The sequence below is a fragment of the Microtetraspora malaysiensis genome, assembly GCF_001528665.1.
GTDB classification, from domain to species: domain Bacteria; phylum Actinomycetota; class Actinomycetes; order Streptosporangiales; family Streptosporangiaceae; genus Microtetraspora_A; species Microtetraspora_A malaysiensis.
Genome location: NZ_BBYJ01000013.1, coordinates 182,442 through 240,112, shown reverse-complemented (window position 1 = coordinate 240,112; position 57,671 = coordinate 182,442). Strand labels below are relative to the sequence as shown.

At 69.6% G+C, this 57,671-nt stretch carries 44 protein-coding genes, 1 tRNA gene and 2 pseudogenes (1 of these 47 only partly in view); 20 read left to right on the top strand and 27 right to left on the bottom strand.

Features of this window, described 5'->3' with window-relative positions; translation table 11 throughout:
* The 3 genes from AWQ71_RS41720 to AWQ71_RS18420 all read left to right on the top strand — a co-directional run.
* A protein-coding gene (locus tag AWQ71_RS41720) for a hypothetical protein (protein ID WP_067134776.1) crosses the window boundary here: on the top strand, positions 1-155 show its final stretch. 160 nt of this gene lie to the left of the window's left edge; 155 of the gene's 315 nt are visible here — the last part of the coding sequence; the start codon falls outside the window, past its left edge; its stop codon occupies positions 153-155.
* A gap of 187 nt (positions 156-342) precedes the next feature.
* Entirely contained in the window at positions 343-2,724 is a 2,382-nt protein-coding gene (locus tag AWQ71_RS18425; protein ID WP_067134774.1) for a bifunctional metallophosphatase/5'-nucleotidase, read from the top strand.
* A gap of 349 nt (positions 2,725-3,073) precedes the next feature.
* The gene (locus AWQ71_RS18420) at positions 3,074-6,244 is read left to right on the top strand and encodes an amidohydrolase family protein (protein ID WP_067134772.1); all 3,171 of its coding nucleotides are present in this window, start codon (positions 3,074-3,076) and stop codon (positions 6,242-6,244) included.
* 142 nt (positions 6,245-6,386) lie between these two features.
* Here the strand turns inward: AWQ71_RS18420 and AWQ71_RS18415 are convergent, their stop codons facing one another.
* The 8 genes from AWQ71_RS18415 to AWQ71_RS18380 all read right to left on the bottom strand — a co-directional run bounded on the left by AWQ71_RS18415 (position 6,387) and on the right by AWQ71_RS18380 (position 20,339).
* Complete coding sequence (locus AWQ71_RS18415) at positions 6,387-7,640, bottom strand: MFS transporter (protein WP_067134770.1); 1,254 nt, start codon at positions 7,638-7,640, stop codon at positions 6,387-6,389.
* A gap of 278 nt (positions 7,641-7,918) precedes the next feature.
* Positions 7,919-8,200 (bottom strand): hypothetical protein, encoded by a 282-nt coding sequence (locus AWQ71_RS18410; protein WP_067134768.1) that lies wholly within the window; start codon positions 8,198-8,200, stop codon positions 7,919-7,921.
* 245 nt (positions 8,201-8,445) lie between these two features.
* Positions 8,446-11,397 carry an AfsR/SARP family transcriptional regulator gene (locus AWQ71_RS44425; RefSeq protein ID WP_067134766.1) on the bottom strand — a complete coding sequence of 984 codons (2,952 nt, stop codon included), beginning with the start codon at positions 11,395-11,397 and terminating at the stop codon, positions 8,446-8,448.
* Positions 11,398-11,641: 244 nt separating this feature from the next.
* Positions 11,642-13,558 carry an ABC transporter ATP-binding protein gene (locus AWQ71_RS18400; RefSeq protein ID WP_084259021.1) on the bottom strand — a complete coding sequence of 639 codons (1,917 nt, stop codon included), beginning with the start codon at positions 13,556-13,558 and terminating at the stop codon, positions 11,642-11,644.
* Between the two features lie 49 nt (positions 13,559-13,607).
* On the bottom strand, positions 13,608-14,894 hold the full coding sequence (locus tag AWQ71_RS18395; protein ID WP_067134762.1) for a lanthionine synthetase C family protein: 1,287 nt from the start codon (positions 14,892-14,894) through the stop codon (positions 13,608-13,610).
* Between the two features lie 52 nt (positions 14,895-14,946).
* Positions 14,947-16,194 (bottom strand): lanthionine synthetase C family protein, encoded by a 1,248-nt coding sequence (locus AWQ71_RS18390; RefSeq protein WP_218001842.1) that lies wholly within the window; start codon positions 16,192-16,194, stop codon positions 14,947-14,949.
* Between the two features lie 26 nt (positions 16,195-16,220).
* A complete protein-coding gene (locus AWQ71_RS18385) occupies positions 16,221-19,238 on the bottom strand; it encodes a lantibiotic dehydratase (protein WP_169806588.1) in 3,018 nt (1,005 codons plus the stop codon).
* A 612-nt stretch (positions 19,239-19,850) separates the two neighbouring features.
* Positions 19,851-20,339, bottom strand: a complete 489-nt coding sequence (locus tag AWQ71_RS18380) for an NUDIX domain-containing protein (RefSeq protein ID WP_157570422.1) — start codon at positions 20,337-20,339, stop codon at positions 19,851-19,853.
* A gap of 20 nt (positions 20,340-20,359) precedes the next feature.
* Between AWQ71_RS18380 and AWQ71_RS18375 the strand changes: the two are divergent.
* Both AWQ71_RS18375 and AWQ71_RS18370 read left to right on the top strand, forming a co-directional pair.
* A pseudogene (locus AWQ71_RS18375) lies at positions 20,360-20,896 on the top strand (LuxR C-terminal-related transcriptional regulator); the annotation flags it as partial.
* A 198-nt stretch (positions 20,897-21,094) separates the two neighbouring features.
* A complete protein-coding gene (locus AWQ71_RS18370; protein ID WP_067134756.1) occupies positions 21,095-22,369 on the top strand; it encodes a C39 family peptidase in 1,275 nt (424 codons plus the stop codon).
* Between the two features lie 155 nt (positions 22,370-22,524).
* Here the strand turns inward: AWQ71_RS18370 and AWQ71_RS18365 are convergent, their stop codons facing one another.
* The 8 genes from AWQ71_RS18365 to AWQ71_RS18330 form a co-directional block, all read right to left on the bottom strand.
* The gene (locus tag AWQ71_RS18365) at positions 22,525-23,244 is read right to left on the bottom strand and encodes a YcnI family copper-binding membrane protein (RefSeq protein WP_084259018.1); all 720 of its coding nucleotides are present in this window, start codon (positions 23,242-23,244) and stop codon (positions 22,525-22,527) included.
* A 103-nt stretch (positions 23,245-23,347) separates the two neighbouring features.
* On the bottom strand, positions 23,348-24,076 hold the full coding sequence (locus AWQ71_RS18360) for a hypothetical protein (protein ID WP_067134752.1): 729 nt from the start codon (positions 24,074-24,076) through the stop codon (positions 23,348-23,350).
* 45 nt (positions 24,077-24,121) lie between these two features.
* Positions 24,122-25,330 (bottom strand): branched-chain amino acid ABC transporter substrate-binding protein, encoded by a 1,209-nt coding sequence (locus tag AWQ71_RS18355; protein ID WP_067134750.1) that lies wholly within the window; start codon positions 25,328-25,330, stop codon positions 24,122-24,124.
* A 134-nt stretch (positions 25,331-25,464) separates the two neighbouring features.
* Positions 25,465-27,312 (bottom strand): LVIVD repeat-containing protein, encoded by a 1,848-nt coding sequence (locus AWQ71_RS18350; RefSeq protein WP_067134748.1) that lies wholly within the window; start codon positions 27,310-27,312, stop codon positions 25,465-25,467.
* A gap of 66 nt (positions 27,313-27,378) precedes the next feature.
* Entirely contained in the window at positions 27,379-28,143 is a 765-nt protein-coding gene (locus AWQ71_RS18345; protein ID WP_157570421.1) for a hypothetical protein, read from the bottom strand.
* Positions 28,144-28,159: 16 nt separating this feature from the next.
* Entirely contained in the window at positions 28,160-30,028 is a 1,869-nt protein-coding gene (locus AWQ71_RS18340) for a copper resistance CopC/CopD family protein (RefSeq protein ID WP_084259017.1), read from the bottom strand.
* Complete coding sequence (locus AWQ71_RS18335; protein ID WP_084259016.1) at positions 30,025-31,200, bottom strand: branched-chain amino acid ABC transporter substrate-binding protein; 1,176 nt, start codon at positions 31,198-31,200, stop codon at positions 30,025-30,027. Before AWQ71_RS18335 ends, AWQ71_RS18340 begins: the two co-directional genes overlap by 4 nt.
* Positions 31,201-31,283: 83 nt before the next feature.
* A complete protein-coding gene (locus tag AWQ71_RS18330) occupies positions 31,284-32,762 on the bottom strand; it encodes an LVIVD repeat-containing protein (protein WP_067134739.1) in 1,479 nt (492 codons plus the stop codon).
* Between the two features lie 503 nt (positions 32,763-33,265).
* Here AWQ71_RS18330 and AWQ71_RS18325 point away from each other — a divergent pair.
* Positions 33,266-34,237: a helix-turn-helix domain-containing protein gene (locus AWQ71_RS18325; RefSeq protein WP_218001841.1), complete on the top strand. Its 972-nt coding sequence runs from the start codon at positions 33,266-33,268 to the stop codon at positions 34,235-34,237.
* 4 nt (positions 34,238-34,241) lie between these two features.
* Here AWQ71_RS18325 and AWQ71_RS18320 read toward each other — a convergent pair whose 3' ends face one another.
* The 4 genes from AWQ71_RS18320 to AWQ71_RS18305 all read right to left on the bottom strand — a co-directional run bounded on the left by AWQ71_RS18320 (position 34,242) and on the right by AWQ71_RS18305 (position 39,630).
* A complete protein-coding gene (locus AWQ71_RS18320; protein ID WP_067134736.1) occupies positions 34,242-37,775 on the bottom strand; it encodes a S8 family peptidase in 3,534 nt (1,177 codons plus the stop codon).
* A gap of 189 nt (positions 37,776-37,964) precedes the next feature.
* Positions 37,965-38,534 carry a cysteine hydrolase family protein gene (locus AWQ71_RS18315; RefSeq protein ID WP_067134734.1) on the bottom strand — a complete coding sequence of 190 codons (570 nt, stop codon included), beginning with the start codon at positions 38,532-38,534 and terminating at the stop codon, positions 37,965-37,967.
* Positions 38,531-38,773 carry a hypothetical protein gene (locus AWQ71_RS18310; protein WP_067134732.1) on the bottom strand — a complete coding sequence of 81 codons (243 nt, stop codon included), beginning with the start codon at positions 38,771-38,773 and terminating at the stop codon, positions 38,531-38,533. The genes AWQ71_RS18315 and AWQ71_RS18310 overlap by 4 nt, the downstream gene beginning before the upstream one ends.
* Before the next feature lie 32 nt (positions 38,774-38,805).
* The gene (locus AWQ71_RS18305) at positions 38,806-39,630 is read right to left on the bottom strand and encodes a sulfite exporter TauE/SafE family protein (protein WP_067134731.1); all 825 of its coding nucleotides are present in this window, start codon (positions 39,628-39,630) and stop codon (positions 38,806-38,808) included.
* 86 nt (positions 39,631-39,716) lie between these two features.
* On the opposite strand from AWQ71_RS18305, the gene AWQ71_RS18300 reads away from it, so the two are divergent.
* Positions 39,717-40,478, top strand: a complete 762-nt coding sequence (locus AWQ71_RS18300) for an AraC family transcriptional regulator (protein ID WP_067134729.1) — start codon at positions 39,717-39,719, stop codon at positions 40,476-40,478.
* 37 nt (positions 40,479-40,515) lie between these two features.
* Here the strand turns inward: AWQ71_RS18300 and AWQ71_RS18295 are convergent, their stop codons facing one another.
* Complete coding sequence (locus AWQ71_RS18295; protein WP_245658352.1) at positions 40,516-40,890, bottom strand: winged helix-turn-helix transcriptional regulator; 375 nt, start codon at positions 40,888-40,890, stop codon at positions 40,516-40,518.
* Positions 40,891-41,398: 508 nt separating this feature from the next.
* On the opposite strand from AWQ71_RS18295, the gene AWQ71_RS18290 reads away from it, so the two are divergent.
* Positions 41,399-42,118: a sulfotransferase-like domain-containing protein gene (locus AWQ71_RS18290; protein ID WP_067134728.1), complete on the top strand. Its 720-nt coding sequence runs from the start codon at positions 41,399-41,401 to the stop codon at positions 42,116-42,118.
* Positions 42,119-42,175: 57 nt separating this feature from the next.
* On the opposite strand, the gene AWQ71_RS18285 is transcribed toward AWQ71_RS18290, so the two are convergent.
* On the bottom strand, positions 42,176-42,844 hold the full coding sequence (locus tag AWQ71_RS18285; protein WP_067134726.1) for a response regulator transcription factor: 669 nt from the start codon (positions 42,842-42,844) through the stop codon (positions 42,176-42,178).
* Entirely contained in the window at positions 42,841-44,052 is a 1,212-nt protein-coding gene (locus AWQ71_RS18280) for a sensor histidine kinase (RefSeq protein WP_067134725.1), read from the bottom strand. Before AWQ71_RS18280 ends, AWQ71_RS18285 begins: the two co-directional genes overlap by 4 nt.
* A 160-nt stretch (positions 44,053-44,212) precedes the next feature.
* Here AWQ71_RS18280 and AWQ71_RS18275 point away from each other — a divergent pair, with 160 nt between their 5' ends.
* Positions 44,213-45,535, top strand: a complete 1,323-nt coding sequence (locus AWQ71_RS18275) for an alpha/beta hydrolase family protein (RefSeq protein ID WP_245658351.1) — start codon at positions 44,213-44,215, stop codon at positions 45,533-45,535.
* 171 nt (positions 45,536-45,706) lie between these two features.
* Here the strand turns inward: AWQ71_RS18275 and AWQ71_RS18270 are convergent.
* From AWQ71_RS18270 to AWQ71_RS18255, 4 genes are all read right to left on the bottom strand, one after another.
* A tRNA-Sec gene (locus AWQ71_RS18270) sits at positions 45,707-45,800 on the bottom strand.
* A gap of 23 nt (positions 45,801-45,823) precedes the next feature.
* On the bottom strand, positions 45,824-47,572 hold the full coding sequence (locus tag AWQ71_RS18265) for a SelB domain-containing protein (RefSeq protein ID WP_067134722.1): 1,749 nt from the start codon (positions 47,570-47,572) through the stop codon (positions 45,824-45,826).
* Complete coding sequence (gene selA / locus AWQ71_RS18260; protein WP_084259015.1) at positions 47,563-48,837, bottom strand: L-seryl-tRNA(Sec) selenium transferase; 1,275 nt, start codon at positions 48,835-48,837, stop codon at positions 47,563-47,565. The genes AWQ71_RS18265 and selA overlap by 10 nt, the downstream gene beginning before the upstream one ends.
* Positions 48,838-48,936: 99 nt before the next feature.
* Positions 48,937-50,163, bottom strand: coding sequence for an IS701 family transposase (locus AWQ71_RS18255; protein WP_067134718.1), 1,227 nt, complete (start codon positions 50,161-50,163; stop codon positions 48,937-48,939).
* A 279-nt stretch (positions 50,164-50,442) separates the two neighbouring features.
* Here AWQ71_RS18255 and AWQ71_RS18250 point away from each other — a divergent pair, with 279 nt between their 5' ends.
* From AWQ71_RS18250 to AWQ71_RS43875, 11 genes and pseudogenes are all read left to right on the top strand, one after another.
* The gene (locus AWQ71_RS18250; protein WP_067134716.1) at positions 50,443-51,093 is read left to right on the top strand and encodes a hypothetical protein; all 651 of its coding nucleotides are present in this window, start codon (positions 50,443-50,445) and stop codon (positions 51,091-51,093) included.
* A gap of 1 nt (position 51,094) precedes the next feature.
* On the top strand, positions 51,095-51,601 hold the full coding sequence (locus tag AWQ71_RS18245; RefSeq protein WP_067134714.1) for a hypothetical protein: 507 nt from the start codon (positions 51,095-51,097) through the stop codon (positions 51,599-51,601).
* The gene (locus tag AWQ71_RS18240; protein WP_067134712.1) at positions 51,598-52,110 is read left to right on the top strand and encodes a hypothetical protein; all 513 of its coding nucleotides are present in this window, start codon (positions 51,598-51,600) and stop codon (positions 52,108-52,110) included. The genes AWQ71_RS18245 and AWQ71_RS18240 overlap by 4 nt, the downstream gene beginning before the upstream one ends.
* Before the next feature lie 9 nt (positions 52,111-52,119).
* Positions 52,120-52,290, top strand: coding sequence for a hypothetical protein (locus tag AWQ71_RS41715; RefSeq protein WP_157570420.1), 171 nt, complete (start codon positions 52,120-52,122; stop codon positions 52,288-52,290).
* Between the two features lie 102 nt (positions 52,291-52,392).
* Positions 52,393-52,851, top strand: a complete 459-nt coding sequence (locus AWQ71_RS18235) for a hypothetical protein (RefSeq protein WP_157570419.1) — start codon at positions 52,393-52,395, stop codon at positions 52,849-52,851.
* A complete protein-coding gene (locus AWQ71_RS18230) occupies positions 52,848-53,234 on the top strand; it encodes a MauE/DoxX family redox-associated membrane protein (protein WP_067134706.1) in 387 nt (128 codons plus the stop codon). The genes AWQ71_RS18235 and AWQ71_RS18230 overlap by 4 nt, the downstream gene beginning before the upstream one ends.
* Positions 53,235-53,305: 71 nt before the next feature.
* The gene (locus AWQ71_RS18225; RefSeq protein ID WP_067134704.1) at positions 53,306-53,809 is read left to right on the top strand and encodes a SigE family RNA polymerase sigma factor; all 504 of its coding nucleotides are present in this window, start codon (positions 53,306-53,308) and stop codon (positions 53,807-53,809) included.
* Positions 53,806-54,909, top strand: coding sequence for a hypothetical protein (locus tag AWQ71_RS18220; protein ID WP_067134702.1), 1,104 nt, complete (start codon positions 53,806-53,808; stop codon positions 54,907-54,909). The genes AWQ71_RS18225 and AWQ71_RS18220 overlap by 4 nt, the downstream gene beginning before the upstream one ends.
* Before the next feature lie 176 nt (positions 54,910-55,085).
* A complete protein-coding gene (locus tag AWQ71_RS18215; protein ID WP_067134700.1) occupies positions 55,086-55,862 on the top strand; it encodes an NmrA family NAD(P)-binding protein in 777 nt (258 codons plus the stop codon).
* Between the two features lie 184 nt (positions 55,863-56,046).
* Positions 56,047-57,024: an alpha/beta hydrolase gene (locus tag AWQ71_RS18210; RefSeq protein WP_067134699.1), complete on the top strand. Its 978-nt coding sequence runs from the start codon at positions 56,047-56,049 to the stop codon at positions 57,022-57,024.
* 45 nt (positions 57,025-57,069) lie between these two features.
* Positions 57,070-57,671: pseudogene (locus tag AWQ71_RS43875) on the top strand (helix-turn-helix domain-containing protein); the annotation flags it as partial.

Sequence of the window (57,671 nt, the reverse complement as noted above, 5' to 3'; positions counted from 1 at the left end):
GTGTCAGCGGGGAAACGGCACCCGCGCCGGCGGCCGCTGGTCGGTGGCGGACCGGCTGGTCTGGAGTGGCCGGCCTGCTCCTCCGGGCGCCGCTTGAGCAATTCGTCGTGCAGCCGTTCCTTCGCCACCTGCAGGTCGGCACCGCCGGCGAGTAGCCAGGAGGTGTGGGCGTGGTGTAAATCGTGCATCTCTACCTTGAACTCCAGGACCACCAACTGGCCCTTTTGCCTCCGTTTGGCGATGCTATGCCTTATGTTTGCGTTTGCTAGATCTGTCCAAACTCACGGGGGACCCCGTACGCGCCTGCGGAGGCGTCTGGCTCCGTGGATCGCCATAGCCACGATGGCGGGGGGCCTGGCCGGCGCCCCGGCGGCCTTCGCCGATGACTCTGTCGCGATCGACATCCTTGGGATCAACGACTTCCATGGCCGGCTGGAGGCGAACGGTCAGGAAGCGGGAGCCGCGGCGCTGGCGACCGCGGTCAAGGAGATGAGGGCGGAAAACCCCAATACCGTCTTCGCCGCGGCGGGGGACCTGATCGGTGCCTCGACGTTCACCTCGTTCATCCAGCAGGACAACCCGACCATCGACGCGCTCAACGCGGCCGGCCTCGAGGTCAGCGCGGTCGGCAACCACGAGTTCGACCGGGGCTACGACGACCTGACGAACCGGGTCATCCCGCGGGCCACGTGGGAATACATCGGCGCCAATGTCAGGGTCAAGAAGGAGCTCCAGGACAAGTACAAGGAGCTCACCGAGTCCTGGGTCAAGGAGGTCGACGGGGTCAAGGTCGGCTTCGTCGGCGCGGTGACCGAGCACCTCGACGAACTCGTCACCCCCGCGGGCATCTCCATGCTCGACATCCTGGACATCCCGAGCGCGGTCAACCAGGTCGCCGACGAGCTGAAGGCCAAGGAGGGGGCCGACATCGTCGTGCTGCTCGTCCACGAAGGTGCCTCCACCACGCAATACGGGTCGGCAACCGACCCGACGAGCGACTTCGGCAAGATCGTGAACGGGCTCGACAAGAACTTCGACGCGATCATCTCCGGCCACACCCACCTGGCGTACGACCACAAGGTCCCGGTCAAGGAGTGGCAGGACGAGAAGCGCCCGGTGACCGTGCGCCCGGTCGTGTCGGCGGGCCAGTACGGCTACAACCTCAACAAGATCACGTTCACGTACGACAAGACCAAGAAGCAGGCGGTCAACGTCGACTCGGAGATCGTCCCGCTGACCGAGAAGCAGGCGGACGGCTCGTGGAAGCCCCTCTACGGCGCGGACCCGACGGCCAAGGGAATCGTGGACGGCGCTGTCGAGGTGGCGAAGAGGGAGGGTGCGCGCAAGCTCGGTGAGATCACCGCGGACTACAACCGGGCCCGTCAGGCCAACGGCACGACCGAGAACCGCGGCGGTGAGTCGACCCTGGGCAACGTCGTCGCCGACGCGCAACTCGCGGGTGCTCGCACCACCGACCCATCCACTGAGATCGCTTTCATGAACCCCGGCGGGCTCCGTACGGACATGAAGTACCGGGCCGAAGGCAAGGTCGACGGCACCGTCACCTACAAGGAGGCGGCAGAGGTCCAGCCGTTCGCCAACACCCTGGTCACGATGACTCTGACCGGTGAGCAGGTCGCCCGGGTGCTCGAGGAGCAGTGGCAGCCCGAGGGGGCCAGCCGGCCGTTCCTCAAGCTCGGCGTGTCCAAGGAACTCTTCTACACCTACGACCCGACCGCGCCCAAGGGCCGGCACATCACCTCGGTCACCCTCGGCGGGAAGCCGCTGGACCCGGCCAAGTCCTACCGCGTGGTCGTGAACTCGTTCCTCGCCTCGGGAGGGGACAACTTCAGCACCCTGAACGAAGGGGCGGACATGCGGGACACCGGCCAGGTCGACCTCCAGTCCATGGTCGCCTACCTGGGCGAGAAGTCCCCCGTCGCTCCGGATTACGCGCAGCGCGCGGTCGGTGTGCGGTTCGACGCGCCCCAGGGTGGCTTCAAGGCGGGAGACACGGTGACGGTCGACCTGTCGTCGCTGGTGTTCAGCAGCAACGAGCCGAAGGACGAGAAGGTCACGGCTACGTTCGCCGGCCAAGGGGTCGGTACGTTCGCGGTCGACGCCACGGCCGGCGCGAACACCGACAACACCGACGAGGCCGGCCGTGCGACCGTCGGGTTCGCGGTGCCCGCTGACGCAGCGCGAGGGGGCGCGACGAGCGCGGATCTCGTCATCACCGGCGAGACGACCGGCACGGCAGTCACCGTAGGGATCCCGCTGGCCGCTGTCACCGGGCCCGCGTGCACGGTCACGATCACCGGCCGCCACGCTGGACCCCTCAAGGTGAGTTCCGGCGCCACCTGCCTGGACGGAGCAGTAGTCTCCGGGCCGGTCACGGTGCAGAAGGGCGCGAGCCTCTACGCGACCGGCGCCAATGTCAGCGGGCCGATCAGCGCCTCGCAGGCCGCCGGTGTCTCGCTGACCCAGACGACTGTCAGTGGTCCGGTGACGGTCAACGGCGCCACCGACAAGCTCACCATCCTGGACTCCACGGTGAGCGGCCCGGTCAGCTTGACCGACAACCGGGTGACCGACGCACCGGTCGTGTCCGGTAACCGGATCAGCGGGAAGCTGAGCTGCAGCGGAAACTCCCCGGCGCCGACGAATAACGGCAAGGTCAACACCGTGTCCGGTCCCACGACCGGGCAGTGCAAGGGGCTTTGACCCGCTGATGCGGTAGTCCAAGTCGGATCAGGGGCGGTGGCGCGGACAACGGTCTGCGCCGCCGCCCTTCGCGCGTTCATGGCACCACGCACTCGGGATCTTCAGTACCGCAGCACGCCTCCCGGCGGCTGATTGCTCCCGGCCGCTTTCGCGTGTGAGTCCGGCGCGATGCCTGCCGCCCACCGGCTTGGATCAACCGTTCGACGTGCTCGCTGTGCCGTTGGGCGGCCACCGACGTCCACTCGTCGAACCGAGCACCTCCGGGCCCTATGGGACTTCCTTTCCGTGGTCATGATCCGAGGACTGCCACAAATCGTTCGACGATGCGTAAAGCAGGAGGAAAGTCCTAATGCCCCCCACCCCGATCTCTCCTGATGCACCCGTCCCCTCTCCGGCGTTCCGTCCGTCCCGCCGTGCCGTCTTGGCCGGCGGCGCCGGAGCCGCCCTTGCCGCCGCGCTCATCCCCACCACCCCCGGGCGCGCCCGGGCCGACGATGCCCGCGACGGCGGCGACACCTCCGTCGCCTCCGGCACCGACTTCGCCGTCGCGCCCTCACCCGACGGCCGCATGCTCGCCCTCGACATGCTCGGCGTCCTATGGGTCTGCTCCGCATCCGGCGGCACCGCCCGCCGGCTCACCAGCGACCTGTACGACATCGCCCAGCCCGACTGGTCCCCGGACGGGTCCACCATCGTGTTCCAGTCGTACCGGGATGGTGTCTTCAACCTGTGGACGATCCGTCCCGACGGGTCCGCTGTCACCCAGTTGACCACCGGCCCGTTCGACCACCGTGAGCCCCGCTACAGCCCGGACGGGCGCACCATCGCCTACTCATCCGATGCCGGCGGCAGCTACGGCATCCACCTGTTCGACGTCGCCACCGGCGCCACCCGCGTCCTGGCCGACACCGCCGAGGAGGAGTACGAGCCGGCCTGGTCACCCGACGGAACCAAAGTCGCGTTCGTCGTCGCCGACACCAAGGTCGACGTCGTCGACGTGGCCACCGGCGCCCGCAGCACCGCAGTCACCGTCCCCGCCGGCCAGGTCGTCCACCAGCCGTCCTGGATGCCGAACGGAACCGACATCGCCTACCACCACTTCCACGACGGCGCGAACGACCTGGCCGGCACCGGGGGCGCGCTCGTCACCGGCGAGGAGGTCTTCCCGTTCCGAGCCCGGTTCACCTCGGACGGACGCTACTTCTACACCTCCGCCGGCACCATCCGGACCCGCCACCTCGGTTCCACATCCGCCGGTACGGTCGGCTTCACGGCCGCACTGACCGCGACCACCCCGAAGTACAAGAAGAGCGTCCGGGTGTTCGACGCGCCCGGATCGTTCCCCGTCGTCGGCATCGGCAGCCCGACCGTGTCCCCGGACGGGTCCACCATCGCGTTCCGCGCCCTCAATGACATCTACACGATGCGGATCGGGGACAAGCCGATCCCGCTGTTCCGCGACCGATGGTGGAAGGCCGACCCGGACTTCTCCCCGGACGGGCAGCGACTGGCATTCGTCACCGACCGCACCGGCACCCTCAACGTCTGGGTCCGCGACCTGGCCACCGGCACCGACCGGCAGCTGACCCACCTGACCGACTCCGCCGCCCTGTCGGTCCGGTGGTCACCGGACGGGAAGGAGATGGCCTACCTGGACCAAGACGGCGCGCTGTGGGTCCTCGACGTCGCCACCGGCGACATCCAGAAGGTCTTCGACGCCACCTTCGAGCCCGGCCGGCCGACCTGGTCACCCGATGGTAAGACGATCGCCTTGGCCGCGGTCGTGCCGTACTCACGACGATACCGCGAAGGCCTGTCCAAGATCCTTCTCGTCGACCGGGCCACCGGTGCCGGCGCCTACGTCGACCCGGCCCCGCACCGGTCCCTGCAAACCCGTGGAGACGACGGGCCCGTCTGGTCACCGGACGGCACCATGCTCGCCTTCGCCATGGAGTCGCTTCTGTGGGTCCTGCCGGTCGACAAGACCGGACGACCCACCGGCCCCGCCCGTCAGGTCACCCGAGAGCTGTCCGACGCCCCGACCTGGGCCGGCGACTCCGCCACCCTGCTCTACCTGAACGGCGGGCGGCTGAAGACCGTCCGCGTCGACGGCAAGTCCGGCCGCTCCATCCCGGTCCAGCTGACCTGGCGCAACGACCCCGGCCCCGACCAGGTCGTCATCCACGCCGGCCGCATGTGGGACGGCGTCTCCGCGGCCGTCGCCCGCGACGTCGACATCATCGTGCGCGGCCAGCGCATCACCGCGGTCGAGCCGCATCGGGACGGACGGCCCGGCACCCTGATCGACGCCGGCGACAAGTTCGTCATGCCCGGCCTGATCGACATCCACCACCACCGCGAGATGCAGGGCTACGCCTACGGGTCCCGGCAGGGGCCGCTGTGGCTCGCCCTCGGCATCACAATGACCCGCTCACCCGGGTCGCCCGCCTATCACATGGTCGAGGAGCGCGAGTCGGTCCAGTCCGGCGCCCGGCTCGCACCGCGCTATCTGGGCACCGGTGAGGCCGTCGACGGGCCGCGCATCTACTACAACTTCATGCGCCCGACGTTCTCCCATGACCAGCTGGGGCTCGAGCTCGAGCGCGCCGCCAGCCTCGACTACGACTTGATGAAGTGCTACGTGCGGCTGCCGGTCGTCTGGCACAAGGAGGTCATCGACTGGGCCCACCGCAACGGCAAACCGGTCACGTCCCACTACCACTATCCGGCGATCGCGATGGGCGGCGACCAAACCGAGCATGTCGGCGCGACCAACCGATTCGGCTACTCACGCACCGTCACCAACGTCGGCTCCGCCTACTCCGACGTCATCTCCATGTTCAACACGTCGAAGATGGCCCGAACTCCTACCCTGTTCGGCTCCAGCACCCTCTACAAGGAGGACACCTCCCTGGTCACTGACGAACGGGTTCGCCGGCTCTACCCGAACTGGCGGCTGGCCAAGCTCCGGGAGTCGGTCACCTCCGCGCAGACCACCGACCAGACCGCGGCCCGGGAGAACCTGGCCAACCAGGTCGCGCAGCTCGTGGCGATGGTCCGCGGCGGCGGCGTGGTCACCGCCGGCACCGACGCGCCGATCGATCACCTCGCGGTCAGCCTGCACATGAACATGCGGGCCATGGTCAAGTACGGCCTGACCCCGCTGGAGACGCTCACCACCGCGACCAGTACGTCCGGGGCGTACCTCGGCCTGCCGCTGGGCCGGATCGGCAAGGGCATGTACGCCGACCTGGCCATCGTCGACGGCGATCCGCTGTCCCGCATCGAGGACACCGCGAACGTCACCGGCGTCGTCGTCGGCGGGAGGCACCACACGGTCGAGCAACTGCTCGCGCCGTACCCGTCCTCCACGGCCACCGACCAAGCCGCGCCCCTTGCCCCCGCACCCCGCGGCAAGGTCAAGGCCCGCGTCCCCGCCCACCCGAGCACCGCGGGCTTCTGGTGGAACAACCCCGCCGAGCTGGAGAGGGCCCGCGTGTCCTGCGACCACGACCACTAGGCCGTCCCGAGGGTTCGGTGCGGGCTCCACGTCCGCACCGGACCCGATCGGGAAAGCGAACTCAGCCCGTGGCGCTGTCTTCACCGACAGCCCGTTCCGCCTGGTCCAGGCCGGGGAACAGCGAGGGCCAGATCGTATGCCGTCACGCGAACTCCTTCGTTGCGAGGCTGAACTGCTCAGGGCGCTGGGGCACGATCAACGCGATCAGCGCGCCGAGGACGGTGGTGGCGATGAGCAGGCCGAAAGCGACGGTGTAGGAGAACCTGTCGACCAGGAAGCCCATGAGGACGGGGGCGAGGACGCCGGCGATCTGGCCGCCGACGTTGACGACGCTCATGCCGGATCCGATGACGGCGGGCGGCAGGGCGCGCACGGGCATGCCGAGGATGCCCATCGAGGAAAGGCCCGCCACACCCATGGCGAGGGTTTGGTAGACGGTGAACCCGACAGCCGAGTCGGCCATCAGCATGAGCACCAGAAGCACGGCGGTGACCAGGAGCAGGGGGATGACGAAGAGCCGGGCCCTGTCGTGGAAGAAGCGGTCGAACAGCCAGCCGCCGAGGAAGACGGTCGCGCACATGACCAGGCCGGGGATGGCGGACATGACGCCGGTGTTGATGAGGGAGATGCCGCGCTCCTCCAGCAGGTAGCTGGGCACCCAAGTGATCAAGCCGTAGCCGAGCATGTTGGTGGCGCAGAAGAGGGCGGCGAACTTCCAGACCGACGGCGAGCGCATAACGGTGCCGAGGCCGAGCCCCTTGTCGTGAACGATGTCGGAGCCGTTGAGGTGGGCGGGCAGCGCCTTGGGCAGCAGCTTCCAAAGCAGAACGCCGATGGCGACGCCGGCGGCGGCGGTGACCCAGAAGGTGTGGCGCCAGCCGAGGACGAGGATGAGCGGCGCGACGATGAGCGGGGCGACGCCGGCACCGAGCTGGTTGGACGCGAGCATGGCACCGGCGGCGGTGGCGCGGACGGTGGGGGTGGTGCGTTCCGCGATGGCCTTGAAGGACGCGCCGGGGAAGAGGCCCTGGCCGACGCCGAAGAGGGCGCGGATGACGAGGAGGGATGCCAGGCCCCAGGCGATACCGGTGAGGGCGGTGAAGACCGACCAGAGCACCAGGGAGACCATGAGTTGGCGTCGGGCGCCGAACCTGTCGGCGAGGATGCCGCCCGGTATCTGGCACAGCAGATAGACCAGGGAAAAGGCGGTGATCAGCCAGCCCTGCTCGGTCTTGGTGAGCGCGAAGTCCTCGCCGATGAACGGTAACGCGACGGCCATCATCACCCGATCGACGTAGTCGATCACCCAGACACCCATGAGCAGACCGACAGTGACGGTCGCCGTTCTGCGTATCTGCGCGGGCGCCAGAGTGGGGGTGTCTTCGGCGAGTCCCATTCACAGACCTCCGGAGCTTTCAGATCAATGTTCCAGCAACCCTCCATCACGTCACCCGGGAGTGCTTCGTGCAGGAGCATGAACTCGGGGCCGCCGGCGGTGCGATCGCACCAAGATCTGTTCGCGGGCGTTGCCCGTACCGTCGCGCCCGGCCGGTCCGCGCGTGGAGCGTCACACGCGCCATCAGGCCCACATAGCGGTCCCCGCCCACCCCGGAGAGGGGACCGCTCTCCCGTGCCGCCATCAGGGACCGCATCAAGCGGCACGGAGCTTGTCGATCATTGCTGGTGGAGAGGCCAGGTGATGCTGCCCGGCGGGCCGGTGATGTCCCTCCACTCCTCGTCGGAGACCGGCGGGATGCCCATCAGCTCGGTCGCGACGTCCATCCCGTGCCGGGTGGGGCGGCCATCGCTGATCAGTCCTTGTGGGTGGCGCCGCTCCCGGCGGGCGATCTCCGCCGTCGCCTCCAACGCTCGGGCGATCGTCTCGCGCGTCGCGCGCAGTTCCTCGTCGGACAGCTCTTGCCGGCTGTTGAAGTCGGGCATAGGGAACACGCTCACGCTGCACCTCCCGTACAAGGTGACGAAAGAGGCATGGCATGGGTTGACGTGGGTTGTCCGCCTATGCGGAACCAGACGGCATTGCCTGCCTCGTCATCCTGATGAACGCCCCAGGCGTCGGCCATGACGTTCACCATCCACAGGCCTCTCCCGCTGCCGTCTTCTGCGCCGTCTCCATCGACGCGATCCACGAGAAGGTCCGTGATGGGCAGGCCGCCAACGGGCCATCTACGTCGCCTTGGCGGTCACTCTGACAGGGTGGAGAGGAGGGTGTCGGTGTGGTTGGCTCTTGGGTCTGCCAGGGCCAGCCAGAGGGAGCGGGCCTGGTTCAGATGGTGTCGGGCTTCCTTGGGGCGGTTGAGTCCGGCCAGCGTTTCGCCGAGGTGGGTGAGGGTCTCTGCTTCGTTGATCCGGTTGCCGACGGCGCGGGCCAGTGGCAGGGCTTGCTGTAACCAAACGAGTGCTTCACTGAGGCGGCGCTGGTGTAGATGAACTGCGCCTATGTTGGCCAGGGCGACGCCCACGCCGTCGCTGTCGTCGACCTGATGGTAGATGTCCAGCGCGGATTGGAGGAAGGTCAGCGCCTCGGCGTAGTTGCCCAGGTGGTCTTCGCAGGTGCCGAGATTGTTCAGGACGTTGGCCTCGGCGGTTTTGCGGCCGGTGGACCGGGCCAGCGCGAGTGCTTGGAGACTGTGTTCGCGGCTTTGCTGGTACTGCCGGCGGCTCCGGTAGATGATGGCGAGGTTGGTCAGCGCGGACATTTCCCCGGTCTCATCGCCCGTTTCCCGGACGATCTGCAGGCCGGAGGTCAGGCAGGATTCGGCTTCGTCGAGCTGGTGCAATTGGAACAGTAGACCGGCGTGGGAGTTGAGGAGGTAGGACTGTGCGGACCGGTCGCCGAGCAGCAATGCGCTGCGCATGCCGATTTCGTTGCATCTGAGCCACTCCTCGTGCCTGGCGCACAGTCGGAAATAGCTCCACGCTATTGAGGGGATCTGCCAGGCGATGTGGTGCAGGTCGTAGGAGGCGGCGGCCTCGGCGGCGCCGACCAGTGTGGCGCGTTCGTCGTTACACCACCGAAGGGCTTCGGTGAAGGTGTCGAAGGTCAGCGGGGGGTGCGCGGGGTCGGGTTCCGGTGTCTTGGGACGTCTGACCTGGGGCAAGAGGGCCTTGTCGGCGGCGGCGAGAGTGACCAGGCACCAGTGGGCCATACGTTCCACCGCGTCGCGACGCGAGTGGTCCGGCTCCTCCTCCATGACCCGTTCTGCGGCGTAGACGCGCAACAGGTCGTGGAGGCGGTACCGCCCGGGCAGGTGAGTGTCGAGCAGGCAGGCGTTCACCAGGAGTTCGAGGACCTGTTCGGCCCGTTCGGGCGTCTGGCCGAGGAGCGCGGCCGCGGCGTGCAGGCCGATGTCGGGGCCGTTTAGCAGCCCGAGCAGGCGGAACGTGCGGGCTGCGTTGATGTCACCGGGCCCAGAGGGTGCCGGCAGGCTCGCATAGCTCACTTGGAGGCTGGTGCGAACGGCGACGTCTTCCACGCATAGTTCGTCCAGCCTGCGGCGCACGTCGCGGAGCCGGTTGGCCAGCGCGGCCACGGTCCACGAAGGGCGTGCCGCCAGCCGGGCCGCTGCGATGCGCACCGCCAGCGGCAGTCCGGCGCAGCAGGTGAGTACGGCGGTGGTGGCCTCTGGCTCGGCGGCGGCGCGCTCGGGCCCGACGACGGCGGTGAACAGAGCCCGGGCTTCGGTGTCGTCCAGGACGTCAACGGTGATGTGCGCCGCCGCGGCCAGACCGGGAAGCCGGTGACGGCTGGTGACGAGGACACCGCAACTACCGGTCCCCGGGAGCAGCGGCCGGACCTGGGCGGAGTCGCGGGCATTGTCCAAGACGATGAGCAGGCGGCGCCCGGCGGTCAGCGTGCGGTAGCGGGCGGCTTGGGTCTCCTCGTCCGGCGGAATGGCGTCGTCGGGAACTCCGAGGTCGCGCAGGAAGGAGGCGAGTACCTCCTGCGGGCTGCGGGGGCGTGCGTCGGTGCCCCGCAGGTTGACGTACAGCTGTCCGTCGGGGAAACGCGGGGCGAGGCGGTGCGCGGCGTGGACGGCGAGTGTGGTCTTGCCGATTCCGCCGGTGCCGCAGATCGCCGTCACGGCGACGGCGCTCGGCGCATCCGATTTCTGGGACGACGTCAGCAGTTCGCACACGTGCTTCACCTGCGCCTTGCGCCCCGTGAAATCCGGTATATCCGCAGGGAGCTGGGCCGGCGTCGGCCAGGTGGCCGCGGCGGGGGGCTTCGCCGGGCTGTCCGCGGTGGAAGCGGTGGCCGGTGCGGCCGGGGGAGAGGAGGCGGGATCAGCCGGGCCGGCGGCGGGGAGGGGACCGGCCGGGGCCACGGATCGGTGGGAGGTGGTGGGCGGCGCCGAGGACGTGGTGGCCGGCATCCGCCAGCGCGACTGTGCGGGGGCGTCCGACCGGAGGATCCTTCGGTGTGCGTCCTGGACCATCGAACCTGGCTCGATACCGAGTTCGTCTATCAGCGTCCGGCGCAGTCGCTGATAGACGTCCAGCGCCTCCGCCCGTCGGTCCGTGCGGTGCAGGGCGAGCATCAGCTGCCGGTGGAAGGCTTCTCGGAGCGGGTACTTCGCGGTCCAGTGCGCGAGTTCGGTGGCCAGCCCGTGATGGCGTCCCATGTTCAGGTCCGCGTCGAAGCGCCACTCCAGGGCTTGGAGACGCGCCTCCTTGAACACCCTGATCCGGGTGTGCCCTTCGGCCAGGGTGGGCAGGTCTGCCAGCGGTTCTCCCCGCCACAGTGACAACGCCGCGGTGGACTCGACTCTGACGGACTCCCAGTCGCGTCGTAACCGGGCGGTCCGTGCCCGGTGCACATGATCGGTGAAGACGTCGGTGTCCAGCTCACCGTCCTCGATGCGGAACACGTAGCCGGGCGGCATGGACGACAGCCGTGTCCCGGCGCCGGGCCCGAGCATCCTGCGCAGTCGTCCGATGTGGTTGTGCAAAGAAGCGGAAGCGGTGGGCGGAGGGTGCTCGCCCCACAGAGCGGCGTACAGGGTGTCGACCGGTACCCGGCGGTTGGGCCGCAGAAGCAGCGTGCCGAGCAGCAGACGGCACTTGGGGGTGCTGACGGAAAGAGCGGTGGTGCCGTTGTGTACCAACAGTGGACCGAGCAGGCCGAAGCGCATCCAGGCGCCTTTCCCCTGAAGGCAGCGGCCGCCCCGTCGGCCGATCGCGGATCATGGTCAGCGGCATGATAACCGGCCGCCTGACCATTTTGTTCAAATTTGGCCTATAGGTCTGAGGGGGCCGCCAGGTATGGGGCCGGGCCGGCAAGCCACACCATCCCGACCCGGAGCGGTGGAACCCGGCGCCCACCCGGCACGTCAGCCCAGCCTGGCCATGCCTCGATGGAAATCGTCGGCTGCGACATCACGCAGGGTTGAACTGCTCGGCCTGGAGTCGGTACATGCGCGCATACGAACCGTTGGCTGCGATCAACTCCTCATGTGTACCGGACTCCGCGATACGCCCATGACTCATGACATAGATGCGGTTCGCCAGACGAGTTGATGCCAAGCGGTGGGTGACCAGAAGGACAGCCTTCCCCCTGGCCGCGGCTTTCGCCACATGAGCAAAGACCTCGATTTCGGCTTCGGGATCCAGAGCTGCCGTCGGCTCGTCCAGGATGACGAACGGTGCGTCCCGATACTCCACCCGAGCGAGACCAATGCGTTGCCACTGTCCACCCGACAACTGGACGCCGTTCCTGAAGTTCAGGGCCAAGAGGGTATGTCTACCGTCCCGTAGTCGGGCGACCAGGGAACCCGCTCCCGATTTCCGCAGGGCATCGTCGACGGCATCGTCGTCCCAGCGGCCTTCCGGCCTTCCTATCGCGACGTTGGCTCGAACGGTGAAAGGCCATGTGACGAAACCCTGGCCGAGTAACGACACCTGCTCCGAAAGGCTCGCACCCGCAAAGGTGTCGACTGGCCTGCCGTCCCAGGTCAACGAGCCATCCGAAGGGGCGTAGAGTCCGGCCAGCACCTTCGCAAGCGTCGTTTTCCCGGAGCCGTTGGCGCCGACCAGTGCGACCACCTCCCCGCAGGCCACCTTGACGTTGACGCCCACCAGAGCATCACGTTCGGCCCCCGGATACCGAAAACTCAGGTTCTCGGCCTTCACCTCGCGTACCTGCCGATTGATCGGCCGTTGCTCCTGCGCCCGCGTGGCATCCTTCATACGGGCGCAGGCCCGATCCCACTCGATGATCGACAAAGCTTGCTCGACGATGGAATTGATGGACATCACAAAAGAGGTCACGTTGCCGCTCAGCGAGGGAATCGCCACCAGGGCTGTCGCCGCGTTGGCCATGGAAAGCCCGCCGGTCCACACGAGAAAGCCCAGCACCCCGTAGGTCGCCGCCGTCAGTACGCCGCTGACCGAGCCGCCGAGAAGCGCTCCTACGGCACCGCGCGCGGCCAACCTGCGCTGCTCGCCGAGGGCCCTTTCCGACAGCCGAGTGAAGCTTTCCACCAGGTAGTCGCCGATCCGATGCGCCCGAATCTCCTCCGCACTGTCGCGCTCGGTCATCACGGCGGAGAGCAGGTCCAACTTGCGAGTGTTCTCAATCCAGCGCACCGCGGACAGGTAATGGCGACGCGCGGCGGTGACGACGCTGACCCCTCTGGGGATGGCTGTCGCGCAGGTCAGTACGAAGAGCAGCGGGTGGAAGTGTCCCAATGCCGAGGAGACGGCAACAAGTGAGCACGCAGCGCCGACGACCGTCATCGTGTGCGCAAAGGAGGTCTCGAGGTTGTGGGAGCCTGTCTTCGCCAGCGCCATCGAGTTATGGAAGTCAGGGTCGTCGACTGAGGCGAGCTCTGACGAGACGGCACTACGGAGCAGCATCCGCCCTGCCACCGATCCAATCGCCGGGCCGATCCGGCCAAGCAGAAAGTCCTGAACGACGCGCATTCCTCCGGCAAGGCTCGCGGCACCACAGAGGAGAAGGACTCCGGGCACAGCAGCCCGCAGCCGCTCCTGGTCGATCGGCCCCTGCAGAAGCTGGACCAAGGCGCTGTTGGCCGCCAGCAGACTCGTCGCCGACATCGCGCCGGTGCACAACTGCACGAGGACGAGCAGGATCACCGTGGTGGGACTGATCTGCCAGGCGATGCGGAATGCATGACCGACGATGCGCGGGAGGCCGAAAAAGGCGTCTCGGATTCGCGATTCCTTGTCAGCGGACGTCAGCTGACCGCTCAACTCACTGTGTGGCCCGAAAAGGGGATCCAGTTCGTCCTCATTGCCACACGGATCGTCAACGGGGCGTCGTCGCCCGATCATTTCCGCCCTTTCTGAGGTGGCGCGTGGGGTGACCGCCGATCACCGCTCATCAGCACACCGCAAGCAGCCGGCCCCACGCGGGAGGACGGTCCGACAGGAGGGCGTTGAGAAGCGCCACGATTCCCGCCGTTCCCGTGAGGAATCCCGGATCATCCACCACCCTGCCGACCGACATGGTGCGGAACCCGAGAAGCGACGACGTGTCATAGTGGTCCAGCAACTGGTCCAGGAGGGATGCGGCACCGCGTCGCAAATCAGGATCTCCTGACTCACGTGCCATCAGCCACATGATCAACAGCAGGCCTGCGACCCCATGGCACAGGGTGGGTTCCCGCAACCGGTGCCGAGAAGGCATATGACAGTCGCGCAGCGCCTGCACGGCACTGTCCATGAACCGGCGGTCACCGATGGCTCTGCCAGCCAACCACACGGCCCTGGCCATGCCGGCGACTCCATAGCACCAGGCCGCCGGCACGTCCTCGGGACGGGTGGGCAACGCTCTCTCCCCGCGAAGGCCGAGCCGGGCGGGTGGCAGCGGACCGGCCGGCCCGGGTGCGATGAGGTCCGTCAACCAGGCGGCGACATCAGCCAGCACAGCGCGCAGATCCGAGGAAGGCCGGCCGTTGGCAGGGGCGACCACTGCCAACAACCCTGCTACGCCGCTGACACCGTGGGCCACTCCGCAGTCCACGTGACCGGCCGGCGCGCGCATGCGGGCTTCCTCGGGCATGAACACAGGCCCCGTGTACAGCGGGAAGACACCCTCCGTCCGCCGCAACAAACGCGTGAGTGTCTCCTGCAGTCGCCGAACCCCCTGTTCAGCCGCCGGATCCCTGGTGAGGGACAGCACTGCCGTCCATCCGGCCAGACCGGAAACGAGGTCGTACACCGATGGGTCCATGCCATGACCGGTCGCGGCGAGTTCGTCGGCGATGTCGCAGGCGGCATCGACATGAGCGCACATGATCTCGGTGAGCGTACGCTGCGCGGTGCGGTAGCCCGGCCTCCCACAGCCGACCAGATCGATCGCGGCGAGCAGTCCGCCGACCCCCTGGAAGAGGGAGAGGTCTTCCCCTGCCAGGTATTGCAGGCCCTGGATGGCCTCACGCATCAGTTGATGGACGGCCCCTGCGTCTTTCCCCTCCGTGGCAAGGGCGATGGCGATTCCGGCGCAGCCTTCGGCCAACGACGGGCCGCTTTGGCCGTGCGGGTGCGGCGCGGAGGTGTGCTGCGCCAGGCTGTCCCAGGCCGCGCCACGGATTGCCGGGTCCTGCAGCCTGTCGGTGAGTTCGGCCCGGATGGTGCGGGCCCGGGCGATCGCTTGAGGGCTGAACATCCCTGCTCTCCTGAATGCTTCTCCGCTGACCGGCTCATTCGACTCAGGACTGTCAGTTCAGGAGCAGAACCTGGTCCCAACACGTTCTCGGTGGCGCCCCAGTCGCATAGGAGTGGAGCGCGAGGGCCGTACCGGCCGAACCCTCCAGGAATCCTGGACGGTCGAAGCGCGGCAAGCCGGGGACAGCCGCGCGGAAGCCGAAGAGGGACGTGGGGTCGAACTCGGCCACCGTACGGCGAGCAGCCACCTCGATCAGGTCGCCGAGAACGGGATCGGGGGCTGACCGACGCAGCGTCGCGAAGGTCTGCAGCAAGCCCGCCCAACCATGGCAGAGGGAAGCGTCCGCTACGCCCCACTCCGATTCCGGGCGCCTGGCCAGGTCTCTCACGGCATCCACCGCCGCGGCGCCCCACGTCGGCTCGCCTGTCGCCAGCCCCGCGATCTGCAGCGCTCTGGCGATCCCGGGGGTTCCGTAACACCATGCCGCCCTGCTCGGCCGCGGCGGGTGGCCGGACTCCCCGGAGATGTCCGCGAGCAGCAGGTGAGTGGGCCAGTAGACGCCATAAGCGTCGTCCCTGCGTGCATCCAATATCCAGGTCGCCATGGATCGAACGGCGTGTTCGTGGTGCTCGTCTCCGTACCCGGCTTGGACCAGGAGGGACAAGGTAGCCAAGCAGCCCGGAACGCCATGCGCGAGGCCGATGTTGACATGCCCCGTCGCGTGATCAGGGCTCGCGTTGCCCTCGAGATCGTGATGGACCCACCACCCGGGAACCTCAAGATCCCCCACGGCGACAGGAGAGGCCAGCGCTGCCAGGGAGTCGGCGATCATACGCAGCACGAGTGGATCCGCGGTCGGTCTGCTGAGAAGGTAGCGTCCGATCCCGGCGAGACCGCTGATCACGTCGTAGTGGTACCAGGTGTGCGCGCTCCGCTCGGCCCCCCAGGTACGGACCTTCGATATCAGGAGTTCGTCCAGCTTCGCGGTGAGACTGACGTGGTCGCCGTGCTCCGCGCTGCGCGAGGACGCGAAGGCGACTGCCGCCAAGCCGTTGATCAGTGCCGCGTCGCCGACCGGTCGGGCCACCGCCCGTCGGAGGTGTTCGTGGACCACCAAGCGGTATCGCGGTTCCTCCCAACGCAGTTCGCTGAACAGAAGGGCCACGCCGGCGTGTCCATCGGAGAGGGACGGGTTCGACCAGCCGGCGGCATCGCCGACGGCCGGAGTCCGGGCGAGCCGTTCTTCATACTGTTCGCGCACACGCTCGGGGTCGCCCAGCCGCGTGGCGACATCGGCCACGATTTCCGCGGCCGCCTTTCTCGTCGTCACCGTCCGTACCTCTTTGCGCCGAGAACCAGTTCCGCGATGCCGCGGGCCAGGGCGTGCACCGCCCCTTCCGAATCCCGATCGATACCCACCAACCGGTTGTGGTGCATGTGCAGCAAGGACCCCACCGCCCGGCTGTGCACGGCGTCTCGGGCAGAGCCGTTTCCTTGAGCGGTCAACGCCTCGTGATACCGGGACAGCGCCGCACCGCGCGTCTCCCGGACAGTACGTAAGGCTTCCCCTGTGGCTTCCTTCACCACGACCTGCCAGTCCCGGGCCGCGAGGGCGCGGAGTTCGCTCCTACGAGCCCGGAACGCCTCCCGATGTGCGTCCCGGGGAACTGCGTCAATGAGCCAAGCACCCCAATCGCCCGGCATCATCGCGCGGCAGAGGTCGACGAAGTTGAAGGCCATCAGCAGAGGCGTGTCCAGATCGATCAGCTTGGAACGCTGGAGACGCAGTTGAGCCATTGCGCACTCGCTGTCTGCCTGGAACACTCGCTCAGCGGCTTCCAGAACCTCTGGACCACCGTAACGGTGGACCTCCGGTTCGTACGCGTCCAGCGTCCAGTCCCGGACCAACCCGTCAGTTCGCAGGTTCTCGGCCCAATCCCGCAGACGGGGAACCCCCTCGATGAGCAGCTGGTCGGCCGCTCCGTGGAAGCGGATCCGGAGATGCGGGTGAGGATCCGTGTAGCGGATGAAGAACCAGCGGTCAGTAATGCGTTCCAGCCCGTTGACGAGCCCTGCCACATGCTCGGCCAGTATCTCGTTGTGCATGCGGGGCGAGGTGTACACCTTGGCATACAGCCACTCACTCCCGATCGTGTGCTTCATCGGGGGCGGGGTGGGGAGCTGCGAGGGGCGCGGCCTCGTTCTGGCCGGCGGGGGAGCCACGGACTTCAAGGGGATGATCAACTCGTTGGCATAACCGTGGAGCCAGTCCGTTCCCTCGTCACTCGCGCCGAGTGGCTCCTCGATACGAACGTGCGGCTTCCGGTGGAGTTCATCGTGGAAGAGGCGCTGGTGGACGGGATCGTCGAGGTCGACTATCAGCTGCCGGTCATCGGCGCAAACCCTGATCTCACGGGGAACCTCGTACCGGCTCCGCCAGTCGGCGAGAGCGTCACGCCACTTCTCCCAGTTGCCGGCGGACTCCGTCATAGCCAGGGTCGGTCGCCAGCACTCCGGGGACAGAATGGTCCGGCCGTACCTGACGCGCGGCAGGTGAGGAAGGCGGGAGTAATCCCCCCATTTCCAGCCATACCACCCCTGGCGTCCACTGGGGGCGATCTCTCTGAGGAAGCGGGACGGAGGCGTGCTCACACCGTCCGGGTTGAGCATATTGGGAACGACCACGGCGATCTCGCCGTCGACCGCGGGAGACGTCAGATAGAAGCCGTCTTCGTCCGCTCCTACCAGAATGTCCCCTGCACGCAGCGCACGATCGCGTTCAGAACAGAACTGACCGACCATGATCGACCGATCGGTCCACTGAGGGCTCTTGACGACGTTTGCCGTGGCCGCCTTGCCCGGCCGGTAGGAAAGTTGAGCGGGAAGTGTCGCGCCCGGCAATCCATGGACCAGCCCGTCTCGCAACGAGGCGTCCAGTTCGGGGAGCAGGTCCGCGAAGCGGCCGAACGTCGCTCCGATCTGCCAGCTTCCGCTCAGAGCCCCAATTGCCAAGCGGAAGTCGCCTTCCGTCACATGGTCGATCGACTCGGCAATGACCTGGACGTACACCTCGGCTGTGGGAGTGGGCGGCAGTGGAGAGTTACGGGCGAGCTGATCCACCAGCTCATCGGAGAGCACGACCTCTCTCCCTCCGCGCTCGATCGCGGTCAGGGCGAGTTCGGCAAGCAGGGCTCTGCGCCGATCGTCCTCGTCGGATGGATCCGCCGGCTGGTGCTCGGGCCCGGCAACCGCGGCATCCGAGCCGTATCCCTCGGGGAGTCCCAGGCCGAGTTCCGGGTCCAGCATCTCGACGAGAGGCACGAGCGTGCCTGGTTCATACCGCTCCAGGAAGCGCGCGTGGTAGATGCTGAGCTCTTGGGAAATCTCTCCATGGACCGGCGACATACGCCAGAGGGCACTGACGGCACGGGCGGCTTCATCGGCCAGGGCTGTGGGCAGCGAGACCCGCGCGTCGCTTCGCATGTCGACCTGGAAGAAGCAGGAGTGGTGTTCGCCATGCACCTCCTGTGCCGCACGGGTAGCGGCCTCGAGCGCCACACCACCGTCTCCCACGGCCGTCTCCTGGAAATCGGAGATCTTCGCGCGGAGTTCGTGCAGCTTCGCGACGACCGGGTGCTCGGCCAATTCGGCGAGCCGGTCGAGCACGTGGTCCAGCGGATCCGAGGCGTCAAGCGGCGGATACAAGTCGGTCAGCAGGACATTCTGTTTGATCAATCGGGTGATAAGTGTCCCGCTCTTGGCCTCGGTCGCCGAGGGAAAGTTCGCGCACAGCACAGTGAGTAACTCGCGGTAGCCGATCGGCTGTGCCGCGCTTTCCAGGATTCTGCGAATTACCGGATTGATCCGAACCGTTGCATGACCTGCTCGCGGAGACGACCGCCGCCCGTCTGCGACATTCTCCCCGTGAGCCGGTATGTGAAGTCTGTTTCCCTTGATCACACAGAGGTCGCTGACCACCAGCTTCAACTCACGCAGTACTTCGGGGCGGCATTCGAGATCCTCGACCACGGCTGCCATCCAGGCTCCGTCTGCCCTGACATGCTTGCGGTGCGCTTCCCCGACTCGTGTGGTGGCCCCGCTCGCGAAGACGACCGGGCAGACGCCGGCCAGAATCCCGAAGGGAGTGCTGCGGCTACGGGCACGAATCAGGTAGCGGGTGAGCGACAGAAAAGCTCGACTGAGCTGTGACCGCTTCAGGGGGGCGCCATCGACCACACGAGTGACCAGGTCGGAGAGCGAAGGAGCGGAGACCGCTATCGCTTCGCGAATCCGTGGATCCGCGGTTGCCGCCCGGATGAAATCAGCCATCTGCTCTGTGCTCATGTCTTCTACGGATTTCCCCCCGGAATGCGGAAGAGGGTGGCGCAGAGGAAGAAGCGGAAGGCGGAGCATTGCGAAGTCCGCTGCCGTGTACACAGGTTCGGTAGCCAATATTCAAGCCCTCCCCGGAAATCGGAAACAGGCCTACAACTCATAGGGGCATCGACTCGACCGATGCGAAGGACTGGTAGTTTCAGCAATCCGGCGGCTCCCCGCCCACAGGATTACGGACGGGGAGCAGGAGGCCGGCAACCTCATGCCATGCGGGCCTGACGGAGAACCGTTAGAAACACCTGCACGGGCGGCCGGTCTGGCCATAGCTGTTGCACGACGACGCGCAGGTGCTGCCCGCCGTAGCACCGCGCTGCCCTATAGGCCCGGAGGGCGAAGGGTCCCACAGGATCTCGATGTCCATATCGAACATGTCCTCCGTGCCGGTTTCCGCTTCCATGATGCTCATGACGAAACCTCCCGGTGCCACTCGGAGATCGGACTGTCGGATGAGCCTAGATCGACGCCTCTAACCGCACGCCAACGTGGACTAACACACGGCCAATGGATCATCGAATCGCCTGGCACGACGTGCACTGAGCGTGGATCCACGGCGCGCATTCGTCATCTCGAACGGAAGAACTCCGCCACGACCTGAGTGTGCAGGGGGAAGGCGAGTTCCCGCGGCCCGTCGATCAGCAGCCATTCCGAAGTCTCGGCCGTGGAGACGACCGGCGGAAGGTCGGCCGAGTCGGTACGCGGCCCCAGAGCGAAGACCAGCAGCGTGCCGTCAGGAGCGCTGAGCACGTCGAAGAGCCGTACGTCACCGGCGTCGACGAGAACACCGGTCTCCTCGCGTAGCTCTCGGACGGCCGCCTGCTGCCAGGATTCGCCGACGTCGATGAAGCCGCCGGGCAGAGCGAGCCCACCACGGTGCGGTTCGACGTCCCGGCGCACCACCAGCAGGCTGTTGTCGACCGGCAGCACCATCACCGCGACCGGCAGCGGGTTGAGATAGCTGGTGTTCGCGCAGCCCGGGCATGTGCGAGGCCACGCCTGGTCACGGGCGAAGGCCGCGCCGCAGAAGGAGCAATGCGAGTTTCTGATCGCCACGACCGTGAGACTAAACCGGCTTCGTCGCCGCCGTCGCCGAACACCGGCCGGACGTCACCATCGTCGACGTACGGCTACCGCCGGCCTTCCGCGACGAGGGAATCCACGCCGCCCTCCAGGCTCGCCGCCGGCATCCCGGCCTGCCCGTGCTCGTACTCTCCCAATACGTCGAGCAGCAGTACGCCGGCGAGCTGATCTCCGATGGACGCGGCGGCGTCGGCTACCTCCTCAAGGACCGGGTGAGCCGGGTGAGCGAGTTCGTCGACGCGCTGCGGCGGGTCGCCGCCGGCGGTACCGTCATGGACCCCGAAGTGATCGCGCAGATCCTCACCCGTCACGCCCACGACCCGATCGCCGCCCTCACGCCACGCGAACGCGAAGTTCTCGCCCTGATGGCCGAAGGAAAGGACAACGCCACAATCGCGGCCCGGCTCGTCATCACCGAGAACGCCGTCCACAAGCACATCGGCAACATCTTCGCCAAGCTCGGCCTCTCGCCGGCTGACAGCGGCCACCGCCGCGTGCTCGCCGTCCTCACCTACCTGAGCAGCCGGTGAGGACGCAGTCCGTCGTATCCCGCGCACGCGGATCACGCGGGCGGCGACAGGGCGCCGCACCTGCCGGATCTTCCGGGGTACGCGCCCGCGAGGTACCCGAAGGCCGCCCAAAGGTGTGCGTAATACGTATTCCTGCCGATGTGCGGGCGGGCGGAGATCTCTAGCGTCGAGGACGCCGACAACCCCCCGAGGTGAGCTATGCGCGTGCCAAGCGTGTTCCTGCCCGTGTTCCTGTCCGCAGTCCTGATGACATCCGCCCTCACCGTCACCCCCGCTGCCGCCGAGGCCGAGACCAAACCCCCGCCCGCCGCCGTCGACGTCGTCTACGAGCGGGCCAACTTCGGCCCCGGCACCCGCGAGGGCGTCAAGGGGGGCAACACCCTGTCCTTCGACGCCCCCGTAGGCACGATCTCCTACACCGACGAGCTGGGCACGAAGAACTGGGAGTACGCCCGGTGGACCGGCCGCGAGCGGCCGATCGGGTTCCCGGCCACCGAGCTGGTCGCCTCCTGGAACGCCGACGTGCCGACCGGAAGCTGGCTGCAGGTCGAGATGCGCGGCCGCAACGCTGCCGGGCTGACGAAGTGGTACGTGCTCGGCCGCTGGGCGTACGGCGACGAGGACATCCGTCGCACGTCGCTGCCGGGGCAGCGTGACGCCGACGGCACGGTCTCGGTCGACACGTTCGTGGCCGCGGCCGGCAAGGAGATCACCGCGTACCAGTTGCGCGCCACGCTGTACCGTACGCCGGGCTCGTCCGTGACGCCGGTCGTGCGCACGCTCGGCGCGATGGCCTCCGCCGTGCCCGACCGGGCTACCGTCCCGGTCAGCCCCGGCGGCGTCGCCTGGGGCGTCGAGTTGCCCGTGCCGCGCCGTTCGCAGAACGTCCACGAGGGCCACTACCCCGAGTGGGACGGCGGGGGAGAGGCGTGGTGCAGCCCGACCTCGACCACCATGGTCCTCGGCTACTGGGGCCAGTGGCCCAGCAAGCAGGACACCTCCTGGGTGGACCCCTCCGATCCCAACCCGGAGGTCGACTACGCCGCCCGGTACGCCTACGACTACGCCTACGAGGGAGCGGGCAACTGGCCGTTCAACGCGGCCTACGCGGGACGGTACGGGTTGGAGGGGTTCGTCACCCGGCTCCGATCGCTGACCGAGCTGGAGCGGCTGATCCGCGCCGGCATCCCGGTCGTCACCTCCCAGTCGTTCAAGGCGGCGGAACTGCCCGGCGCCGGGTACAGCACCAACGGCCACCTCATGGTCATCATCGGCTTCACCGCCACCGGCGACGTGATCGCCAACGACCCCGCCTCGCCGGACAACGACGCGGTGCGCCGGGTCTACCCGCGGGCGAACTTCGAGAACGTCTGGCTGCGCAGCACCGGCAGCGGCGGGATCGTGTACGTCATCCACCCGAAGGCCGGTAATCCGCTGCCTCCCACCACGCCGGGGCTGCCGGCCAACTGGTGACGGCCGGCGGCACCGGCGGGTCTCACCGAGCGAGGGGAGGCGAGCGCGTCCAGCGTCGCCTCACCTCGCAACGGAGGAGAACGCGCAGGGGCTGATTCCATCATCGAACCGGGCGCAGGGGATCAGTGCCCTGCGCCCGGTTTCCGCCGTGGCGGTTATCGCGTCCGGCGGGTCCGCACGATCATCGTCGCAGCGCACGCGAGAGAGATCACCAGCGAGGCCGCAGACAGCCCGATCGCCCACGAACTCCCCGCACCCGACTCGGCCGCGGGCGTGCTGTCCACGGCCAGAGACACCCGGTCGGTTCCGGTCGACGGGGACGACGCCGCGTCGTCCTTGGGCACGAGCCGGAGTACCGGCGCGGGCCGCTCCGGCTCGTCGCCGTCGGTGGACGGATCCTGGATCCAGCGCACGATCTCGCCGTCGCTGTAGTGCTGGAGCGTCTTGAACACCATCCGGTCGGTAGCGGGCAGCGGTCCGGCGCTCACGGAGAACTCCTCGTACTCACCCGGCTGGATTCCGGACTTCGAATCCGTCGCGGTCCAGGTGATCTGGCCGACGACCTCGCTGATCTGCGCGCCGTGCGCCTCGATCGGCGTGGCCAGCTTGGTCTTGGTGATCTCGTACGACCAACCTGGGTGCGGCTTCACCGAGACCGAGGCGAGCGGGGCGTCGGTCGGCAGCTGAACCTCGATCTTGGTCGTGCTCGCGTCGTCGCGCTCGTTGGGGACGCGGAACGTCAAGGCGGCGTAGCCGCCCTGGACGGCCGCGTCCGTGGTCACTTTCACGTGGGCGGACGCCACCGCCGGCATGATGCCGATCAGGCAGGCCGCCAACCCCACGGTTACGAGGCCACGTATCGTGCGGCGCAGCATATGCATTCTCCTTGTCGTGCTGGCGATCGGGAATCGCGACTGTGCTGTTCGGTGGAATAGAGCTCGCGTGCGGCGGGCCGCGGTCCGTCCCGCCGGCCTCGGTTCAGCCCAGCCTTCGCAGCACCTTCTCCATGGCGCCCCTGGCCTTGTCCGCGGAGTCGGCGCGGTCTCCGACGATCTTTGTCTGGGTGAGGTCGAGATAGAGGATGAGATTCGCCCGGCGGAGCACCACGATGGCGATGTCCTCGTAGTAGACGTCGTCCATCCCCGGGGGGAAGGTGTGGGCGAGTTGCTGCACGTACCCCTTCCACCCGAACACCTCGAGCGGGCGGCTGGTCACGCTGTAGGCGCCGAGGATGATCGGCGGCCCCCCGTTCACCGCATACGATCCGGGGCACTTGGCCAGCCCGGAGGCGACCTCGTCCATCGCGCCGTCGGTGATGGCGCTCGAGCCGAAGACGAGGGCGTTCTGGGTCACGTACGGGACGCGCGAGCCGGTCGAGCGAGCGGGCTCCACGGCGAACTGCCCCACGGGCTCGCCGCCGACCGGCTCCACCACGTTGGACGGCGCGTTGGCCGCATCCGAACGCTGGACGTACGGGCAGGTCTGGATGGCGCTCGGCGGCACGTAGTTGGTGTGCGAGTGGAAGTTCCGGTCGTACCAGTAGTCACGCGCGCCTTCGCCGGCGTCCTTGGCGGTGTAGTACGCGGCCTTGACATCGTCGGCCGTGTAGTGCGGCTTGGTCGCTGTGGCGGCCGCGGAGCCGGAGCAGCCGGTGAGGGCGGCGCAGATGGCGGCCAGCGCGAGGGCGACAGGGGGGCGCAGGGTCACGGATGGCTCACTTCGTCGGGGGAGGCTGCGATCGACCACGGGCCGTCACGTGTCGTTGTCCGGACGCAGCGTGCCGGCGAGGGTGAAGGCACCGCTTTTGACGGTCAGCACGAGGTGGTTGTCGTATTTGACCGTGTGGTCGGGAGCGAACCTCAGCGCGCCCATGAACGTGGTGAAGGTGTCCTCGAGCTTGGTCAGCTGCTCGCTGTTCAGTGCGCGGTCCACCTTTCCCGTCTGCGTCACGGCCTGCCCCAGGGCGCGCAGCGCGTCATAGGCCTGCAGCGCGTCCCGCCCCGGCGCGCGGCCGAAGGCCTTGGTGAAACGCTTGGTCCACGCCTCGGTGGCGGGGAGGTTCTGCGGGCTGGCCGTGGTGATCACGTATGCGCCCTCGGCGCCGTCAGTGCCTGCGGCCGACCGGAAATCGGGGCTCTCCGACTCCGCGGAGGCGATGTACATGCCCTTGTATCCGGCCTTCCGTAGCGCTGCGGCGAGCCGGCCGGACTCCCGGGCCGAGCCGGCCCAGTACACGACGTCGGGGTCGGCGGCCAGCGCGGTGGCCGCCGTCGCGGCGATGTCCTGCCGCCCGGCCGTCAGGGTCTGCTTGCTGACCACCTTGGGAACGGGTGAGGCCACCGAGATCACCTGTTTGACCAGGTATGCGGACTCCGGGGCGTCATCAGCGACCACCGCGAGCCGCTGCGCGGTGTTGTAGGCCATCCAGTGCACGGTCGCCAGCGCTTCCTGGTACGGCGTGCCGTTGGTGAGATAGGCCGTAGGAGTGTCCTCCGCGCTGACCAGAGTGGGTGAGTTGGCGGAGCTGATGAGGAACGGCAGTCCGTTGCCGCCGAGGACCCGCGCGGCGGCCTCGGCGGCGTCGTCGCAGACGCCTCCGACCGCGCCGGCGACGCTCTCGGTGAGGTGGAGCCGCTTCGCCGCCTCCTTGCCGCTGTCGTCGAGGCACTCGTCGTCGACGGTGACCAGGGAGACGTGCAGCCCGATGACCCCGCCCCGGACGTTGAGGTCGTTCGCGGCCATCTGCGCCCCATCCACCAGGTCCTGCCCGCGCGCGCTTTCCGGTCCGGACAGCGGGGCGATCACACCGAAGGCGATGTCCCCCCTGGGGGCGGCCGGCGTGGCGCCGTCTGAGCTGCACCCGCCCGCGGCCGGGAGCGTGAGGGCGGTGAGGGCCAACGGCACGAGCCAGCGGATGCGGCGGGTCCGGCCACGGCGGTCGAGGTTCGTCGGAAGCTGCATGGGGTGCTTCTCGCTCCGGTACGTGTTGAAGGGGGCGGGGCCCAGGGAACGGGAAGGGAGCCCCGGGTGCCCGCTCACGGGCTCGCGCCGTGGTGACGCGAGCCCGCGAGCGGGCGGAGGTGCCTGCCGGGGGCCTACTTCTCGCAGGAGTTCCAGCAGACCTTCTTCTCCCGCTTGCCGGGAATGTCGCCGGTGAACTTCAGGATGTCGACGCCACGGCCGTAGTCGGGGACGTAGACGTACCCGTTGTGCCAGTAGGCCGAGGAGGCGTTGCTCCCGATGATCGCCGGGCCGTCGGAGCCGCCGTTTCGGTCGGGCACCCGGAACCAGCCGACCTGCTGCGGGTTCCTCGGGTCGGAGATGTCCAGGAACCGGACGCCCTGCTCGTAGTAGCCGCCGACGACGATGTTCCCGTTCACCGTGAACCAGTGCGCGGAGCAGTCGCCGGCCTTACCCGTCGGGTCGACGTAGTGGCCGGGCTTGCCCCCCGGGCTGTACGTGGCGAGCCGCGTCATCTTGACCGGGTTCTCCGGAGTGGAGGTGATCCCGTCGGCGTCGTGTGTCCCTTCGAGCGACGCCAGGATGAACACGCCGGCCTTCGAGCAGTCCTGGTTGTTGTTCTCGTTGGTGATGAGGAGCACATCACCCTTGGGGCGATCTCCCAGGGCGTTCGGGAAGCGGTAGGCGTTGTGCAGGAAGGAGCCCTCCGAGCCGCCGATGCTCCCGCCCGCGTACGGGATCGGGTCATAGGCCGTCGCGTAGCGCTTGGTCTGCGTCGCCGGGTCGACGTGCTTCCCGTCCGTCCAGTAGCCGCGCACGCCGCCGCTGCCCGACACCCAGACGACGCCGTCGAAGTCGACGTCGACGCTGTGCGTGGAGCCGCTCGTCGCACCGGTGCGCCGGACGTCGGAGACGACGGCCTGGCTGTAGGTGAACGGGTGGTTGACGTCACGTACGTCGGTCACGTAGACGGGGGAGCTCACGCCGCGCACGCCCGATCCCACCGACCAGATGAAACGGCAGTCGTTGATGCAGGTCGCGGTGTGGCCGAGCGGGACCGGGTGGAAGCCCAGCAGCGCCGGGTGCCACGGGTCCTTGATGTCGATGATGAACAGGCCCTTCTGACCCGAGTCGCGGGTCATGAAGACGAGCTTGCGCCTGCTGTCGACCGTGAGGTTCTCGCCCTCCCAGAACTGGGTCATGGTCTCGCCCGGCTGCTTCAGCTGGTTGACGGTGACCTCAGAGATGTACGTCGGGTGCTCGGGGTCCTTCAGCGACCAGATGGCCAGGCCGCCGGTGCCGTTGGCGACCATGACGTCGTAGCCGAGCTTCTCGTAGTGCACGAAGTTCAGCGACGAGAACGCGGGGCATTTCGCCGACTTGAAGGCGGGGCAGCTCGGGTTGCCGGACAGCACCCCGCGCGCGTGGCCGACGACCTCGACGTTGTCGCTGTGCGCGGCGTTGTCGGGGAACACCCCGGTGTCCGGGAGGGTCTGCGTTCCCTCGGCGCCGATGCCGTCGGTGACACCGGCCAGCGACGCGGCCTCACGCTCGGCGTTGTTCGCCGCCGCTTCCGCTGCCGCGGCCGCCGCCGCCGACGCGGCGGCCTTCTCGTTGTACTCCAGCTGCGCCTGCGCCGCCTTGGCGGATGCCTGCGCGGCCTTCGCGGCGGCAGCCTCCGCCTTGTTCTTGTCGGAGATCGTGCCCGACTCCTCAGCCGTGGCGGCGGCGTCGGCGGCCTTCTGCGCCTCCTCCTCAGCCGTGGCCTTGGCCTCGTCCAGACGAGCGGCCGCCCTGGCGGCGTCCTTCGCGGCCGCGTCCGCCCGGTTCCGCAGGCTGGTCGCCTCGGCATTGGCGGACCCGACCGTGCCGGGGTTGACCGGACCGGACGGGTCCGCGAATGCCGGGCCGAGGCTCGCCGTCTGCAGCACGACCGCCGTGACGAGCGCGGCCGTGCTCGCCAGAAGGGCTCTGCCCTTCAACGCTTTTCCAACAGGTAAGAATCTCACCGTTCCGCAAACCTCCAATAGGATCTTTTGGATGCGGCGCTAGCCGAGGCGGGCCAGCGTCGTCTTCATCAACGCCTTGACCTTCTCGTCGGAGTCGGCGCGCTGGCCCACTGCCTTGATCTGCGCATAGCCGACGTAGATGATGGCGTTGGCCTTGTGCACCACGACGGTGACCAGATCGTCGTAGGTGTCCGGGTTCACCTCCGGGGGCGAGGTGTGCACGAGATGTTGGGCGAACCCCTTCCATCCCTCCATCTCGATCTGCCGGCTGCCGACCGTGTAATCGCCGACGACGGTCGGCGGTCCGCCGAGCACACCGAACGTCTCCGGGCACTTGGCCGACTCGGCCACGACGGTGTCCATCGTGTTGTCGGCGAGCGAGGAGCTCGTGAAGACCGCCGCACCCTGTGTGACGACCGGAAGCGACGACGTACCCGCGAGTTGCGGGCCGACGATGAACCGCCCGGTCGGCATCCCGCCCACCGGCTCGACCGCCGGCCGCACATCGACCTCGACATTCTCGGAGCGCTGGACGTACGGACAGGTCGGGATGCTGTTCGGGGGCGTGTAGACGACGTGCGAGGCGTGGCCGTTGTCCTTGAACTCGGTCGCGCCTTCGCCCAGGTCGCCGGGGCTGACGAGGCCGGACCGGATGGAGTCCAGGGTGTAGGGCGGCTTGGTCAACGCCTGCGGAGCCCCGCCGGAGCAACCCGTCAGGACACCGAGGGCGAGCAGGCCGGCGGCGGTCCCGCTCACCCGGCGGGTCACCCGGCGCCGGGACGCTTTCCGGTCAACGCCTCGCATGCGTGCCACCAGCCTTTCAGCGTGCCGTGAACGGGACACGCACGGGTGTCTCGTCGAAGTCGGAGACGCGGATGTCCAGTCGCAGCACCCACGCCCCCGGGAAGGGGATGGACATCGAGTTCGCCACGTAGTGGCCCGGCTCGGCTGCGGAGATCTTGACGGGGAACGCCGGAACACTGCGGTCGCCCGACTCGAGCTCACCGGAGACCTCGGGGACCGCGACCAGCGAGCCGTCCCGCCCGGTGAGGTAGATGTCGGCCACGTTGCCGCCCGACCTCGCCGGCTCGATCTTCACCTCGACCGAGCCGCCCCGCAGCCCGGTGGCCGGGCCGGCCCCGTCCGCGGCGGCGGGAACAGGGACCTTGGTGTGCACCGGCGGCGCGTAGCTGATGCGGGCCGGGGCGGTGTCGACCAGGACGGCCGTGATCGACACGACGGAGATCCCGAGCACGACTTCGGCCATGACCGAACGGCGCAGCCGGCGCACCGCGGCGGAGGGCGCGGCGTCGAGGCCGAGAGGTTCGCGGCCGTGTTCGCGGCCGTGTTCGCGGCCGTGCTCGCGACTGTGCTCGCGACTGTGTTCGCGGCTGTGCCGCCGCACGAACCGCCGCGCTCCGGCGGCAAGACCCACCACGGCGAGGACGGCGGCGAGCTTGCCGAGAAGCAGCCGCCCGAAGTCGGTCCCGCCGAGCGCACCCCACGTCCCCACCTGCCGCCAGGACAGGTATACGCCGGTCACCGCGATCACGGCGAAGCAGATCTGCGCGAGCTGGGAGAACCTCGGGAGCGCGGGCTCCAGGGAGACGGCGCGGGTGGGCTCCCGCCTCCCCTCCGGGATGAGCACGCAGGCCGCGAGCACGATCAGGCCGCCCAGCCACAGGGCCATGGCGAGCAGGTGCAGGCTCGTCGCCGGAACGGCCAGCCAGGTCTGCACGCCGGTCTGCGCGTGATCTGCCAGCGTCCAGGTCAACGTCACGGCGACGGCACCGGCCGCGGCGACCGCGGGCAGGACGACCCGGCGGGTGACGCCGGCCGCCCCGGCGTGGGCGGTCCCGGCGCCGGCAGGGGGCGGGGAGGGGCGCACGGCGACCCCGAAGGCCACACCGAGGGCGAGCACGATCACCAGCCGCACCAGCAGCGCCTGGCCCAACCGCGTGGACAGCGTCGCGCCGAGCAGTTCAGGGTCGAACACCCCGGTCAGCGACGTGCCGGCGGCGTACGGCCCCTGTACGAGCAGGACCACCACGGTGCCGGCCGTCAGCGCGGCGAAGCCGGACCACACGATGCGCCGGCCGCGGCGGTCATCGCGGCCCGCGGGCCAGAGCACGGCGAGGAACAGCGCACCACCGAGGGCGAGGGCCACACCGAGAAAGGCAAGGCCGCGGCCGACCGCGTCGACGACGGGGACGGCGGGGTCGGCATCCTGCTCCACCGGGGCGGCCAGCGCGCTCGGGTGGCCGACGCTGAAGCTGAGCGCACCCGACACCACGTGCGAGTCAGCGGACGTGACTCGCCAGGCCAGGACGTAGGTTCCCTCGGCCAGATCCGTGGGCAGGCTCACCCTCGCCGTGTTGGCCTTCCCGTCCACGTGCCCCGGGGTACCGATCGCCAGCTTCTTCGCGGTCACGTCGAGCAGCTGAATCGACCGCTGGTTGAAGCTCACCGCCTCGTTGAAGCGGAGCCGGACCTCAGCCGGGGGAGAGGCCAGCACCTCGCCGTCGACAGGCGAGGTCTCCAGCAGGTAGGCATGCGCGTACGCCGGATGGGTGGCCACGACGGAGACGAGGTCCGCGACCAGGCCGCCGGCCACGAGGAACGCGACCACCGCCAGCCGCGCGATCAGCCGGACCCGGCGATGTCCGGCGGGGCGCATACCGCGCGTCATCCGACCGGGTCCGTACGAAGCTTGCTGGCCAGGGTGAACGTGCCGCCCTTGACCTGGGCGATGACGTAGTTGTCGTACGCCAGCGAGTGATCGGCGGCGAAGCGGAGCGCCCCGGTGAAGGTGGTGAAGTCCTCGAGCCGCGGGAGGTTGTCGACGACCTTCGAGGGAGTCGTGTCCCCCGCCTGGCGCACCGCCTGCGCCAGCGCGCGGAGCCCGTCGTAGGCCTGCATCGCGTCACGGCCCGGGTCCCGCCGGTAGCGGCCCTTGAAGCGCGCAGCCCAGTCTGCCGCTGCCGGGAGAAGTCGTGGGCCCGCGGACGCGGTGAGGAACGCGTCCTCGGCCGCTCCTCCCGCCGCCTGTAGGAACTCGGGGCTGTCCGACTCCGAGGAGGCCATGAAATAGCCGGTGTAGCCGGCGTGACGTAGTGCGCCCACGAGCCGTCCACCCGGTTCCGCCGCCCCCGTCCAGTAGACGAAGTCCGCCGTGAATCCGGTGACGGTGCGGGCGAGCTTCGCGAGATCGGGATCCTTCGTGGCGGAGGTTCGCCTGCTCACCTTCAGGCCGTCGGCCTTGACCCGGTCGGTCACCAGGCCGGACAGCCGCTGCGAGGCCGGCGAGCCGTCACCGAGCACCGCCACCCGCTGGGGGCTCCGGTAGCCCATCCAGTGCACCGCGGCCAGCGCCTCCTGGTAGACCGTGCCCTCCATCGGGAACACCGACGGCAGCTCGGCCCCGACCAGCCGGTCGGCGCGGGCGGAGGAGACCAGGAACGGCGTGCCTTCCGCAGCCACGGTTTTCGCCGCCGTCACCGCCGCGTCCTCGCACAGCCCGCCGACCACCGCCACGACGCTCTTGGCGGCCAGCTCCGTCGCCGCCTGCTCGCCGGTCGCCGACGCGCAGCCGCCGTCCTCGACGGCCAGCCTCACCTGCCGCCCCAGAACCCCGCCCTGTTCGTTGATCTCGGCGGCGGCCAGCCGCGCTCCGTCGACGAGGTCGTGCCCACGCTCGGCCAGGTCGCCCGAGAGCGGGGCCAGTACCCCGAACGTGATCTCGCCCTGCGGCTTGGGGGCGCCGCCGCCCTCATCCGAGGCAGAGCACGCGTCGAGCAGACCGCTCACCACCAGCGCGGTCGCGCCCAGCGCGACCGCGCGCACGGCACCTCTGCGTCGCACCCTCTACCTCCACGTCGTCACCATCGAGAGCCGGTCCGAGCGCGGCGGTCGCCACGCTCGGACCGGTGTTTTGGCTCAAACGGTCACTTGTCGCACGAGTTCCAGCAGATCTTCTTGTCCGGCTCTCCGGCCAGCTTGCCGTCGAACCGCAGGACGTCGACGCCCCGGTTGTAGTCCGCGACGTAGACCAGCCCGTCGTGCCAGTAGGCGGCCGACGCCGAGCCGCCGGTCACGCCCTGCCCCGACGGCACGCGGAAGTAGCCGACCTGGGTCGGGTTCCTCGGGTCGGACACGTCGATGAAGCGGGTGCCCTGCCCGTACCACGCCTGCGCCAGGATGTTGCCGTTCACCGTGAACCAGTGCGCGGAGCAGCTACCGCTGGTGGCCGACCCCTCCTTGCCCCACGGAGACCAGTGGCTGATCAGTTCCAGCCGGAACGGCTTCTCCGGCGTGGAACGCCAGCCTTCACCGTCGTAGCTGCCCTTCAGCGAGGCGATCTTGAACTCGCCCGCCTGCGAACAGGTCGTGATGTTCTCGTTGGTGATGTAGAGCAGCTCGCCCTTGTCGAAGGAGCCGAGCTTCTCGGTGTTGTGGTAGGCGTTGTGGTCGAAGTAGTCGAAGAAGTCGGTGCCCGCCGGGTTGGTGGCGACGACGGTCCCGCCCGCGTACGGCACCGGGTCGTACGCCGTCGCGACGCGGTTGCGCTTCTGCACCGGGTCGTAGTGGTTGCCCTCGGTCCAGTAGCCGCGCACGCCGCCCTCACCGGAGGCCCAGGCGATGCCGTCCTTGTCGACATCGACGCTGTGCACGTAGTCCGTGACCCCGTCATGCCGGTCGAGATCGACCGCCCGGTCGAAGGTGTACGGGTGCTTGATGTCGTGGATGTCGGTCACCCGCACCGGTACGCCGTTCCAGGAGGGGTCCTGGCCTGGCGTGCCCGTGTTGGCCGGACCGACCGACCACAGGTACTTGCAGTCGTTGATGCAGGTGGCCGTGTGTCCGGCCGGGATCGGGTGGAAGATGACCGTCTCCGGCTTCCACGGATTCTTGACGTCGATGATGTAGACGCCGGACTGACCGGTTTTGACGGTGCCGCCGAAGCCGCGCGGGTCCCGGGTGAGGAAGACCAGCTTGCGCTTCGGGTCGACGGTCATGTTCTCGCCTTCCCAGAACCTGTCCTGGGTGTCCCCCGGCAGGCGCAGCTCGGCTGCCGTGATCTTCGAGATCAGGGCCGGGTGCTCGGGGTCCTTCAGCGACCAGACGGCGAGCCCGCCGGTGCCGTTGGCGAACATGAAGTCGTAGCCGTACTTGTCGTAGCGGATGAAGTTCAGCGCCGAGTAGCCGCTGACTCCTCTGACGTTGTCGACGAACGTGACGTTGCCTGCGACGGCGGTCGTCGGGGTGTTGTGGACGTCATCGAGGATCGGACCGCCATGGGCGGAGTTGTCCGACGGGCTCGAGTCGGACGGTGTGTCGGCGAATGCCGCGCCAACTCCCGACAGCTGTAATAACACAGCCGTGGCAAGAGCGGCCGCACCCGCCATGAGGGACTTCGGTTTCACTACGCCCTCCCTTAAGGGGCCCTCAGTGCAGGTTGCAACCATGCGACCGAAAAGTCGCACTTGGCCATGACTCTAGAAGCGGCGTTAGTGGCCGTCATGGTGCAAATGTCGAAAATGTCACCCCCTCGGCGTCCGTCATTCGTCGTGATCGCGCCCTGACATGCCCGTACGGCCCTGGCCGGCCGCCGGTTGGCCGGCCTTCCGGACCGTCGGGGCCGGACGTCGAAAAGGTGGTGGAGGTCCTGTCCGGAACCCGGTTCGCGATGGTGATCACGTCACCGGCGTCGGCGAGGCCCTGGCGCGCGATCCCGCAGGACCCGGAACGTCGTTCATGGGAGGCATTTGTCGGACACTCCCTCGGACTCTCGACAGGCCTGCCCGAGGGCTTCAGGCGGGGATCGAGTTCGAGGGCATCATCGCCAACTTCAGCGGCAACAGCCGTCTCGGCAAGGCGATCTGGCAGCTCCTCTCTACAATGGCCGGGTGAATCTGGATCGGGCCGTGTGCGGCACGTGCTGAGCGCGGCGGGGCTGGGCGCGGAGGAGGAAGCCGCCTACCGGCTACTGGTCAGGACCACCGAGGTCGAGTCCGACGCCCTGGCCGAGGAACTGGGCGTGGCGGCCGAGGTCGCGCGGCAGGCGCTCGGCTCGCTGCTGGCCAAGGGGCTGGCGCGGGCCGTGCCGGGAGATCCCGGCCGGTTCACGGCGGTCGCGCCCGACGTCGCGCTCGCGGCCCGGCTGCACCGGCGGCAGGCCGAGGTCGACCGGGCGCGGCATGCCATGGAGCAGCTCACGGGGGAGTACCTCGCGCACGCGCGGCGCCGCGAGGCGGCGCAGCTCATCGAGGTGATCACCAGCCGTACGGCGCTGCGCGAGCAGCTCCGGCTGCTGCAGGACGGCGCCCGGCACGAGGTGCTCAGCTTCTGCCGGGCCGGGCACGTGGCGATGACCTCGCAGGAGAACACCGAGGAGCTCGCGGCGCTGCGGCGCGGCGTCGGCTTCCGCGTCATCTACGAAGGGGCGTTGCTGGAGGAACCCGGCATGCTGGTCAACCTCGCCGACGGCATCACCCTGGGGGAGCAGGCTCGCGCGCTGCCCGTCCTGCCGGTGCGGATGATCATCGCGGACGGCGAGCTCGGGGTGCTCCCGCTCATCCAGCACACTGACGGCCTGACCCAGCTCACCGCCGCGCTGATCAGGCCCAGCAGCCTGCTCGACGCACTCAAGGCCCTGTTCGAGAGCCTGTGGGAGCGAGCCACGCCGGTCAGCCTCACCAGCCCGGGCAGTCCGCTCGACGCCGACCATCTCTACCTGCTGTCGCTGCTGGTCGCGGGTGTTCCGGACAAATCGATCGCCACCCAGCTCAAGATCTCGCATCGCACGGTGCAGCGCAGGATCGCCTACCTGATGGAGCGGGCGGGTGCGCAGACCCGGATGCAACTGGCCTGGCACGCCGCCCACGAGAACTGGCTCTGACCGATCAGTAGGCCCTGATCACCGTCTGCCTGACCGTGTTGCCGGCCGAGTCGGTGGCGGTGACCCGCAGTGACGGGTGCGGGCGCAGGACGGACGCGCTGTAGCGTCCGCCGCCGAGCTCGTTCACCGGCTGCTCGCGCCACGTCGCGCCGTCGTCGTACGACAGCTCCAGCTTCAGATCCTTCGCGCGCACCCCGCTCACGCCCTCCTGATGCCGTACGGCGAAGCCCACCTGACCGGGGCGCTCCGGGCGCACGTCATAGTCGACCTGCAGCAGCGGCAGCACCCGATCGCCCGGCTTGGAGCGGAACGTCCAGGCCGTCTCGGTCGCGGTCGCCGTGGTCCACTCGTCCGAGGTGCGCGTGGTGGACAGTTCCAGCCGGTAGACGGCCTCCTGCGGCGACGCGGGGAACGCGCCCCAGGCGGCGTCGCGCTCCGCCACCAACGTGCCGTCGCGGAAGAACCGGGCCGACGCGGTGTCGTTGTCGACGCCCGTGCGGGAGACGTGACCGGAGGAGTCCACGAACTCGGGGATCCGGATCTCCATCGTGTCGCCCTCCCGGGTGGAGGGCGTGATCCAGGCGGGGATCGCCGGGCGGACCACCGGGGCGTGCCAGCTCTCGCTGGTCCGCGTGCCGGGCTGGTAGGTGCGCGGCTGCTCGGTCATGCCGTCGAGCAGCCGGCCCATGTCGTCCCAGACGTACTGGTGGTTGACGAGGTGCTGCCAGAAGGAGCCGTTGGCGCTGACGTATTCGGTGCGGAGCAGCGGGGTCTTCACGATCCGCTGGGTCTCCATCTGCTGGCCGAGCGAGTAGGACTGCCAGGGGCGCCAGCCGAAGCGCTGCTCCTTGGCCCAGGCGAAGCCCCCGTTGTCGGCATATGTCGTGGCAACACGCGCGGTGTTGCTGTCGTTCACCTCATACACGATCTTGTCCGGCACGCGGCCATCGGAGACCTGCATGACGTCGTAGAGGTAGGGCGAGCTCATCGTCCCCGTGACCTGAAGCTTCGCGTTGCCCTTCTTGATCCGCTCCAGCATCCGCTGCCCGTCGTCGCCGGCGACCACCAGGGCCGGGATCGGCAGGTCGGCGCCGACCGGCTTCCAGTCACGCCCGAACGGGTCGTCGGGGGGCATCACCAGGATCACGGCGACCGCTCCCGCCTTGATCGCGGCCGCGGACGGGTCGGCCCAGTCGATGTCCTCGCTGCGGATGACCGCGGCCTTGCCCTTGGCCCCGGCCGTCCCATCGGCGAGCGACCACATGTGCCGCCCCTCCACGCCCGGCGACCCGCCGAGGAACCCCATCGAGTACGGCTGCCCCGTACCGGGCAGGTGGGCGGTGAGCTTCGGTGCGACGAGCTGCCAGCGCGACGCGAACTCGAACGAGCCGTCACGCACCGGCTGGGTCGGTGAGACGTTGAGCCCCTCGATGACGTCGAAGTTCATGACGCCCTGGGAGATCTTGCGCGAGCCGAACGCGCGATAGGTGAAGTAGGTGTAGATGCCCACCTGTTCGGCGGGTTCCTTGGTCTTGATGGTCACCGGGGTGGTCTTGCGGAAGTCGAGCACCACGTCCAGGTCGCGGTCGACCTTGAGCTCGGGGATGACGACCAGGCCGTCACGCGGGTGCGTCCGGCCCCAGCCGCCGCCCAGGTTGAGCGACTGCGTCATGTAGGTGCCCTCGGACACCTCCACGGTCAGCCCTTGCTCGGGCAGCCAGGTGAAGACGTCGTCCAGCTGCGACGCGCCGAACATCGACAGCGTGTCGGCGCCGGTCGGCTTGCCCGCGGCGTCGACGGCGGTGAAGTGGACCTTGTGCTGCGGCCCCTTCCAGGTCAGCGCCAGCGTGGTGTGTACCTGCTCCGCGCCCGCCGTGGCGGTGACCAGCCCGCTGTACCGGCCGAAGGAGAGCGTGGCCAGGTCCATCGTGACCTTGACGTCGGCGGTGCCGCCCGCCGCGACCGACACGGTCGTGGCGCTGAGCTCGGCCCCGTCGAGGGTGCCGGCCAGCTCCAGCGTGACCGGGGCGGCCGTGCCGTTGGTGTAGGTGATCGTGCCCTCGGCCGTGGCCGGGCCCTCGCCCCGCTGGTGCTTGCCGAGGTCGACAACGCCGGTCGCGGTCACGCCCTGGCGCACCGCGCGGGCCACGTCCAGGCGGCCCGCGCCGGCGTCGTCGATCTGCTGGCCGGCGATGGGCTTGGCCGAGCCGACCAGCGCGTCCTTGATCTGCTTCGCCGTCCAGTCGGGGTGGCGCTGCTTGACGATCGCGGCGGCCCCGGCCACATGCGGCGTGGCCATCGAGGTGCCGGAGGCGGCCGTGTAACGCTCGTCGACCGGCTCGCCCATGGTGGTGCCCGCCGCGCGGGCCGCGACGATGGCCACGCCAGGGGCGGTGAGGTCGGGCTTGGGCGCGTCGTCCAGGCGCGGGCCCCGGCTGGAGAACGGCGCGAGCGCGTCCGTGCCGTCGACCGCGCCGACCGTCAGCGCCGAGGTCGCCGCGCCGGGAGTGCCGATGGAGTAGGCCGCGCCGTCGTTGCCCGCCGCGACCACGAACAGGGCGCCGGTGCGCTCGGTGAGGGTGTCGACGGCGAGGCTGAGCGGGTCGGTGCCGTCGGTGGCGCCGCCGCCGAGGCTCATGTTGATCACCGACGCGCCTTCGGCGGCGGCCCATTCCATGCCCTCGATGACGCCGGACAGGGTGCCCGAGCCGTCGTTGTCGAGCACCTTGCCGACCATCAGCTCGGCGCCGGGGGCGACACCCTTCCTGCCGTCGCCGCCCGCGATGGTGGCGGCCACGTGGGTGCCGTGCCCGTTGCCGTCCTGGACGCTCGGCTCGTCGGTGAAGACCTTGGTCTGCTTGACGCGTCCGGCCAGGTCGGGGTGGGTGGCGTCGACGCCGGTGTCCAGCACGGCGACCTTGACGCCCTTGCCGTCGAACCCGGCCTGCCACGCCTCCGGCGCGCCCACCTGCGGCACACTGTGGTCGAGCGTGGCCTTGACCTTGGCGTCCAGCCAGATCTTCGTCACGCCCTGCGACAGCGTGGCGGCCCCCTGCTTGTCGAGCGACTTCCACAGCTGGCCGATCGTGCGCTTGTCGGCGGCGACGACCCGGCCGTTGACGCTCTCCAGCTCGGGCCCGGTCGCGCTCTTCGGCGCGGCGCCGTCGTAGAGGAACAGCAGCGGCAGCTTGTCCGTCTTCGCGTCGTCGTACCCCTGGGCGATCAGCCGGGTGACCGAGAACAGGCTGGGGTCCAGCCGCTTGGCCGCCAGGAGGGGGACGATGTCGTTGGGCAGGACCCGCAGCTCGCCGTTCTCCTCGGTGGTGTTGAACGCCATCCGCTCACGGCCCGGCCCCGGCTTCACCTCGACCGCGTGCCTGCCCGGTTCGGCCTGCCTGACGGTCACCACGTCCCCGGTGATCAGCGTGACCCGGTGGACGCTCTCGCCGGCGGGCTCGGCCGCGGCCGCGGATAACGGGGCGCTCAACAGGGCGGCGGTGGTGACTCCTGCCACCATCACATGGGCGGACCAGTGCATGGGGGTGAAACCTCTCGTAGCAACAACTAGTGGTCACGAGAGTGGGTGATGGGGTGCCTGGTGCGCCAGGTGTCGCACGTGCCGTTTGTCCGCCATGTCGTGATTGCGACACCCAGAACCACGCGATCAATGCCGCGACCGGGGAGGTTGGCGAGGGCAGGCACGGTCGTCGACCGTGCCTGCCCTCATTCACCGGTTGTCCGTCCGCGAGCGCGATGCATGCCACCCGGCGCAGGGCACGACCTCGAATCCCCGGCTGGGGAAGACGGTGTCCATGAAGAAGTCGTGCATCGCCGGATCGCCGTCGGCGCAACCGTCACGCAGCACGGTCACGTGGTAGCCACGGTCCGCCGCGTCGTAGCACGTCGCAGTCACCATCGCGCTGGTCGCGACTCCGGCGATCGCGAGAGTGTCGACGCCGCGGGCGCGGAGCACGAGGTCGAGATCCGTGCCGGCGAACGCGCTGGCGCGGCGCTTCAGCACGATGACGTCCTCGTCGGCGACCGGCAGATCGATCTCGGGTCCGGCCGATCCCTCGTGGAAGGCGTCCCCGGCGTCGTAGAACGACCGGTACAAGGCGTTGTCCGGCGGCAGGTCGGCCCCGTTGTCCCGGAAGGCGAAGTGCACGAACACGACGAGCACACCGGCCGCGCGGGCGCGCGGGAGCAGTTCGGTGAGCGGCGGCAGGACCTGCCTGGCGAACGGGTAGCTGCCCGTGATGCCCTGCTGGACGTCGCCGATGATCAATGCGGTGGTCATGAGATGCTCCAGTCCAGCCGCTCCATCCGGCGCCCCGCGGTGAGCAGGACAGCCAGTCCGGCGGCCATGATGATTGAGATGGCCAGCAGCGCGTAGGTGAAGCTGCCGGTCGCGGACGCGATGGTCCCGGTGAAGTAGGGACCGACGAATCCGCTGATATTACTGACAGAGTTGATCATGCCGGAGGCGGCGGCCGCTTCGGTCAGGCCGATCGCCGGTATCCGCCAGAACTGGGGCATCGCGGTGATGATCCCGGCGACACTCGCCTCCGTCAGGCGTCGCCGAGGGAGAGGACGGCCATCGTGGCGGTGACGAGAACGAGAAGCGCCAGGTAGCTCCATGCGTGGAGCCGGTCGGAGATTCGCGGCGGACGGCGGCGCATGACGACGATCACCGGCAGGGCGCCGGCGAGGAGCGCCGCAGCGGCGCCGAGGTCGACCGGGCCATAGAGGAAGACGCCCGCGGACGCGGGGCTCCCCGCGTTCTCCGCGCCGAAGAGGACGAGCGCCGGCGTCGCGACGGCGAGCGTCAGCGGGTTGGCCAGCGTGGTGGCCGTGCGCATGTCATGGCCCAGCCGGCGAAGCAGGGGAACGGTCATGACGCTGCCCCCGACACCGAGGAACGACGCCGTCGCGCCGATGGGAATGCCGAGCGCGGCACGGATACGACCGGCCTCCTCTCCGCGGCCGGAGCCCGTGACCGCACTTTCCGCCCGGCGATGGAGGAAGCCGGGTCGCACGAGTACGTCGACGATCGTGGCGACGAGGTAGGCGACGAAGGCCCACTGCGTCACGAACGCGGGGGTCCATCGGGTCGCGAGGGCGCCGATCGCGCCACCGGCGGCGAGGAGGGCCAGCAGGGGCTTGCTCCGGCGCAGCAGGCTCAGGACGGCGCGGTCGGTCGCGACGGTCGCGACGCACGCGTTGACGATCATGACCACGGCGGAGGTCGCGACCGCGACATGGGCCGCGTCGGCGCCGAGACGCGCGTCGGCCCACACGATGACCGGAACGGTGACGAAGCCGCCGCCGAATCCGAACAGCACGGTGGTCAGGCCGGTGAGAAGGCCGATCCCGGCCAGCACGAGGACGCTCACGAGTTACGAGTCAAGCAATGTCTGCTTCTGGCGGACAATCGAAGCACAGCCCATATATTTCGATAGTCAGCCACTAGGCTGGGCGGGTGCGGAACGTTCAGCTCGCCGACGTCGATCGGGTCGCGAGGGCCGTGCTGCCCATCGGGACGGACTACGCCCCGGGACAGGTTCTCGACTGGCATCGGCATCGGCGCGCGCAGTTCCTGTACGGCGCCAGGGGAGTGATGGTCGTCGAGACCGACGACGGGACGTGGACGGTGCCGACCGACCGCGCCGTCCTCATCCCGGCGGACACCCGCCACCGCGTCAGGATGCTCGACGTCAGCACCCGCAGCCTCTACATCGAGCCGGACGCGGTGCCCTGGTGGCCCCACGTGTGCACCGTCGTCGACGTCACCCCTCTTCTCCGTGAGCTGTTGCTCGTCGCCGTCGACTTCGAGGCCGAGTACGACCTCGCCGGCCGAGAGGGGGCGATTGCGGCACTGTTGTTGCACGAGATCACCCGTCTGAGCCCGGTGCCGCTCCACGTCGGGCTGCCCTCGTCGCCGGACCTGGCGGACCTCTGCCGCGAGTACCTCGCCGACCCTGATGTCCAGATCACCAACGAGGACTGGGCACGCCGCCTGGTCATGAGCGAGCGCGCCTTCACCCGCCGCTTCCGTCGTGAGACCGGCATCAGTCCGGCCGCCTGGCGGACGCGCGCTCGGCTCGTCGCCTCGGTGCCGCTGCTCCGCACGTCCACGATCACTCAGGTCGCGAGCCGCCTGGGCTACTCCTCGCCGGCGTCGTTCACCGCGGCCTTCTCGCGCGCGTTCGGATTCGCTCCTTCCACGCTGGCCGCGAAATAGATCAGTTGCCCGCTTCGCCCCCGCTCCTGGAGTGGGGTCAGGAAAGCGCGGCGCCGGCGTCGTGGGTCGCGCGCGCGGCGATCAGGTCGGGCAGGTGCGCGCTGGTCCACTCGCAGGCGGTGGCCAACGGGCGGAACAGCGTGCGGCCGAGCGAGGTGAGCTCGTACTCCACGCGGGGCGGGTTCTCGGCGTAGGCGGTGCGGGAGACCAGGCCGTCGCGCTCCATCGAGCGCAGCGAGGCGGCCAGCGTCTTCGGTGTGATGCCCCGCAACGGCACCTGGAGCTCCGAGAAGCGCCGGGGACCTTCGGCGAGACAGGCGATGATCTTCACGGTCCACTTGCCGCCGATCTGGATCAGCGGCCTGACAGGGGCACATCCCGCGAACATGTCGGGTTCCAGCGGCCGGGTCACCGGTCCATCGTAGGCAACTATCGTTGCGGAAACCGGCGCCCCCCGATCTACCGTCTGCGCAGCGGCCGGCGATCTCACCGCCGGCCCTGTCGAACGGCATCACCGAGGAGGAGGTGGACCGGGCCCTGCGCAACGCGTTCGGACCCGGGGTTCGGGTCACGGGCATCCGGTGGGTCTCCCGGTTCACCGACGCCTCGCGGCAGATCGAGCGGTACCCCCGCCGACGTCTCCGGCCTCGCCGACGCCCTGGCACTGTGGGCGGGCGCGCCCGCGCGGTCGCCCTCGCCGGTGGACATCCCTGAGTGATCCAGGAACAACCTCTGAACCTCGTACGCGGTAGCCCTCCGGTGCGTCATCGGCATTCGGACCACTTTGAGCCACCGCTCATCTTCCTCTTGGCAACGGCTGCCGAGACACTTACGATCAACCAGCGCTGTTCACCTCGTTGAGCTTTGTGCCCCGTTTCGGGGATGCGACCTCGGATGCCGAAGCCAAGGGAGAGCCCACGATGACCGTGATCATGCTGTGGGCGCACACGCGCTCCATCTCGACGGCGTTCCTCCGCATGATGATCGAGCGCGGCGACGTGCTGGTCCTGCACGAGCCCTTGATCGCCCTCACCGAACTGGGCGAGGTGCCGGTTCCCACCCCCGAAGGGGGCTCGGTTCCCGCCCGTACGGAGAAGGAGTTCCTGGAGCTCGTGACCAGCCTGAGCCGGGTCCGCCCGGTGTTCGTCAAGGACGTGTTCGACTACCGGTACGAGTACTTCTACGACCATCCAGACGCGATCGCCGGGATCACGCACACGTTCCTGGTGCGGCATCCGCGCCAGACGATCAGCTCCCACTACGCGATGAAGCCGACGGTGACCAGCCAGGAGATCGGCTACGAGCGGCAGTACGAGCTGTTCGAGGCGGCATGGGCGGCCACCGGGCGCAAGCCCCTCGTGATCCGCTCCGAGCGGCTGGTCAGCGATCCGGTCTCGGTGGTCGAGAGCTTCTGCGCCTACGCCGGGCTGCCCTTCCTGCCGCACTCGCTCAGGTGGAGCCCCGGCGAACGGCCCGAGTGGCAGCGGTATCGCGCCTGGCACATCGATGCGATCCACAGCACGGGTTTCAGCGGCCACCGCAACGACTACACCGTCACGGTCGACAACAATGCCCTGCTGAAGTCCTACTACGACCACCACTATCCGTTCTACGAGCTGCTCGTCCAGCACGCCGACTGATCGGAGCCGGGCGGAGGGCTCTCTGGCCGATGTCGGCAAGGTGAGGAGGCGGGACGGTCAGAGGTCGGGGGTGGCAGGGCGGATGAGGCCGCTTTCGTAGGCGAAGACCACCACCTGGGCGCGATCACGCAGCCCGAGCTTGACCAGCACGCGGCTCAGATGCGTCTTGACCGTCGCCTCGGCCAGATGCAATGCCGCGGCGACCTCGGCATTGGACAGCCCGCGCGCCACCTGCACGAGCACCTCGTGCTCGCGCGCGGTCAGCCGCGCCAGCCGTTCGTGCCGCTCGGCGGGTCCCGGCGTCATCTGCGGCGCGAACCTGTCCAGCACGCGGCGGGTGACGCGCGGCGACAGCGCCGCCTCTCCCGCCGCGACGTTGCGGATCGCGCTCAGCAGCTCCTGCGGTCGCGTGTTCTTCGGCAGGAACCCGGCCGCGCCGGCCTGCAGCCCGGCGAAGGCGTACTCGTCCAGATCGAAGGTGGTCAGGATGAGCACGCGCGAGCGCGGGCTGTCGCGCGCGATCCGGCGGGTGGCCTCGATGCCGTCCAGGCCGGGCATGCGCACGTCCATCAGCACCACGTCCGGACGCAGGTGCCGCGCCAGCCGGGCCGCCTGCTCGCCGTCGCCCGCTTCCCCGGCCACCTCCATGTCCGGCTCGGCCTCGAAGACCATGCGGAAGGCCATCCGCAGCAGCGACTCGTCGTCGGCGATCAGCAGCCGGATCATCGTGGTGCTCCCAGGTCCAGTACGGCCAGCACCCGCCATCCGCCGCCCGTCACCGGTCCGGCGTCCAGGGTCCCGCCGTAGGCGGCCACCCGTTCCCGCATGCCCGCGATCCCGCGCCCATCGCCCCGGAGCCCGGAGCGGGGCTCGGGAACCCGGGTCTCGGTGTCGAGGGGCCCAGGGGTGCCAAGCGCAACCGGGTCGCGAACGTCGGTGATCTCCACCTCGGCACGGCGTGACGATACTTCGACCCGCACATCGGCGCGGGCCCCGGGTGCGTGCCGCAGCGTGTTCGTCAGCGCCTCCTGAACCAGCCGGTAGATCGTCAGCTGGGCGGCGGCGGGAACCGCCTCGGTGTCGCCGGCCACCCGGACGCACGTCGCCAGCCCGGCCGCGCGCGTCCGCTCGGCCAGCGGGCCGAGCTCGGCGATCCCGGGCGCAGGCTGAAGCATCTCGTCAAGGCAGTCCTCGCCCGAGGTGGCGCGGCCCCGGCCGGTCCTCAGGGAGCGGCGCATGTCCTGCAGGGCTTGGCGTCCCGTCGCGGCGATGTGCTCCATCGCCGCCGCGGCCCGGTCCGGCGCGCTGTGACGGACGTAGCCGGCGCTGTCGGCCAGCGCCACCATGACCGACAGGTTGTGGGTGACGATGTCGTGCATGTCGCGGGTCATCCGCGCGCGTTCCTCGGCGACGGCCAGCCGTGCCCGCTGCTCGCGGTCGTGCTCCAGGGAGGTCACGTACGCCCGCCGTACCCGCATCCACAGGCCGGCCATGAGGGCGGCGGTCGCCATCGCGCTCAGCGCGGCCGCCGTGAAGGGGAACTGGCCGGGCGGCGCCCAGCGGGCGGCGGCCAGCAGCACCCCGGCCTGCAGCGCGAGCGCCGCCGGCAGGGTGTGGCGCCACGGGCGGTGCGCGGCGACCGTGTACAGGGCCACCAGGAGGGCGGCGTCGGCGGGAAGCTGCACGTCCAGCGCCCACTGGACGGCGGCGGCGAGGCCGATCGCGCCCAGGACCGTCATCGGGGCGCGCCGCCTCCAGGCCAGCGGCGCCACCAGCGCCGTCTGCAGCGCGAGCAGCCACGGGGGACCGGACAGCACCCGGCCGGGGCCGAGCGTGGCCAGGAACAGTGCGGCGGCCGGCAGCGCGTCGGCGGGCACGGTCGACCATCGGCTCAGCGCGGTGAGGCGGGCCGCCAGACGGTCGGCTGGTCTCATGCGTTTCACCCTAGATGTCCTGCGGGTTCGCTCCCGCTCCTCCCCGGGGACGACCGTCATCCGAAAGTCGCATGCGCGCGTGCGACCTCCGCCGCTGGCCCGCGGACGTGCGGGGCTGCCAGCCTCGCCGGACGTCCTTTCCCGGTTGAGGAGCTTTCGCATGTCCTTTGTCACGAAAAATACGGATCTGGCCATGGGGGCAAAGGCCACCGGTTCGTCCGCTGTCTCCGAGAGCCCGGCGTCCGCCGTCCGGAAAGCCGCGGGCAAGGTCGCGGGCAAGGTCGCGGGGATGGTCGTGGGCAAGGTCGCGGGAATGGCCGTGCTGATGCTGGCGGTCTCCCTGCCCGTGGCCGGCGCCGACGCCGGGAGCCCGATCGGGGTGAGCCTGCCCGCGCCCGGCGGCCCGTATCCGGTCGGGACCGTGGCCATGCGGCTGGTCGACCGCTCGCGGCCCGATCCGCTGATGGCGGCCAGGCCGTACCGGGAACTGATGATCAGCCTGTGGTACCCGGCGGTTGCGGGCGGCGGACCGCTCGCACCGCACATGGCGCCGCTGGCCGCCGCCGACTGGGATCGGCACTCGGCGCCGCCCCTGGGCATCGCCAAGGGCGCCGTCACCTGGGGCGCCACGCGCACCCATGCCCGTGTGGGCGCGCCGGTCGAGCCGCGTGCGGGCAAGCTGCCGGTGGTGCTGTTCGGTTCGGGGGACGGCGGGCCGCGCACGCTGGGCACCGCCCTGGTCGAGGACCTGGCCTCGCGCGGCTACCTGGTCGTCACCGTCGACCACACCTACGAGGCCGACCAGGTGGAGTTTCCCGGCGGACGCCTGGCGCGCGCCCTGCCGCTGCCGGCGAAGCTGACGCCGAAGGTCATCGCCACGCTGCTGGCCAAGCACGCGCGGGCGCGCCTGGCGGACATGCGCTACGTCCTGGACCAGGTCACCGCCCTGGCCCACGGCCGCCCGATCGGGGGCAAGCTGCCCGAGGGGATGCTCGGCGCGCCCGACGCCTCGCGGGTGGGGGCGCTGGGACAGTCGCTGGGCGGGTCGGTCGCCGCGCAGCTGACCCGCGACGACGCCCGCGTGGACGCGGGCGTCAACCTCGACGGCGCCTATGTCGGCCCGGTGGCCACCCGCGGCGTGACCAGGCCGTTTCTGCAACTGGCGGCCGAGACCCACACGCGGGACAGCGAGCCGAGCTGGAAGTCGTTCTGGCGGGCCTCGACCGGATGGAAGCGGGAGCTGCGCGTCAAGGGCGCGGCCCACGGCTCGTTCACCGACCTGCAGCCGCTGCTGCCGCAGATCGCGGCCAAGTTCCCCAAGGTGCCGCTCGCGGACTACGTGGGCACGATCGAGCCCGGCCGTTCGGTGGCGGCCCAGCGCGCCTACGTCGGGGCCTTCTTCGACCTGCACCTGCGAGGCAAGCCGACCCACCTGTTCGAGGGCCCCGACACTCGCTTCCCCGAGGTCTCCCTCATCCCCTGACCCCGTGGGTCCCCGGAAGCAGGTCCGCGGCCGGGTCGTCGGGAGTGGCGAACCCGGCGCCGGACGGCAGTTCCTCCAGCTCACCCGCGGGGATCTTGCATGCGCACCCACCGCCGGCGGCGTACCGCGTCAATCTCCGCAGGGCCCATCATGATCCATGGAGCGTGAGAAGCGGAGGCGGACGGGAATCGAACCCGCCGCGCCGAGCTGCTCGGCGCCACCGGTTTTGAAGACCGGGAGGGCCACCAGGCACCCAGTCGCCTCCACGCGCCACTGTAGCGGCTCGGCTCACCGGATGATCACCCGATGGGTGTCGTCCACCCGCCGGGTACGTCCCGCCCGATCCAGATACTCCAGCAAGGGGATCGCCACGCGCCGCGACGTGCTGAGCGCCTCGCGGGCCTCGGCCGCGGTGAACGGCTGCGGCAGCCCGGCCAGGACCGACACCGCCTTGCCCGGGGCGTCGGGGAGCAGGACCACGCCCGGTGCCAGCCGTACCAGCTCACCGGCCTGCTCGGCGGCGGCCAGCGCGGCGGTGTCCAGGCCGAGCGCGGTCAGCCGGTCGGCGTCCGGCGCGCGGAAGGGGCTGCGGTCCAGCTCGCTGCGGACGACGGCGACCGCCGTGCGCAGCGGCGCGGCGAGTACGGCGGGTGCGGCGGCGAGACGGCCGCGCACGCGGTGCAACGCGGTGCCTTCCGCCAGCGCCGTCACCAGCGCCCGGTCCGGCAGGTCGAGCGCCTGTCGGAGTTCCTCGGCGCCCAGCCCGGGGTCGCTCGGGCTGGCCGCCGTGTGCTCGGCCACCAGCCGCACCAGCCGTTCGCGTAGTGCACTCCAGTGGGCCGGGTCGGCCAGCCAGTCGCCCGCCACCGGCGGACCGGGCGGCGCCGCGCCCATCGCCAGCAGCTCATCGCGCCGTACGAGGCCGCGTCGCCGCAGCTCGGCCGCGCCGTCGGGCACGCCGTCGAACTGGGCCAGCTCGGTGGCGCGCTCCCTGGCCGCTCCCCGGCGTCGTAACGCGGGCGGGCGCACGTCGAGCACGGTCACACCGCAGATCGCGCCGCTGCCCGGATCGCGCAGCAGCGCCCGGTCGCCCAGCCGCAGGGGGAGCGGGCGCGCGAGCGTGATCCGGGCGCTGTCCTGGCTGAGGGGCCTGATCCTGGCGGGTACGGCAGCCGATCCGATGTGCCAGACAAGCCGCTCGGGCAGCGGTCGCTCCGGCTCCGGGCGTCCGGTCAGCCGCACGTCCGTCTCCTCCACCGCCAGCCAGCGGCCGGGCGTCACGAGCGCGTCGCCACGCCGCAGCCCGGAGGCCGCCCGGCCGCGCAGATTCACCGCGACCCTGGCGGGCCCCGCGAGCTCCTGCCGGGCCACCTGCAGGCTGTGCAGGCCGCGGACGTACACGGGCTCGCCGGCCCTGGTCGCCTCGAACGTGTCGGAAACCCGGATCGTCCCCGCGCCGAGTGTCCCGGTGACGACCACGCCTCGCCCGTCGACGGTGAACGCCCGGTCGACCCAGAGCCGTACGTCGGCGTCAGGCTCGCCTGCGGGGATCGCCGCGGCCAGTCGGCCCAGTGCCTCCCGCAGACCGGACAGGCCCTGCCCCGTGACCGCGCTGACCGCCACCGACTCGACCGGGCCGAGGCTGCTGCGGGCCAGCCGCCCGGCGGCCTCGCGCATCGCGGGTTCCGGATCGGCCAGATCGGACCGCGTCACCGCCAGCACCCCGTGTCGGATCCCCAGCGCGTCGATCACCTCCAGGTGCTCCTGCGACTGAGCCTGCCAGCCGCCATCGGCGGCGACGACGAACAGCACGGCCGGGACCGCCGCCACCCCTGTCAGCATGTTGGTGACGAAGCGCTCATGGCCGGGGACGTCCACGAACGCCATCTCGGGCGTACCGGTCCAGACGAAGCCGAGGTCGATGGTGAGCCCTCGGCGTCTCTCCTCCGCCCACCGGTCGGGCTCCATGCCGGTCAGGGCACGCAGCAGCGACGACTTGCCGTGGTCCACATGACCGGCGGTCGCGATCACCCGCATGCGGTCACCGCGCTCAACAGCTCCTTGTCCAGCTCTTCCGGCACGGCACGCAGATCGAGCAGGAGGTGCCCGCGCTCGACCCGGCCGAGTACGGCCGGGTCTCCCGAGCGCAATCGCGCCGCGAGCACCGGAGCCACGGCCAGCGCCGCGCTCGGCAACGTCACGCCGGGAGCTCCGCCGCCGCCGACCCGTGCCTCGGTGCGCACCGCCGCGGCGTCGACACCGGCGTCGGCCAGGCGCTCGGCCAGTGCTTGGGCCCGGACGTACAGGGCCTCTGGATCGGCGTGGAGCGCGGCGGCGACCGGGGTGGCCGGGGCGGCGAGGGTCGCCTCCAGCGCGGCAAGGGTCAGCTTGTCCACGCGGAGCGCGCGGGCCAGCGGGTGTCTGCGCAGGCGTTCGACGAGGTCGGCGCGGCCCAGGAGGAGGCCGCACTGAGGGCCGCCGAGCAGCTTGTCGCCGCTGGCCGTGACCAGGTGGGCCCCGGCGTTCAGCCACGTCGCGGCGTCAGGTTCGGCGGGCAGGAGGGGGTCGGGACGCAGCAGGCCGGAGCCGGCGTCGGCCACCAGGGGCACTCCGAGTGTGCTCAGCTCGGCCACCTCCGGAGTGGCGGTGAAGCCCTCGATCCGGTAGTTGGAGGGATGCACCTTGAGCACGAAACCGGTCTCCGGCCCGACCGCCTCGGCATAGTCGCGGAGCGTGGTCCTGTTGGTGGTGCCGACCTCCCGCAGCCGGGCACCCGTGGAGACCAGCAGGTCGGGCAGGCGGAACCCGTCACCGATCTCCACCAGCTCGCCCCGGCTGACGAGGATCTCCTTGCCGCCGGCCAGCGCGGTCGCCGCCAGCACCAGCGCGGCGGCGTTGTTGTTGACCACGTGCACCGCTTCCGCGGCCGGTACGGCGGCGGCGAGCGCGGCCAGCGCGCTCCGGCCGCGTCTCCCGCGCCTGCCGGTCTCCAGGTCGAGCTCGATGTCGGTGACCCCCGCCGCATCGGCGATCGCCCGCACGGCGAGGGGCGAGAGGGGCGCCCGTCCCAGATTCGTGTGGAGTAACACGCCGGTGGCGTTGATGACCCGACGTAACGGGGTGAGGGCGGCCAGAGCCGCCCGTTTGACCGCGTCGGGCGCGAGCTCGCCGGTGCGGGCACGCTGCTGGGCTTGCTGGATCGCGGTTTTCACCCGGTCACGCCCGGCCCGTGCGACAGCCGGGGCGAGATCGGGATCGGCGAGCAGGTCATCGGTGCGGGGGATGGAACGCCGTGAGTCCACGTGATCCAGAGTGCCGCATACCGTGCGATCGGCGCATCAGGCGGACGCCGCGGCCAGGGCCGGGAGGGGACCGACTCCGGCACGCTGTCTCACCTTTTACTACATTCGTAGGTCGGTTGGTGGTGGGCGCAGATCTGTTCCCTGACCGCGCTCCGCTGGGATGCCAGAGGTGAGGTGGGCGCGGGTGACCGCGAGGAAGGCCAGCGCGAGCATGACAGTGGTGACGTGGCGGTGCCAGGGCGTCCACTTGCGAACCTGGTACTGAGTCAGCCCGAGCAGGTCCTTGCCGTACTCGTTGTGCTCCTCGATCTTCCCCCGCAACCCAGCGATCCGGATCAGCTCGCTGATCGCGGTGCCCTCGATGGCGTGGGCCAGGAAGAACTCGATCTCGGCCGGGTCGGCGACGCAGCGCCGCGTCAGCAGCGTGTGAGCGTGGCCGGGGGCAGGGGCCTGGTCCTTGATGGCCACGGTGACGCCGGCCCAGTCGTACGAGCGGATGCCCTTGGTGCCGGTTCCGCACGCGCGGTGTTCCCGTACGAGCGGCCGGCTGGGCGCGAGCAGCCGGTCCGGCGCGTGGCCGACCGGTTCGCCGCCGCCGTCCGGCGTGCGCACCGGCAGATCGACCGGGACGGCCATCACATACGCGATCGGCCGCTCGGCGCGGTGGCAGAACGCGCGCAGGTCAGGATCGCGGCCGTAGCCGGCATCCGCGGTCAGGTACGCGAAGGGCGTCCCGGCGGCCACCTCCTGTTCCAGCATCTCGATCACCAGATGCGGCCTGGTGGCGAACGCCACGTGCTCGGGGACTCCGGCCTCGGCCCGCCCACCGGGGTCGCCGGCCCACAACTCGGGCAGATACAGGCGCCGGTTGATGAACGCGTGCCCCGCGTTGGAGGCATAGGTGAGCATCGGTATGACCTGGCAGTTCTCCACTTGTCCGGTGGCACCGCAGTATTGCCGGGCGACTCCGACCGACCGGTTGCCTTTCTTGATGGCCTGGGCGTCGTCGGCGATCAGCACCGCGTCCGGACTGCCCAGATGCGCCACCACGTAGTCACGCACCTGGTCGCGTAGCGCTTCGACGTCCCATTTGGCCCGGTCCAGCAGATGCTCGAACCGGTTGGCGGTGCTGTGCCCGACATGGTCGGACAGCTGCCAGGAGTTCTTCCGGGGGACGTCGGCCAGCAGGCCGCGGACCAGATCGGTGAAGCTCGCTCTGGGTTCGGGCCGGGCGAACAATGAGCGCCCGATCCGCTCGGTCAACGCGGTCAGCTCGGCATCCCAGGCCATGACGAGATCGTAGGAGAGCAAGGCCACTCGCACCATCACGCATTCGATTTCGCCGCGTCCGTCGAATCCGAATTCGATCTACGAATGTAGTGGAATGATCTACGAATGTAGTGCCTGATATGGCGAAAATTCGTCCCTTGACCCGGATGTCCGATCATGTCAAGCTGCGTGCGAAATGATCGATTTCCCGATAGCTGCCGCGAAAGGCGAGGCTTAATGGGGCATTTATCCACTCTCCGCACCATTTCCAACTCCTTTCTTAATCTCGAGGTCGACGACGCGGAAGCCGGCTCGCTGGCCTCATGGACCGGCCACGTGCGCTACACCCCGAAGTACGGGTCGCGGAACACCACCGTGGAGACCTGGGGGCTCGAACTGGCTCCCAAGTCCTCCCTGACCGCGGGCGTCAACTCGGTCCGCGGGCGTGAGCGCGAGCGCTTCTCGCTGGCCGGCGGCGAAGTCGTCGTCTACGACTGCGAGGACCCGGCCGACGCCAGGTGGGCCGTGTGGCTGGGCCCGTGGCACATGGCGCATGGGCTCTTCTACACCCCCGAGTGGGAATCGGCCGACATCGTCGACACCTTCAGCCGGGTGACGTGGCAGGACACCCCCGAGGGCATGACGGCTGCCGGGGGCGGGCGCTTCGACGTCTCCATGGAGCTCTACGCGATCTCGATCGCGGGAATCGGCACCATGACGGTCGAGCCCAAGCAGGCGGGAATCAACCGGATTCCCAAGTGGCGAGGGTACGGCGCACAGTCGGGCGAGCTGTGGCGGCTGCCCGCGCCGCCCTCGGACCAGGCGACGCCGTTCCTTCTGGTCACCGAGACCGCCATCGCGACTCTGTATCCCTGGGACGCCCCGGGCTCCAACAGGGCAGGCGTGTCGGCCCGCGCGGCGGCGGGCGCCCCTGAGACCGCCGCCGACTTCCTGAACAAGGTCAAGCGCGTCGAGTGGCGGGCCTGACGTGGAGCCGTTGACCGCGGTGGTCATCATCCTGGCCGTGCTCGTCGCCCTGCTGTTCGCGGCGGGCGCCGGGCTCTTCCGGCGGGTACGCGAACTGGAACTGGCCACCTACAGCGGCGTCGGCCTGAGCGTGGCCACCGGCCCCGACGCGCAGGCGAGCGGGCTGGCCGTTCCCGGTGGCACGACCATGGTCATCAAGGTCAACCGGCGCTGCCCCATCTGCGACGAAGTCATGCTCGCGGCCGCCGCGCTGACGGCCACCCTCCCCGCGGACATGTCGTTCACCGTGCTGTCCGACGACCCCGGGTTCGACAAGGCCCTGCCCGACTCCATCCGCGTGATCAAGGATCCGGCGATCTGGCGCGCGGCCAGAGTGCCGTACACCCCGGCTCTGCTCGTCGTGGAGGAGAACGGCGTCGTGGTGTTCACGGCCCCGGTGGGGTCAGGAGAGGCGCTCACGGAGATCGTCGAGCGAGCGGTAGCAACCAGAAAGGAAGTGAAGCTGTGAAGGCCGAGAAGCGGACGTCGATACTCGATCAGATACCCAGCGCCGAGGACATGCCCGAGCAGGCGATGCCGACGCTCATGTCCGCCAAGCGGGAAGGCTGGAGCAGGCGGCGCGTGCTCGGCATCGCCACCGGAGCCGCCGTGGCGACGGGCCTGGGCGTTCTCGACCTCCTGCCCTGGTCGAAGCCGCGCAGCGCCGCGGCCGCCACCTACACCGCGTGGGAGAGCTGCCACGGGTACGCCAACGCCAGCAGCGTCTGCGTGCCCTCGAGCGCGCTGTACTCGGGCAACTGCTCCGGCTCGTGGCACCGCAACGACGGCGCGTCCGGCACCTGCTACAACCTTCGCTACACCCACTACGCCTCCACCTGCGACGGCAACAACGCGTGGAAGTGGTACGGCGGCAGCACCACCGCCACCCGCCGCAAGTGCTCCGACGGCTGGTACGAGTACCACGACTGCGGCGGGGGCAACGTCTCGCGTTTCTCCATCTGCCGCACGGCGATCTGACCTGGATCCATGAGCCACTCCTCGACCGCGTCCGTCCGCCTGTTGGTGCCCGGCCTGGCATTGATCGTGGCGGCGGAGGCACTGGTGGTGTCCCTGAACCTGACGGGTGCGAGCACCAGCGGCTTCACCTGGCTGGTGGCGGCTCTCGTCGCCGGGTTCTCCCTCTCCGGCTCCGTTTGAAGCCTGAACAGCGCCTGGGTGCTGTCCTCGTCGGTCCGACGGGGTATTGACATAGCCGGCTTCGTCGCCGGGTTGTTCGTGGGAGCGGGCGCCGTCACATTCGTGCTGGTGGTCGTCGGATCTGTGCTCCGAGCTCCGTTCCCGATGCTGGTTCTGCAGATCCTGGTCGCGGCGGCGGCGGTTGTCTTCCTGCTTCGCGAGCTGGATTTGCTCTCTTTCCCGTTGCTTCAGAATGCGCGGCTGGTGCCGCAGTTCGTCACCAGGATTCCGTTCTGGGGCGCCGTGCAGTTCGGCGTCGAAATGGGCACGGGAATGCGCACCTATTCTCCGACCGGGCTGCCGCACATCATGGCAGTCTCGATCATGTTCCTGGCGTCCTGGGAGGAAGCGCTCATGGCGGGCGCCGGCTTCGCGGCGGCGCGGGCGTTGATGCTCCTGACCTTCGCCGCGGCCCGGAACAAGATGGAGGCGGACACGGCGTTCTACTTCACCCTGCCGAAGCTGAAAGTCCTGTTCGCCGTTCTCGCGGTGCCCGTGGTGACGATGCTGGTGATCGGGTGATCGTCTTCGTCGCCCGCTACGGGCTGGGCATCGTCCTGGCGCTGGCCGTGTTCGGGAAGGCGGGTAACTTCACCGCGTTCCAGGGCACCCTGGCGACCTTCGGAATCCGAGGACGACTTGCCCAGGTGGGCGCCTTCACGGTGGTGACCGTGGAGGCGCTCACCGCGCTGATGGTGGTCTCTCCCGTCGCCGACGTGGTCGTGGGCGTGACGGGGACCTGTCTGGGCGCATCCTTCACAGTGGCGCAGACGTATCTCCTGGCGATGGGGGAGCAAGCCCCCTGCCTCTGCTTCGGCTCCAAGGAGCGGGCATCGATCCGCACGTGGGCACGAGCGGCGCTGGTCCTGCTCATGGGGCTGGCTCTGTGGGGCGCCGCGGCCTGAGAAGCCACTCAACCTTCCGCCGCCATCGGTGAGTGTTGTAGGTGAGGAGTCCACGACGGAGGGTTGGGCCGGTGACCGATGACGGGTTCCGCGAATTCGTGGCCGCGCGTGGTCTGGCGCTGTCGCGCATGGCCTACCTGGTCACGGGAGACCACGGCCTGGCCGAAGACCTGGTGCAGGAGGCCCTGGTCAAGGTCGCGGCACGATGGCGGAAGCTGACGAAGAAGGGCGATCCCGAGCCGTACGTCCGCAAGGTCATGATCAATCAGCTGCGTACGTGGAGGCGTCCCCGCCGGCTGACGTTCGTGCCGACCGCGGACCTTCCCGAGTCATTGCCGTCCACGGACGAGTCCGAGCAGGCGGAACTGAAGGTCGCGCTGGCGCGGGCGCTGAGCGTGCTCGCGCCGAAGCAGCGGATCGTGCTCTATCTCAGGTTCTACGAGGATCTCTCCGAAAGCGCGGTCGCCGCTGAGCTGGGATGCTCCGTCGGGACGGTCAAGCGTCACACACATGATGCGCTCAAGCGACTCCGGCAAGTGGCTCCTCAACTACTCGAAGCGGAGGTGCGCTCATGAACCGGCCACTCGGTGAGGCCTATCACCACCTCGCCCAGGACGTACGCGACTACGCCGATGCCGACCGGGCGCTTGTCACACTGCGACCCCGCAGAACCCGCCGGGCGCTGATCGCCGGCTCGGCCGCCCTCATGGTGATCGTCGGCGGTGTCGTCGCCGTCCAGCAGTTCCTGCCCGGCCCTCCGGACACCGTCGCGACGGTGGTGTCGCCGACGCAAGTCGTGCGGGTCGTGGAGCCACCTGCCGAGGCGCCGACCCTACCCTCCGCCGGCCCTGTCGGGCGGGGCGCCATGGTCTACACCGCCTGCCAGTCGGAGTGCCCCACCTTCCTGCTGCTCACAGACGGCCGGCAGTACCTGCTGGGCGAGCGGACCGTCAATCCGCCGGGCAACATCACGCTCTCCCCTGACGGGCGATGGCTTGGACAGCCCGTCGGCGGTGGATACGAGGTCAGGGATCTGCTGGGCGTCACGGTGCACAGACTCGACCCTCCGGCCGGCGGCAACGCGGACAGCGCGTACAGCCCGTGGGCGTGGTCCGCGGACTCACGACGGCTGATCGCCGGCTATCACGCCAGCGGAGACGTCAGCTTCTATACATCGCTGGAGCTGCCCGGCGGTCGCACCAGCGAACTCCGACTGCCTCCTCGGCAGGAGCCGGTCGGCCTGCTGCCCTCGGGCGAACTTCTCCTTCTCGACCAGAGCCAGTACGGCAAGCTGCCCCTCGAACGCGTCACGCTCAAGTACGCGAACACCGGCCACACCGTCACCCTCACGTCAGGAGCGGGTCTCCTCGCCGACACGGACCACGGGTTGTGGATCCAGGTGAACGACAAGCGCGTCTTCACCCTGGAGTACTCCGGTGACCGGACCACGGTCCTGGAGTTCGACCTCGCGGGCAAGCAGGTGGCTCGCCTACCGCTGTCGGCCGATCAGTTCCCGATCGGACCTGTGGACGGCGGCTTCGCCGTCATGCGGATTCCCCAGGACCAGGCCAACGGACGGCAGAAGCTGGAGTCCATCTCCCCCGCGGGGCGTCGGCCGCTGTTCGATGTCCCCGGTCTGGCCGCCGTGGTCCTGCCGGGAGGAGCGCGACACTAGCCTCTGGGCGGCCGGGGACCCGGGGGATGGTCCCCGTCCCGCCTGCGGATGCGCCGCCTGACCTCAGCGTGCGGCGTTGTGGTCCGGCCCGGTCGCGGTCGAGTTCGCTCGGTCCGATGGTGCGTCTTCCGCCGGGAGCCTGAACGTCGCGGCCGCCGGCAATCATCGGCTGACTCTTGTGCATCGATGTCGCCGCCGCGGCCACCCGCGAGCTGGCCGCGGCGGGTGCCGAACTGGTCCAAGGCGACCTGGACGATCCCGGCAGCCTCAAGGCGGCCATGGCCGGTGCCCACGGCGTCTTCGCCGTCACCCCGGACGACCTGGACAGCGAACGCGAGGTCCGGCGCGGCCGGCACCTGGCAGACGCCGCGGCAGCGGCCGGGGTCGCCCATCTGGTCTTCGCCTCCGTCGGCGGCGCCGAGCGAGGCACCGGCATCTCGTATTGGGAGAGCAAATGGGCGATCGAGCGGCACATCGCCGCTCTCGGGCTGCCGGCCACCGTTTTGCGGCCGGTGCGCTTCATGGAGAACCACGCCATCCCCGGGCTGGGGCTGGGCGGTATCTCTCCCGACGGGGTGCTGCGCCACCTGTTCGCCCCCGACGTCCCCGTGCAGCTGATCGCCGTGACCGACATCGGCGCGTTCGCCGCCCTCGCCTTCGCCGACCCTGCCACATACCTGGGCCAGGCCTTGGAGCTGGCAGGCGACGAGCTGAGCCCCGACGCCACTGCGCGCCTGATCGGCCGGCACCTTGGGCGCCAGATCACTTACCAGCAGGTCGCCGGCGAGGAACTGAACCTGAGTGAGGACGCCTCGCGCGCCTTCACCGCCCAACGCGGTCTGTGGCGCGCCGACATTCCCGCCCTGCGCCGCAGTCACCCCGACCTGCTTGACTTCCCCACTTGGCTGAATCAAGGCGGCGCCGACGCCATCGCCGCGCTCCTCGACGGCTGACCCAAAGCCCCGTCCCGCCATCCCTGACGGGCTCTTGAGGGAGCAGTCCATGGTGGCGCTTCGGGCCCGCCAGTCGGCGGGTATCACCCGCCGCGTGGCGCTCGAAAGGCGGGCGGCGATGGATCACGATGCTGGCAGGCGGCGATGTCAGCCGCCCGTAACCTCGGCGACGTCGGGAGTTCTGATGAGCACGACCACACCGCCTCCACCGCCCTTCGACCCGGAGCTGGCCGCGGCCCTCGCGGTGCTGGGGGAGTGGCTGCCCCCGTCGTTCACTCCGGACGTGATCCCGGCCCTGCGGCAGGCGCCTCTGACCGATCTTGAAGAGGACCTCAGCAGGGGCGGAGCGATCGAGGTTGCGGAGCTCGCCGTTTCCGGCCCCGTGGGGGAACCCGACATATCCCTGCTGGTATGCCGCCCCTCGAACACCAGCCCCACGACGCCGCTCCCGGCGATCTATCACATCCACGGCGGCGGAATGATCATGGGCAACAACCGCGTCGGGCTGGCCGACGTCCTCGAATGGGCGATGGAACTGCAGCTCGTGGTCGTCTCGGTGGAGTACCGGCTGGCGCCCGAGCATCCGCACCCGGCGCCGGTCGAGGACTGCTACGCGGGCCTGGTCTGGACCGCGGAGCACGCCGACGAACTGGGTATCGACCCCGGCCGGATCCTGGTGGCGGGCGCGAGCGCGGGCGGCGGGCTGTCCGCGGCGGTGGCCCTGGCGGCCCGCGATCGGGGTGGCCCCGGCCTCATCGGGCAGATGCTGCTCTGCCCGATGCTCGACGACCGCAACGACACGCCCTCCGCCGAGCAGATGGCCGGACTGGGTGTCTGGGACCGTACATCGAACGAAACGGGCTGGACGGCGTTGCTCGGTGAGAAGCGGGGCGGCCCCGACGTCTCGCCCTACGCATCCCCGGCGCGGGCCACGGACCTGTCCGGGCTGCCGCCGGCCTTCATCGACGTCGGCTCCGCGGAGACGTTCCGCGACGAGGACGTCACGTACGCCAGCCGCATCTGGCAGGCCGGAGGCCAGGCCGAGCTGCACGTTTGGCCCGGCGGGTTCCACGGGTTCGACATGATGGCGCCGCAGGCCGCGATCTCCCAGGACGCCAAGGCGGCCCGGGTGCGCTGGTTGCGGCGGCTGCTCGGCGCCTGAGCTTCCGATCTGGCCCGTGACGTCGCGCTGGGGCAGGATGGCCTGGTGAGAGAGCTCGTCGGGAGGCTCGCCGCGCTCGACCCCGACGCCGGCGCCGCGGTCCAGGTCATCGCCTACTTCGACCGGCTGGTGGAGTCGCGTGCGGGCCTGGAGGCGATCGTCCGCGGCGCGGCGGTGCTCGCCGGGTGCCCCGCCCGGCTGGTCGACGGTGAACGCCGCGTGCGCGTCCGCGTGCTGGCCGACGGGCGGCGCGAGGACGTCGGCACACCCCCGGACCCGGCGTGGTCCAGCACGCCGCTGCCGAGCGCCGGGACGGGAACTTTGTGGCTGGAACGCCCAGGTCCCGCCGGGCCGGTCGACGCCATGGTGCTCGAACGGGCCGCCGTGGCGGCCAGGGACGTCCTGGACCGGACCCGCGGCCGGGCGCCGGGCGGGCGGCCGGGTGACGATCCCGCGCTGATCGAGTTGGTGCTCGACGGGTCGGCGCCGGAGCCGGTCCGGTTACGGGCCGCCCGCCTCCTGGGGCTGCGCGACGCCGGCCTCGCCCGGGTGCTGGCGGTCGAGGGGGGTGGGGCCGTGATCGAACCTGTCGGCCCCTCCTCCGCGCGGTCTCCCCAGCAGGTACGGCGGGCGGGGGGCGGCCCGCC

Coding starts and splice junctions, on each gene's coding strand:
- AWQ71_RS18255 (WP_067134718.1), bottom strand. CDS start 50,163: ATGGTGCGAGTGGCCTTGCTCTCCTACGATCTCGTCATGGCCTGGGAT.
- AWQ71_RS18285 (WP_067134726.1), bottom strand. CDS start 42,844: ATGATCCGGCTGCTGATCGCCGACGACGAGTCGCTGCTGCGGATGGCC.
- AWQ71_RS18355 (WP_067134750.1), bottom strand. CDS start 25,330: ATGCAGCTTCCGACGAACCTCGACCGCCGTGGCCGGACCCGCCGCATC.
- AWQ71_RS18425 (WP_067134774.1), top strand. CDS start 343: ATGGCGGGGGGCCTGGCCGGCGCCCCGGCGGCCTTCGCCGATGACTCT.
- AWQ71_RS18310 (WP_067134732.1), bottom strand. CDS start 38,773: ATGCCCCAGTTCTGGCGGATACCGGCGATCGGCCTGACCGAAGCGGCC.
- AWQ71_RS18415 (WP_067134770.1), bottom strand. CDS start 7,640: ATGGGACTCGCCGAAGACACCCCCACTCTGGCGCCCGCGCAGATACGC.
- AWQ71_RS18275 (WP_245658351.1), top strand. CDS start 44,213: ATGTCCTTTGTCACGAAAAATACGGATCTGGCCATGGGGGCAAAGGCC.
- AWQ71_RS18420 (WP_067134772.1), top strand. CDS start 3,074: ATGCCCCCCACCCCGATCTCTCCTGATGCACCCGTCCCCTCTCCGGCG.
- AWQ71_RS18280 (WP_067134725.1), bottom strand. CDS start 44,052: ATGAGACCAGCCGACCGTCTGGCGGCCCGCCTCACCGCGCTGAGCCGA.
- AWQ71_RS18320 (WP_067134736.1), bottom strand. CDS start 37,775: ATGCACTGGTCCGCCCATGTGATGGTGGCAGGAGTCACCACCGCCGCC.
- AWQ71_RS18290 (WP_067134728.1), top strand. CDS start 41,399: ATGACCGTGATCATGCTGTGGGCGCACACGCGCTCCATCTCGACGGCG.
- AWQ71_RS18315 (WP_067134734.1), bottom strand. CDS start 38,534: ATGACCACCGCATTGATCATCGGCGACGTCCAGCAGGGCATCACGGGC.
- AWQ71_RS18370 (WP_067134756.1), top strand. CDS start 21,095: ATGCGCGTGCCAAGCGTGTTCCTGCCCGTGTTCCTGTCCGCAGTCCTG.
- AWQ71_RS18365 (WP_084259018.1), bottom strand. CDS start 23,244: ATGCTGCGCCGCACGATACGTGGCCTCGTAACCGTGGGGTTGGCGGCC.
- AWQ71_RS18400 (WP_084259021.1), bottom strand. CDS start 13,558: ATGATCGGGCGACGACGCCCCGTTGACGATCCGTGTGGCAATGAGGAC.
- AWQ71_RS18220 (WP_067134702.1), top strand. CDS start 53,806: ATGAACCGGCCACTCGGTGAGGCCTATCACCACCTCGCCCAGGACGTA.
- AWQ71_RS18395 (WP_067134762.1), bottom strand. CDS start 14,894: ATGTTCAGCCCTCAAGCGATCGCCCGGGCCCGCACCATCCGGGCCGAA.
- AWQ71_RS44425 (WP_067134766.1), bottom strand. CDS start 11,397: ATGCGCTTCGGCCTGCTCGGTCCACTGTTGGTACACAACGGCACCACC.
- AWQ71_RS18265 (WP_067134722.1), bottom strand. CDS start 47,572: ATGCGGGTGATCGCGACCGCCGGTCATGTGGACCACGGCAAGTCGTCG.
- AWQ71_RS18385 (WP_169806588.1), bottom strand. CDS start 19,238: ATGAGCACAGAGCAGATGGCTGATTTCATCCGGGCGGCAACCGCGGAT.
- AWQ71_RS18340 (WP_084259017.1), bottom strand. CDS start 30,028: ATGACGCGCGGTATGCGCCCCGCCGGACATCGCCGGGTCCGGCTGATC.
- AWQ71_RS18210 (WP_067134699.1), top strand. CDS start 56,047: ATGAGCACGACCACACCGCCTCCACCGCCCTTCGACCCGGAGCTGGCC.
- AWQ71_RS18345 (WP_157570421.1), bottom strand. CDS start 28,143: ATGCGAGGCGTTGACCGGAAAGCGTCCCGGCGCCGGGTGACCCGCCGG.
- AWQ71_RS41715 (WP_157570420.1), top strand. CDS start 52,120: ATGAGCCACTCCTCGACCGCGTCCGTCCGCCTGTTGGTGCCCGGCCTG.